This is a genomic window from Blautia sp. MSK.20.85 (genome assembly GCF_013317245.1).
Classification (GTDB): domain Bacteria; phylum Bacillota; class Clostridia; order Lachnospirales; family Lachnospiraceae; genus Blautia_A.
This window is the reverse complement of the sequence record NZ_JAAIUN010000003.1, coordinates 115,344-173,014: the sequence shown is the minus strand read 5'-3', so window position 1 is coordinate 173,014 and position 57,671 is coordinate 115,344. Positions and strand designations below refer to the sequence as shown.

Annotated in this window: 57 protein-coding genes, 1 pseudogene, 2 riboswitches and 1 other annotated feature (2 of these 61 cut by a window edge); of the genes and pseudogenes, 9 read left to right on the top strand and 49 right to left on the bottom strand. The window is 43.9% G+C overall.

From position 1 onward, the window contains the following. From G5B12_RS03060 to G5B12_RS17780, 4 genes are all read right to left on the bottom strand, one after another. A protein-coding gene (locus tag G5B12_RS03060) for a DEAD/DEAH box helicase (RefSeq protein ID WP_118062852.1) crosses the window boundary here: on the bottom strand, window positions 1-756 show its beginning. 1,944 nt of this gene lie to the left of the window's left edge; the window shows 756 of its 2,700 coding nt (coding positions 1-756); it begins with the start codon at window positions 754-756; its stop codon lies beyond the left edge, outside the window. Window positions 757-898: 142 nt separating this feature from the next. After that, entirely contained in the window at window positions 899-1,432 is a 534-nt protein-coding gene (locus G5B12_RS03055; protein WP_118062853.1) for a methylated-DNA--[protein]-cysteine S-methyltransferase, read from the bottom strand. Between the two features lie 176 nt (window positions 1,433-1,608). After that, window positions 1,609-3,012, bottom strand: a complete 1,404-nt coding sequence (locus G5B12_RS03050; protein WP_021976961.1) for an alanine/glycine:cation symporter family protein — start codon at window positions 3,010-3,012, stop codon at window positions 1,609-1,611. 112 nt (window positions 3,013-3,124) lie between these two features. Then, a complete protein-coding gene (locus G5B12_RS17780) occupies window positions 3,125-3,256 on the bottom strand; it encodes a hypothetical protein (protein WP_255493852.1) in 132 nt (43 codons plus the stop codon). Between the two features lie 134 nt (window positions 3,257-3,390). On the opposite strand from G5B12_RS17780, the gene G5B12_RS18465 reads away from it, so the two are divergent. Beyond that, window positions 3,391-3,492, top strand: a complete 102-nt coding sequence (locus G5B12_RS18465; RefSeq protein WP_442859955.1) for a hypothetical protein — start codon at window positions 3,391-3,393, stop codon at window positions 3,490-3,492. A gap of 114 nt (window positions 3,493-3,606) precedes the next feature. On the opposite strand, the gene G5B12_RS17370 is transcribed toward G5B12_RS18465, so the two are convergent. From G5B12_RS17370 to G5B12_RS02995, 12 genes and pseudogenes are all read right to left on the bottom strand, one after another. Next, window positions 3,607-3,804 carry a helix-turn-helix domain-containing protein gene (locus tag G5B12_RS17370; RefSeq protein ID WP_244092631.1) on the bottom strand — a complete coding sequence of 66 codons (198 nt, stop codon included), beginning with the start codon at window positions 3,802-3,804 and terminating at the stop codon, window positions 3,607-3,609. Between the two features lie 36 nt (window positions 3,805-3,840). Then, window positions 3,841-4,839, bottom strand: coding sequence for an adenosine deaminase (gene add, locus G5B12_RS03040; protein ID WP_242997058.1), 999 nt, complete (start codon window positions 4,837-4,839; stop codon window positions 3,841-3,843). Between the two features lie 175 nt (window positions 4,840-5,014). Then, window positions 5,015-5,323 carry a hypothetical protein gene (locus G5B12_RS17275; protein ID WP_021976958.1) on the bottom strand — a complete coding sequence of 103 codons (309 nt, stop codon included), beginning with the start codon at window positions 5,321-5,323 and terminating at the stop codon, window positions 5,015-5,017. Continuing rightward, complete coding sequence (locus G5B12_RS17270; protein ID WP_202031867.1) at window positions 5,275-5,751, bottom strand: hypothetical protein; 477 nt, start codon at window positions 5,749-5,751, stop codon at window positions 5,275-5,277. The genes G5B12_RS17275 and G5B12_RS17270 overlap by 49 nt, the downstream gene beginning before the upstream one ends. A 131-nt stretch (window positions 5,752-5,882) precedes the next feature. Continuing rightward, a complete protein-coding gene (locus tag G5B12_RS03030; RefSeq protein ID WP_118062856.1) occupies window positions 5,883-7,673 on the bottom strand; it encodes an aminopeptidase P family protein in 1,791 nt (596 codons plus the stop codon). Between the two features lie 4 nt (window positions 7,674-7,677). Continuing rightward, on the bottom strand, window positions 7,678-8,481 hold the full coding sequence (thiD, locus tag G5B12_RS03025; RefSeq protein ID WP_118062857.1) for a bifunctional hydroxymethylpyrimidine kinase/phosphomethylpyrimidine kinase: 804 nt from the start codon (window positions 8,479-8,481) through the stop codon (window positions 7,678-7,680). Next, a complete protein-coding gene (locus tag G5B12_RS03020) occupies window positions 8,478-9,158 on the bottom strand; it encodes an HAD family hydrolase (protein WP_021976954.1) in 681 nt (226 codons plus the stop codon). Before G5B12_RS03020 ends, thiD begins: the two co-directional genes overlap by 4 nt. 109 nt (window positions 9,159-9,267) lie before the next feature. Further along, window positions 9,268-9,990, bottom strand: a complete 723-nt coding sequence (locus G5B12_RS03015) for a hypothetical protein (protein ID WP_174087714.1) — start codon at window positions 9,988-9,990, stop codon at window positions 9,268-9,270. 11 nt (window positions 9,991-10,001) lie between these two features. Next, window positions 10,002-10,877: a triphosphoribosyl-dephospho-CoA synthase CitG gene (citG, locus tag G5B12_RS03010; RefSeq protein WP_174087713.1), complete on the bottom strand. Its 876-nt coding sequence runs from the start codon at window positions 10,875-10,877 to the stop codon at window positions 10,002-10,004. Window positions 10,878-10,924: 47 nt separating this feature from the next. Beyond that, on the bottom strand, window positions 10,925-11,089 hold the full coding sequence (locus G5B12_RS03005) for a hypothetical protein (RefSeq protein WP_174087712.1): 165 nt from the start codon (window positions 11,087-11,089) through the stop codon (window positions 10,925-10,927). Between the two features lie 219 nt (window positions 11,090-11,308). Then, window positions 11,309-12,709 (bottom strand): citrate lyase subunit alpha, encoded by a 1,401-nt coding sequence (citF, locus tag G5B12_RS03000; RefSeq protein ID WP_174087719.1) that lies wholly within the window; start codon window positions 12,707-12,709, stop codon window positions 11,309-11,311. Continuing rightward, a pseudogene (locus G5B12_RS02995) lies at window positions 12,676-12,870 on the bottom strand (hypothetical protein); the annotation flags it as partial. The gene citF and the pseudogene G5B12_RS02995, both read right to left, overlap by 34 nt. Window positions 12,871-13,085: 215 nt before the next feature. Here G5B12_RS02995 and G5B12_RS02990 point away from each other — a divergent pair. Then, window positions 13,086-13,730 (top strand): fibronectin type III domain-containing protein, encoded by a 645-nt coding sequence (locus tag G5B12_RS02990; RefSeq protein ID WP_118071427.1) that lies wholly within the window; start codon window positions 13,086-13,088, stop codon window positions 13,728-13,730. Between the two features lie 90 nt (window positions 13,731-13,820). On the opposite strand, the gene G5B12_RS02985 is transcribed toward G5B12_RS02990, so the two are convergent. The 12 genes from G5B12_RS02985 to G5B12_RS02930 form a co-directional block, all read right to left on the bottom strand. Then, window positions 13,821-15,233, bottom strand: a complete 1,413-nt coding sequence (locus G5B12_RS02985; protein ID WP_021976945.1) for an amidophosphoribosyltransferase — start codon at window positions 15,231-15,233, stop codon at window positions 13,821-13,823. A gap of 199 nt (window positions 15,234-15,432) precedes the next feature. Then, entirely contained in the window at window positions 15,433-15,900 is a 468-nt protein-coding gene (locus tag G5B12_RS02980) for a TspO/MBR family protein (protein WP_021976944.1), read from the bottom strand. 184 nt (window positions 15,901-16,084) lie between these two features. Continuing rightward, window positions 16,085-18,643, bottom strand: coding sequence for a heavy metal translocating P-type ATPase (locus G5B12_RS02975; protein WP_174087711.1), 2,559 nt, complete (start codon window positions 18,641-18,643; stop codon window positions 16,085-16,087). 36 nt (window positions 18,644-18,679) lie between these two features. Continuing rightward, a complete protein-coding gene (locus tag G5B12_RS02970; protein WP_021976942.1) occupies window positions 18,680-18,991 on the bottom strand; it encodes a metal-sensing transcriptional repressor in 312 nt (103 codons plus the stop codon). A 190-nt stretch (window positions 18,992-19,181) separates the two neighbouring features. Beyond that, window positions 19,182-20,609 (bottom strand): tRNA (N6-isopentenyl adenosine(37)-C2)-methylthiotransferase MiaB, encoded by a 1,428-nt coding sequence (miaB, locus tag G5B12_RS02965; RefSeq protein ID WP_174087710.1) that lies wholly within the window; start codon window positions 20,607-20,609, stop codon window positions 19,182-19,184. A 101-nt stretch (window positions 20,610-20,710) separates the two neighbouring features. Continuing rightward, entirely contained in the window at window positions 20,711-22,285 is a 1,575-nt protein-coding gene (cls, locus tag G5B12_RS02960) for a cardiolipin synthase (RefSeq protein WP_174087709.1), read from the bottom strand. Window positions 22,286-22,365: 80 nt separating this feature from the next. Further along, on the bottom strand, window positions 22,366-22,542 hold the full coding sequence (gene rpsU, locus G5B12_RS02955; RefSeq protein WP_004222305.1) for a 30S ribosomal protein S21: 177 nt from the start codon (window positions 22,540-22,542) through the stop codon (window positions 22,366-22,368). 165 nt (window positions 22,543-22,707) lie between these two features. Then, window positions 22,708-25,350 (bottom strand): alanine--tRNA ligase, encoded by a 2,643-nt coding sequence (alaS, locus tag G5B12_RS02950; protein WP_129975869.1) that lies wholly within the window; start codon window positions 25,348-25,350, stop codon window positions 22,708-22,710. Window positions 25,351-25,436: 86 nt separating this feature from the next. Beyond that, complete coding sequence (tyrS, locus tag G5B12_RS02945; protein WP_174087708.1) at window positions 25,437-26,663, bottom strand: tyrosine--tRNA ligase; 1,227 nt, start codon at window positions 26,661-26,663, stop codon at window positions 25,437-25,439. 48 nt (window positions 26,664-26,711) lie between these two features. After that, window positions 26,712-26,992 (bottom strand) — a binding site (T-box leader). Between the two features lie 81 nt (window positions 26,993-27,073). Next, on the bottom strand, window positions 27,074-27,553 hold the full coding sequence (gene rnhA / locus G5B12_RS02940) for a ribonuclease HI (protein ID WP_021976937.1): 480 nt from the start codon (window positions 27,551-27,553) through the stop codon (window positions 27,074-27,076). A gap of 231 nt (window positions 27,554-27,784) precedes the next feature. Next, window positions 27,785-29,521 carry a MutS-related protein gene (locus G5B12_RS02935; protein WP_174087707.1) on the bottom strand — a complete coding sequence of 579 codons (1,737 nt, stop codon included), beginning with the start codon at window positions 29,519-29,521 and terminating at the stop codon, window positions 27,785-27,787. Between the two features lie 77 nt (window positions 29,522-29,598). Next, complete coding sequence (locus G5B12_RS02930) at window positions 29,599-30,930, bottom strand: cell wall hydrolase (RefSeq protein ID WP_242997006.1); 1,332 nt, start codon at window positions 30,928-30,930, stop codon at window positions 29,599-29,601. Between the two features lie 176 nt (window positions 30,931-31,106). Here G5B12_RS02930 and G5B12_RS02925 point away from each other — a divergent pair, with 176 nt between their 5' ends. Then, window positions 31,107-31,418, top strand: a complete 312-nt coding sequence (locus G5B12_RS02925) for a hypothetical protein (protein WP_118062878.1) — start codon at window positions 31,107-31,109, stop codon at window positions 31,416-31,418. A gap of 24 nt (window positions 31,419-31,442) precedes the next feature. Here G5B12_RS02925 and G5B12_RS17775 read toward each other — a convergent pair whose 3' ends face one another. Further along, window positions 31,443-31,577 carry a hypothetical protein gene (locus tag G5B12_RS17775; protein ID WP_021976439.1) on the bottom strand — a complete coding sequence of 45 codons (135 nt, stop codon included), beginning with the start codon at window positions 31,575-31,577 and terminating at the stop codon, window positions 31,443-31,445. A gap of 106 nt (window positions 31,578-31,683) precedes the next feature. Between G5B12_RS17775 and G5B12_RS02920 the strand changes: the two genes are divergently transcribed. The 6 genes from G5B12_RS02920 to folK all read left to right on the top strand — a co-directional run bounded on the left by G5B12_RS02920 (window position 31,684) and on the right by folK (window position 35,457). Beyond that, window positions 31,684-32,040 (top strand): hypothetical protein, encoded by a 357-nt coding sequence (locus G5B12_RS02920; RefSeq protein WP_021976438.1) that lies wholly within the window; start codon window positions 31,684-31,686, stop codon window positions 32,038-32,040. Continuing rightward, window positions 32,037-32,312, top strand: a complete 276-nt coding sequence (locus tag G5B12_RS02915; protein ID WP_174087706.1) for a hypothetical protein — start codon at window positions 32,037-32,039, stop codon at window positions 32,310-32,312. Before G5B12_RS02920 ends, G5B12_RS02915 begins: the two co-directional genes overlap by 4 nt. 221 nt (window positions 32,313-32,533) lie before the next feature. Beyond that, window positions 32,534-32,630: riboswitch (THF riboswitch) on the top strand. Window positions 32,631-32,774: 144 nt separating this feature from the next. Further along, complete coding sequence (gene folE / locus G5B12_RS02910; RefSeq protein WP_021976436.1) at window positions 32,775-33,332, top strand: GTP cyclohydrolase I FolE; 558 nt, start codon at window positions 32,775-32,777, stop codon at window positions 33,330-33,332. Beyond that, entirely contained in the window at window positions 33,332-33,808 is a 477-nt protein-coding gene (locus G5B12_RS02905; RefSeq protein WP_118071432.1) for an HD domain-containing protein, read from the top strand. The genes folE and G5B12_RS02905 overlap by 1 nt, the downstream gene beginning before the upstream one ends. Before the next feature lie 11 nt (window positions 33,809-33,819). After that, entirely contained in the window at window positions 33,820-34,626 is an 807-nt protein-coding gene (folP, locus tag G5B12_RS02900; protein WP_021976434.1) for a dihydropteroate synthase, read from the top strand. A 9-nt stretch (window positions 34,627-34,635) separates the two neighbouring features. After that, window positions 34,636-35,457, top strand: coding sequence for a 2-amino-4-hydroxy-6-hydroxymethyldihydropteridine diphosphokinase (gene folK, locus G5B12_RS02895; RefSeq protein WP_021976433.1), 822 nt, complete (start codon window positions 34,636-34,638; stop codon window positions 35,455-35,457). A gap of 245 nt (window positions 35,458-35,702) precedes the next feature. Here the strand turns inward: folK and putP are convergent, their stop codons facing one another. From putP to G5B12_RS02795, 20 genes are all read right to left on the bottom strand, one after another. Beyond that, window positions 35,703-37,211 carry a sodium/proline symporter PutP gene (putP, locus tag G5B12_RS02890; protein WP_174087718.1) on the bottom strand — a complete coding sequence of 503 codons (1,509 nt, stop codon included), beginning with the start codon at window positions 37,209-37,211 and terminating at the stop codon, window positions 35,703-35,705. A 197-nt stretch (window positions 37,212-37,408) separates the two neighbouring features. Further along, entirely contained in the window at window positions 37,409-38,656 is a 1,248-nt protein-coding gene (locus G5B12_RS02885) for a hypothetical protein (protein WP_118071434.1), read from the bottom strand. Window positions 38,657-38,674: 18 nt separating this feature from the next. Further along, window positions 38,675-39,640 carry an ABC transporter ATP-binding protein gene (locus tag G5B12_RS02880; protein WP_021976430.1) on the bottom strand — a complete coding sequence of 322 codons (966 nt, stop codon included), beginning with the start codon at window positions 39,638-39,640 and terminating at the stop codon, window positions 38,675-38,677. Then, on the bottom strand, window positions 39,633-40,418 hold the full coding sequence (locus tag G5B12_RS02875) for an ABC transporter ATP-binding protein (RefSeq protein WP_021976429.1): 786 nt from the start codon (window positions 40,416-40,418) through the stop codon (window positions 39,633-39,635). The genes G5B12_RS02880 and G5B12_RS02875 overlap by 8 nt, the downstream gene beginning before the upstream one ends. A gap of 14 nt (window positions 40,419-40,432) precedes the next feature. Then, entirely contained in the window at window positions 40,433-42,001 is a 1,569-nt protein-coding gene (locus tag G5B12_RS02870) for an ABC transporter substrate-binding protein (protein WP_174087705.1), read from the bottom strand. 60 nt (window positions 42,002-42,061) lie between these two features. Next, the gene (gene nikC, locus G5B12_RS02865; RefSeq protein ID WP_118071437.1) at window positions 42,062-42,892 is read right to left on the bottom strand and encodes a nickel transporter permease; all 831 of its coding nucleotides are present in this window, start codon (window positions 42,890-42,892) and stop codon (window positions 42,062-42,064) included. Then, on the bottom strand, window positions 42,893-43,831 hold the full coding sequence (gene nikB / locus G5B12_RS02860) for a nickel ABC transporter permease (protein ID WP_174087704.1): 939 nt from the start codon (window positions 43,829-43,831) through the stop codon (window positions 42,893-42,895). A 189-nt stretch (window positions 43,832-44,020) separates the two neighbouring features. After that, a riboswitch (cobalamin riboswitch) is annotated at window positions 44,021-44,210 on the bottom strand. 288 nt (window positions 44,211-44,498) lie between these two features. After that, window positions 44,499-45,458 (bottom strand): M14 family metallopeptidase, encoded by a 960-nt coding sequence (locus G5B12_RS02855; RefSeq protein WP_118062897.1) that lies wholly within the window; start codon window positions 45,456-45,458, stop codon window positions 44,499-44,501. A 95-nt stretch (window positions 45,459-45,553) separates the two neighbouring features. After that, a complete protein-coding gene (hisIE, locus tag G5B12_RS02850) occupies window positions 45,554-46,834 on the bottom strand; it encodes a bifunctional phosphoribosyl-AMP cyclohydrolase/phosphoribosyl-ATP diphosphatase HisIE (RefSeq protein WP_174087703.1) in 1,281 nt (426 codons plus the stop codon). 19 nt (window positions 46,835-46,853) lie between these two features. Continuing rightward, entirely contained in the window at window positions 46,854-47,441 is a 588-nt protein-coding gene (gene hisB / locus G5B12_RS02845; protein ID WP_174087702.1) for an imidazoleglycerol-phosphate dehydratase HisB, read from the bottom strand. Further along, complete coding sequence (hisD, locus tag G5B12_RS02840; RefSeq protein ID WP_021976577.1) at window positions 47,441-48,751, bottom strand: histidinol dehydrogenase; 1,311 nt, start codon at window positions 48,749-48,751, stop codon at window positions 47,441-47,443. Before hisD ends, hisB begins: the two co-directional genes overlap by 1 nt. A 79-nt stretch (window positions 48,752-48,830) precedes the next feature. Continuing rightward, window positions 48,831-49,469, bottom strand: a complete 639-nt coding sequence (gene hisG / locus G5B12_RS02835; RefSeq protein ID WP_118062901.1) for an ATP phosphoribosyltransferase — start codon at window positions 49,467-49,469, stop codon at window positions 48,831-48,833. Next, on the bottom strand, window positions 49,469-50,590 hold the full coding sequence (gene hisZ, locus G5B12_RS02830; protein ID WP_174087701.1) for an ATP phosphoribosyltransferase regulatory subunit: 1,122 nt from the start codon (window positions 50,588-50,590) through the stop codon (window positions 49,469-49,471). The genes hisG and hisZ overlap by 1 nt, the downstream gene beginning before the upstream one ends. Window positions 50,591-50,699: 109 nt before the next feature. Beyond that, window positions 50,700-51,233 carry a Holliday junction resolvase RecU gene (locus tag G5B12_RS02825; protein WP_021976574.1) on the bottom strand — a complete coding sequence of 178 codons (534 nt, stop codon included), beginning with the start codon at window positions 51,231-51,233 and terminating at the stop codon, window positions 50,700-50,702. Window positions 51,234-51,249: 16 nt separating this feature from the next. Next, window positions 51,250-51,807: a signal peptidase I gene (lepB, locus tag G5B12_RS02820; RefSeq protein WP_021976573.1), complete on the bottom strand. Its 558-nt coding sequence runs from the start codon at window positions 51,805-51,807 to the stop codon at window positions 51,250-51,252. Continuing rightward, window positions 51,791-52,759: an RluA family pseudouridine synthase gene (locus G5B12_RS02815; protein ID WP_118071441.1), complete on the bottom strand. Its 969-nt coding sequence runs from the start codon at window positions 52,757-52,759 to the stop codon at window positions 51,791-51,793. Before G5B12_RS02815 ends, lepB begins: the two co-directional genes overlap by 17 nt. Window positions 52,760-52,772: 13 nt before the next feature. Beyond that, a complete protein-coding gene (locus G5B12_RS02810; RefSeq protein ID WP_021976571.1) occupies window positions 52,773-53,393 on the bottom strand; it encodes a hypothetical protein in 621 nt (206 codons plus the stop codon). Beyond that, entirely contained in the window at window positions 53,356-55,275 is a 1,920-nt protein-coding gene (locus G5B12_RS02805) for a YgiQ family radical SAM protein (protein ID WP_118062909.1), read from the bottom strand. The genes G5B12_RS02810 and G5B12_RS02805 overlap by 38 nt, the downstream gene beginning before the upstream one ends. A gap of 48 nt (window positions 55,276-55,323) precedes the next feature. Further along, entirely contained in the window at window positions 55,324-56,136 is an 813-nt protein-coding gene (locus tag G5B12_RS02800; protein ID WP_118062911.1) for a GTP pyrophosphokinase, read from the bottom strand. A gap of 290 nt (window positions 56,137-56,426) precedes the next feature. Continuing rightward, on the bottom strand, window positions 56,427-57,671 hold the 3' portion of the coding sequence (locus G5B12_RS02795; protein WP_118062913.1) for an aminoacyl-histidine dipeptidase. The gene runs 201 nt beyond the window's last position; only the last 1,245 of its 1,446 coding nucleotides appear in the window; its start codon lies beyond the right edge, outside the window; the stop codon is at window positions 56,427-56,429.

The following is a 57,671-nucleotide window of genomic DNA, read 5'->3' as shown; positions in this document are numbered from 1 at the left end:
TTTCTCTTCTGGCTGGACCAGGCAATAGATCCGCTCTGATATTCCTGCACCGCTTCTGGCGATATTGATAAAAGATCTTCCGCAGATCTTTTCCGCAAGTTCCAGGGGATTGGCAATGGTGGCGGAACTGCATAAAAACTGAGGATCTGAGTGGTAATATCTGCAGATCCTGGATAAACGGCGAAATACATTGGCCAGATGAGAACCAAAAGCTCCTCTGTATACATGCAGTTCATCCAGAATAATGTATTTCAGATTGGAAAAAATAAAGTCGAATCCATATTTGCTGTGATTTGGAAGCATGGAGCCGTTTAACATATCCGGATTGGTAAGGATGATATTGGCACGTTCCCGGATCCTTTTTCGCTCAGCAGGCGGTGTATCTCCGTCATATACGCCGACAGATAAACGATGTTCCCCAAGTGCTTCCATCCAGGGGATCAGCGCACGGTACTGATCAGCTGCCAGGGCCTTCGTGGGATAAATAAAGATCGCACGGGTCACAGGATCTTTCAGGATTTCCTGAACCACCGGCAGATAAAAGCACAGGGATTTACCACTGGCGGTAGGTGTGGTGATCACGATATTTTCTCCAGCCATAGCATGGGAAAAAGCTTCTGCCTGGTGGGTATAGAGAGACTTTATATTCTGGCCGGACAGAAAATCCTGGATATCCGGATGCAGGCTTTTGGGAAACTCTGCATATTCCGGAGATCTGGCAGGGATTGTTTTTTTGTAAATGATGTTCCCCTTCATGCTTGCTCCTTTGCTGTCAATTTATTCGATAGATATTATTTTTAATAAAAACAGTATAACATAAAAAAAGCGATACCATATAGTTTTATCTTCCCATATGACATCACTTTTCTATTTTTTATGCAGATTTTTCAAGTATATGTTACAGTGCAGTGCCTTTCTTTGGTACAAAGAAACGGCTCATATCTGCATGTTCCAGCTTAAGCAGTGAAATTTTTCTATCAATTCCTCCTGCATATCCTGTGAGACTGCCATTTGTGCCTACTACACGATGGCATGGAATGATAATAGAAATTTCATTATGTCCAACTGCACCACCAACAGCCTGGGCGGACATATGGGAAATATTTTCTCTTTCAGCTATTTTACTGGCAATTTCTCCATATGTGATCGTTTGTCCGTAAGGAATCTCTGATAAAATCTGCCACACAGCTTGTCTGAATGTTGATCCCGCAGGATGAAGAGGAGGTGTAAATGTTGGCTTTTCACCGGAGAAATAGATATCCAGCCATTTTTTTGCTTCTGAAAGAATCTCCGTTTCCTGTGAAATCCTCTCGTCCGGAAGTGTATTCGCAAAGTATTTCTGTCCTTCAAACCATAAGCCTGTAAGTCCAATTTCATCTGCTGCCAGTAAAATTTCTCCTAACGGTGATTTATATTTGCATGTATAGATCATAGTTTTCCACTCCTTATTTCAGTAGTGTTACCTCAAGTATAATTTATGTGAAATAGTTATCTTTAATTATGTGAAAAAACGGAGAACACAGCAAGGTATTCTCCGCATATAATATAGTGGTATGTTATCTGCTATTTTTACTGTTATATTACATTTTACTGCTATTCACAGGTGCTTTAATTCCAGTAATCTGTTTTTTGCTTCAGATCAATATTTTTACTGAAGAATACAGGATTTTTTTTCTGCCGGATCTGTCCTTCGTAATCCTTTAATGCTTTCAATACGGTGTTGGACAATAGCAGGATCACCGGAATGTTGATCAGTGCCATTACTCCCATCAGTACATCAGAGATGTGCCACAGTAATGTCATCTCCATTCCCGCTCCCAAAAACACCACCAGTGCTGATACAAGGCGAAATCCCGTCATGAATTTCTTACCCGGCTGCTTTTTAAGGATATAAGTCAGCAGATTATCACAATAGAAGCAATTTCCCAGCAATGTAGTGAAAGCAAATAATACCATTGCGATCATAATAAAATATGGTCCAAAAGAACCAAGAGTCTTGTGAAGTGCTGCCTGCACCCACGGTGCTCCCTGAAGCTCTTTTGCCGGTGTCACACCAGATACCAGACACATCATGGCAGTTGCAGTGCACAATAATAATGTATCAATAAACACAGACAGCATCTGTACCAGTCCCTGTTTAACCGGATGACTGACCATTGCAGACGCCGCCGCATTGGGGGCAGAACCGATACCTGCTTCATTGGAATACAGACCTCTTCGTATTCCCTGCATCATAGCTGATCCGGCAAATCCGGCAAAAATTGCTTTAAAATCAAATGCTTCTTCAAAGATCTGTGCCAGTACCGATGGAAGCTGTCCGATATTTAGTACCACTACCAGCAGGGATATCAGAATATATACAATGCCCATAAATGGCACTAAAGTAGAAGTTACTTTCACAATTCTGTTACCGCCACCCAGCAGACACCATCCCGTTACCAGCGCCAGAATTCCTCCAATGATCCATGGCGTGATCTCTGCATTATAAAATGGCTGACCGGAAAATGTAGACTGCAGATTATAGGAGGCCAGCATATTAAATCCAAACGCGTAAGTCAGGATCATGGCTATACAGAAAACCACTGCCAGTCCTCTGCTGTGCAATGCCGCCTCTATGTAATACGCCGGGCCGCCGTAGCACTGGCCGTCTTTTCCTTTTTTCTTATATATCTGCGCCAGTGTGCTCTCTGCCAGAGCTGATGCGCTTCCAAGAATGGCAATGATCCACATCCAGAATACGGAGCCCACACCACCGATACAGATGGCAGAAGATACTCCTACAATGTTGCCTGTCCCTACACGAGATGCCGTGGAGACCATCAGTGCCTGAAAGGATGATACACTTTCGTCTCCCTCTGGTTTCTCCATTACAGCGCTGCAGGCGTTTTTGAATAAACGTACCTGTGGAAATCTGGTCCGGACAGTAAAGTAGATGCCGGAACCAATCAATATTACAATCAGTAATTTGCTGTAGAGAAACGTGTTGATTGCGTCAATGATCGTTTCGAACATAAATCCTCCTCGTAACAGAATTTTTTATCATACGATAATATCGGATAAAAACCCGAATTGTTACCATAATACAATATTTCTGCTATTTTGAAAAGAGGTTATCCGCAGGAGTTCATGAACCTGGAAGATTTTTCTTTCCGTAAATTTCATTAAGCACAATTTTCCCCACAAATAAATGACTCAATCCTGCACAACGTTCAATAGGATATTCATCATATCCATAATGCTCTGTGATCAATTTCATTCCATGAATGATCTCTTCCTGTTCTGTGACAAAGCTACATTCTCCAAAACCAATGATACTTTCGTATCGAGCTGTAATTCCATGCGCGGTTTTTTCAATCAGAGTACGATGCAATCTTCACAAAAGACAAACCTGTGATCTTTGCATTCCACGGATCTGTCGTACTGTTATTCAGAATTTTAAAATGTACGTTCGGGTACAGGATATTGAAATCCCGGACCGCCTCAAACAGATAACAGTGAAGAGCCGTTTCAGTTGCACTGATATAGATGGTTCCGTTTTCCAGGCTGATCAGGTTACTGAGATTGTTTTCTCCCTTAAAAAACTGAGCACATCCGGCAGCTATATATTCATAAAAAATATTTCGGTGTCAGCTTCATTCCGCTTTTGCTGCGTATGAATAATCTGCAGCCCAGGATGTTTTCAAGGTTGTGGATCGTTCTTGTAACCGCAGGCTGACTGGTTTTTAAAACTGCTGCCGCTTTTGTGAGATTTCCATATTTGGCTACGTAATAAAATACTTTATAATGCTCAAAATTGGTGTCCATGATCGTCCTTTCTTCTGCGTAAGGTTTTTATCCGTTTTAAAAGAGAAACTGTTCTTTCAGCTCCCTTTTTCGTTTACCGGAAGTAAATGCTGCTTCCACGGAATTCAGGAGCAACTGTTTTTTCTGTTCCTCTGTAAGGTTTAACAGGGAATCCATATACTGAAACTCATGGGAAAGGGTTGTTCTTTCAATGGCAGGATCATCTGTATTTAGTGTTACCTTAAGTCCCTGTTCCAGAAAATTTTTCAACGGATAGGAAAACATATCTTCCACTGCCCTGGTCTGCCGGTTGCTTGTGGGACACATTTCCAGAAAAATCCCGCTGTTTTTTACAAGTTGGATCACCTCTTCATTTCCTGCGATACGCACTCCATGCCCGATCCTGGATGCTCCCATACGGATGGCTGTTTTGACATCCTCGGCATCGCCGGCTTCACCTGCATGGATCGTAAATGGAACGTTGTACTCTTTTGCTTTCGCAAAAAGATTCTTATAGCTTTCTGTTGGAAAAAGTGCTTCTGCACCTGCAAGATCCACGGCAACTACTCCTCCATCCTCTGTGAGATATCTGCGAGCCAAGTCCAGAGTTTCCATATTTTCCTGCTGATTGGAGCTTCCACGCATGCAGCATAAGATCAGATTGCCTGGAATCGGAGATTTTTTCAGGCCACGTAATGCAGACTGGATCGCCGTTTCCTGGGTCATTCCTTTTTGTGTATGGAACTGTGGTGCAAAACGAAGTTCTGCGTAGATCACACCGTCTTTTCTCATTTCAGAAAGGATAAGATAAACGGCTTCTTCCAGTGCTTCTTCTGTCTGAAGAAGGGAAAGAGGCAGGTCAAAGCATTTCAGAAAATCATTGAGATTTTCGCAGGTATCCGGAACGGAAAGAAGGGAAAGAAGTTCCTCGTCTGTTGCAGCCGGAAGCGTGATCTGCTGCAATGCGGCAAGTTTTTTTGCAATATCCACGGTAATACAGCCATCCAGATGTGCATGTAGATCGATGTAGTGATTGGTTTTGTTTTCTGTTTTCATAGGCATTAAGTACCTCGCTGTTTGTATTTTTCTATATTATAACACAAAAATGAGCGCATGAAATTCCACATTTTATGGATACATGCGCCCTTTTCTGTTTTAACCAAATCAAGCAAGTAGCGAAGCGGATTGCGAATATCCGCTTGACTGCTTCTTCACATTTTATGAAATATTCTTATCCCTGAAATGGTTTTACATTCTTTACGGCATCTGCAGGGAGGATCTCTTTATCATCCTCATCAATGTTGATAAGATGATATCTGTCATTTCCCATGTGCATTTCTTTCATATAGCTGAGCTGGCGAAGTCCGTGACGTGTCTCGATCCTCTCTACCAGATCTTTATGATCAGAATCCTTCAGTGCATACACAAGATCTACAGAAGCCTGGTCTGCTGCAAGGATATCTGTAGATGCCACGATTCCGATATTCGGTGTTACGACAGGTGCTGCTCCAACACCCTCACAGTCGCAGGAAACAGACATATTTCGAAGAACGTTGATAAATACAATACGCCTTTTACCGGGAACTTGGCAGTTCCGTCCTCATCCAGGATATCTACCGGGCAGAATGTCCAGCCATTTACCTTCAGAGTTTCACGATGCTTCTCCGTTGTGTAACGGTCTCCCTCGTAGTAGGTGTTTGTCTCTACGATATGGGCTTCCGGGATCTTATCTGCGATCAGTTCTTTTACCCACGGTGCAGGGATGATATTCGGTCCATGCTGCTCTCCTGTGTGAAGCTTGACTGCAATCTTACCCTTAAGGCTGCCGCTTACACGCTCAAAAATCTTCTTCAGTCCCTCTGCGGAAAGATCCTCTGTAAAATATACGGTGGATTTTTCTCCGGAACGGTCCTTATAAGGAATGTAATGTTCTCCACCTGTTCCAGGTACGATTTTTTTGTGTACCATTTGTAATCCCTCCTGTGTTATATTCATAAAAAATCTCACTGCTTTTATGATACAACCTAAACTCAGGTTCAGGTCAAGGATTTTTTGTTAAATATAAAGGTTAATTCCAGACTATAAAATTTCATTCCGGTTTATATTGCCTGTGTGGCTTCTTTTAACCAGCCTTTTTCATCCTCATCCAGATACGGAGAAATTTTCTCATATACAAAGGCATGATACTGGTTGAGCAGTGTGCGCTCTCCGGTTTCCATCTGTTCGGGATCTATACCTTCCAGGTCAAAGGGTACCAGCGTCAGAGGTTCAAATTTCATAAACTGACCGTAGGCTGTTTTTTCGGCCTTTTTGCAGACCACAAGGTTTTCATGGCGGATACCAAATTCATTTTCCGCATAGTATCCTGGTTCATCGGAGGTGATCATTCCTTCTTCCAGAACAGGAGCCGGACGATCCACGAGATTTTTCCAGCGGAAGCTCTGAGGACCTTCGTGTACATTGAGAAGATATCCTACGCCATGACCGGTTCCGTGATTGTAATCCTCTCCCATAGCCCAGAGTGGTCCTCTTGCCAGGGCATCCAGATTCAGTCCGGTACAGCCATAGCGGAATTTTGCGGCTGCAAGGTTCAGGTGCCCACGAAGTACTGCTGTGAAATATTTCTTTTCTTTTTGGGTAACCGGGCCAAGTACAACGGTGCGGGTGATGTCTGTGGTTCCCTCCAGATAATGGCCGCCGGTATCCATCAGAACCAGTCCCTCTGGTTTCAGAGGAATACTGGTTTCTTCTGTGGCACTGTAATGAACAATAGCTCCATGTGCACCGTAGGCAATAATGGGATCAAAGCTGTTCCCCTGGAAGTTCTCCTGTCCGGAGCGGAACTCATAGAGTTTGTCCGCTGCGGAAAGCTCGGTGATCTCCTGCTTTCCCACATTCTTTTTCAGCCAGTGGATAAATTTTACCATTGCCACGCCGTCTTTGATGTGGGCTGTTTTTTCATTCTGGACTTCGATCTCATTTTTGATGGCTTTTGGAAGAAGGGACAGGTTTTCTCCATTCAGGATTGTTACTCCATCCGGAATGCTGCTGACCAGACGGCTGTTTACATTACTTTTTGAAAGATAAACCCTTTTCGATTCAGGGATCGTCTGCACATAAGTGTAAATATCATCATATGGATAGATGGTAACGCCATCTATGGCCAGAGCTTCTTTTACAGAATCCGGAAAAGCCCTCTCATTGGCAAAAAACCGGATTTCTTTCTCATCCATTACAAGATAGGAAAGCACTACCGGGCAGCAGTGGATATCATTTCCGCGAATGTTCAAAAGCCACGCAATATCATCCAGTGACGTGAGGACAAAGAGATCTGCGTCTTTTTCTTTCAGTTTGCTGCGGATTTCCCGGATCTTGTCTGCTCTGGATCTTCCAGCCCATTTTTCGGATAATTCCATTACCGGTTCACAGGAAAGTGCCGGACGGTCATCCCAGATATTTCCAATCAGATCCTCATTTACAGAAAAACGTACCTGTTTTCCCTGAAGGATTTTTTTCAATTTCCCGGCTTCCTCTGCGCTGACAGTACGGCCGTCGAAGCCGAGGCACATCCCTTCTTTCAGGTTTTCTTCCAGAAATTTATGGATCGTCGGTACATCCGGTTCCCCCATCTTAAACAGGGTAACCGGTGTTCCTTCTAACTGCTGTGCGGCCTGGATAAAATATCTTCCGTCTGTCCAGAGTCCCGCCATATCCGGCATGATGACAGCAGTTCCGGCAGAACCGGTAAATCCGGTAATATATTTCCTGCATTTAAAATAATCTCCCACATACTCGGAACCGTGGAAATCATCGGTCGGAACCAGATAAGCATCGATTCCCTTTTCTTTCATCTGTTTTCGAAGAGCGGTGATCCGTTCTGTAACTGTCATAACCTTATGCCTCCTCTGTATAACTGTTCTTTACTGCAAAACCATGATCCATAGGACCGCTTCCTTTTCCGAGATCCAGCATGGCAGCAAGAGCTCCGGAAATATAGTCTTTGGCACGATTTACAGATTCCACCATGGAAAATCCTTTTGCAAGGTTGGATGCGATGGCCGAGGAAAGAGTACATCCTGTTCCGTGGGTGTTGGGATTGTCGATCCTTTTTCCCTCAAACCACTGATATGTTCCATCCTCATAGAGAAGATCATTGGCATCATTAAGCTTATGGCCGCCTTTGCAAAGAACTGCACAGTGATACTGTTCGGAAACCTGTTTTGCAGCTTCGATCATATCATCGGTGTTTCTGATCTTTCGTCCGGTAAGCACTTCCGTTTCCGGGATATTGGGAGTGAGAAGATCCGCAAGAGGAAACAGTTCTTCTTTCAGAACATCCACAGCTTCTTCACTGATCAGCCTTGCACCGCTGGTAGCCACCATAACCGGATCCACTACGATATTTTTCGCCTGATACTGCCGGAGCTTTTTGGCGATCATGCGGATCAGATCACTTTCGGAAACCATTCCGATCTTTACTGCATCCGGAAAAATATCTGTAAAAATACTATCCAGCTCCTGACCAAGAAATTCTGCCGTTGCATTCTGGATGGCTGCGACACCGGTGGTATTCTGGGCAGTCAGTGCGGTGATGGCACTCATGGCGTATACCCCGTTTGCCATCATGGTTTTGATATCGGCCTGGATCCCTGCGCCTCCGCTGGAATCGCTGCCTGCGATGGTTAATGCTGTTTTCATTTTTCGTTTCCTCCGTTTTCTGTAAATATATAATTCTGTAACTCTGTCAGATTTTGGCAGTAGATATGTGCGTCCTTTTTTAGCTGCTCCTGATCCGGTTCTCCCAATGCGTCATAGATGCCTGCAGTCAGAAATCCTGCTTTTCCTGCGGTCTGCAGTGCATAGAGAGAATCTTCCACTACCAGTGTCATGGATGGCTCCGTTCCCAGCACTTTCGCTGCTGTAAGATAGATCTTCGGAGAATATTTGCTTTCTCCGATCTCACTGGTGGTATAAATTTCTTTTAAAAAAGGAAGAAGTCCGTTTCGCTTTAGTGCCCGGCGGATATGTTCTTTTGGGCTTGAAGTTGCCACCACAGCCGGGATTTTCTGGCTAGCAAGATATTGAAAAAGTTCTCTGGCACCTGATTTTGCAGGAACTTCTTCAAAATAGTAGTTTTGGATCCGAACTTTCAGATCCTCCACGATCTTTTCTTCGGAAAACCCAAGAGCGAACCTGCTTTTCAGCCATGCCGCTCCCTGCTCCATACTCATGGGAAAAAGGATCTCTTCCATTCCCGCAATTGGGTGATATCCAAGATCTGTAATATATCGTTTTCCAAGTTCCCTCCAGATAGAAAGAGAGTCCAGCAGGACACCGTCCGCATCAAATATTATGGCTTTTACGGGAGAAATCATGTTTTTCCTCCTGAATAAAATTTTTTATGATATAAAAAACACGGATATACCACAAAAGATATATCCGCATTTTATTATAAGCCGCAGGTCCCCAAAATGCAACCGGGAGTTATCTGACAGTTTCTTTTTCCAGGCCAACTGGTTCGTACAGCTTTTTTAATGTTTTTACCATTTCATCTTTACCGGTATCTTCGATACAGACATCGTATCTGCCTTCCACACTTCCGAATGTAATGACTTTGTCCAGATTCAGCAGTGCCTTTAAATTTCGGAGCATGTTTTCCCGGGTAGCATCTTTGATGTAGATCTTGATGTTGGCACATCCGGGATATCGGATGGGATCGTGAAATGCCACGCGGTAACTGTCGATCCACTCTTGTTCCATCAGTTCCCGGTAAAGTTTTTCCATAATTTCTTTTTTATCCAGAAGATACAGATATACCACGTTTTCGTATACCGACTGGGTTTTCTGGACGTAATTGCGATGAGGGGACCGGTGTCTCCGTTCATAAACTTCCTGGTGAAGAGGTGAGATCAGCATGTATCCGGGAAAGGTATCCATAAGACTTCCGTGAAACAGATACATCTGGATCAGAATGATCACCAGTCCCCAGAAAGCGCCTACAAAAGTTCCTGTGACTCTTTTTTTTGCCACCTGAGCCATACTGTCCTGATAGGGCTGGATACACTGAAGAACTGCCAGTGCGGAATAAAACGGGATTCCTTCTCTGTTTCGAAGATAAAACACACAGAAGCAGCATGCCACAGCGATCACAGAGCGGACGATCCGCTGTCCTAGTTTTGGAAAATGGAAAGTATTTTCAGCAGCCATGTCCTTTTCTCCTATATCATTTTTTCCAGCTGGTATAAGAACAGGGTTGCCGCCAGCAGATCCGCCGCGCCGCCGGGGCTTAGATTTCTGCGGATGCATTCCTGATTCAGCTTCTCGATCTTTTTCATGCCGGTTTCAAAAAAAGCGCCGCCCGGTTTCCAGATTTTTTCTGCCTGCTCCTGGATCCATATGACATCTGCATAGGATCCGCGGCTCCAGACATTGGTATCCTTTAGTTCCATCATGATCCGCAGCAGAACATTGATATTGGAACGGTTCTCATCAAGCCCGATGGCACGGTACTGTCTCATCAGAGGAAGCGCTGTTTCTCCAGTGATGGGAAAACCTTTCTGGGCCTCTCCACGGATTCCACGTTCTTTGTATTTCTGAAAAAGGATCTCTCCATGAGTTACCGGTGTTCTCTGACTCATTTCAAAGAAATCCGCTTCCAGCGCTTTTTCCGTCATTTCGCTGGCAGAAGCAAGGATTTCTGCAGTATCAAACCAGCGGATCCTGGCATAGCAGTGTCCGGCACAGGCAGACAGGATTCCCATGGTAAAAATCAGTCCTTTATGTGTGTTGACCTGGCCTGTTGCACGAAACATGGCTTTTTCTGCCAGCACTCCTGTTCGGCGGATCCTGGGAAAAAGGTTCTGGAGATTCCTTTTCCAGAAATATCCTTCAAAAAACATTTTTGCCAGATAGGGAGTGATGGCATCGGCGCTTCTTTCAAAAGTATACACGTTCATATCATGGTGAGCACCATTGTCATGACGATCTACAAGTCCTGGCTTTGGAGTGGTATAAACTTCTCCAAGGATCGTACTTTTGATACACTGTTCTATTTCTGCAGAGGTAAGCACTGCCGCATTCGCTCTTGCATACATGAGATCACTCCTCCCTATCAGTCTTATGTTTTATGGAAGAACAGGAATTATGCCTGCTCTACATAATCGTCGATCACCTGAAACAGCTGTCTTTCTCTGTCTTTTTCTTTTGGGGTGTTGGAACATCTGCGTCCCGGAACCTGTCTCATTCTTAAGATGTATGGTCCAAAGATATTTGCGGTTGCGTAATTTTTTACTGTTTTTGTCATCATGATCATTTCCTCCTTATCCGGTTTTTCGTCCGGCTGCTTTTCTTCTTAAGATAACTATAACAAAGCTCTTCCACGAAATCTAATTCTCTGTCATTATGCTGTTATGCCAAAAAGGAAAGTCCCGGGAAATTTTGTGCAAAAAAAGAAAGCTCCATGGCAGCAGAGCTTTCTTTTCATAGAGAGGTTTATAATTTGTGGGTGGTTAACAATAGATTTGATTTATGCTTTTTTAAAGGTAAATGGTTTTACCTGGCGGACAACATCCATGATGGTGCCGTCACGACCTTCGATAATACCTACAACTCTGTCACCAAACTGAACCGGTTCAGGCTCACCTGTGATAGAATATGCGATATCGCGAAGTTCCTCAATGGTCTTTAACGGTACGCAGTTTGCTTTTTTCAGTGCATCCAGAAGATCCTGACGTGCCGGATTTACCGCAACACCGTAATCTGTGACAACAATATCTACAGATTCACCTGGTGTGGTAACGGTTGTAACATTGGAGCAGATCGCCGGGATACGTCCCTGTACCAGCGGAGAGATCACGATGGTACATTTTGCGCCCATGGCTGCATCCGGATGGCCGCCCTGTGCACCTGTGATCACACCGTCAGAACCCACAACAACGTTGCAGTTAAAGTTTACATCGATCTCCAGTGCGGCAAGGACTACATAGTCCAGTTTGTTCACAAATGCACCTTTATTAAATGGATTTGCGTAAGCGCCGGCACTGATCCTGTGATGGTTCGGACGTTTTACGGATTCTACTGCGGAAGTATCGAAATCCTGTGTATCCAGAAGTTTTCCTACCAGGCCCTCATCCAGAAGGTCACACATGCCTTTGGACATACCGCCCACTGCGAATCCCATCTTGATCCCGCGCTCTTTCATGATCTTTACGAGAGATGCCGCAGATGCGATAGATGCACCTCCAACACCGGTCTGATATGCGAAACCATCTTTGAAATACGGAGTATTTACAACAACCTGTGTACAGTAATCCGCCATCATCAGCTTTCTCACATCTGTGGTTGGTTTCGCTGCACCGGAAGCGATCTTTTCCGGAATACCAATCTGATCTACCACGCAGACATAATCAACTTTTGTCATGTTGATATCTGCCGGATAATTCGGGAACGGCACCAGACAGTCTGTAACAGCAACTACCTTGTTGGCATGGTTTCCGTCTACGAAGGAATAGGAAAGGACACCACAGTCGCTTTTTCCGCCAACGCCTTTACAGTTTCCGTAATCATCACAGGTCGGCGCTCCGATAAAGGAGATATCGATTACCGTTTCACCGGTCTGGATGGCACGGATACGTCCGCCATGGGAACGCATGATGGCAAGTCCTTTTAATTTTCCTGCGGAGATGGCTTCACCGATCTTTTCACGGACACCGGAGGACTGGATGTTTGTGATGGTTCCATCCTCGATCATCGGTACCAGAGCATCGTGTGCGCCACATTTTACAAGGGCTTCGTGGATGGAACTTACCATTTTGCTGGTATCATGGTTCATCACTACTTTTGTAATGGGACCCTGTTTCTGAAATTCTGTGTTATCTTTGTAATAATTTCCCTGAAAATCAGTTTCAGGTTTTCCATGTTTCCTGATGTGTTGTGTGCCTCCATGATGCCGTAAGCCATGGTGCCCTTTCTTGCTTCAGATTTCTCTGCTTTTTTTCCAGTGAATGCTTCCACTTTGGCTGCTTCTGCTTCCGGTACGATCTCTGTTCCATTTACCAGATATGCGCCGCCATCATATAACTTTACCATAATGTATTCGCTCCTTTTTCTTTTTTCACGATGTTTGTTCTTCGTGATTTTATTGTATCGCATCCAAAGCATTCTGACTAATTGCCAAAATGAATGCTGTTATAACTTTTTGTGAAAATAAATAAGGACAAAAATAACTAATCTTATAAAGAAATGTTGACAGAAATTCGTTACTATTTTATAATTTTCTTATAACTACGAAGGAGGTATGAATAATGAAAAAATTCAAAAAACTTTTGGTTTGTATGCTTGCAGTTATGATGCTTATTTCATCTGCGATTCCGGTTTCTGCGGCCACCCGCCCGGCGATCCCGACCTTAAGAAGTGCACAGATGACCAGTAGCGGACGTATGTCTCTCAGCTGGAAATCTGTAAGTAATGCAGATGGATACAAAGTTCGGATCTATAACTGCAGTAAAAAGAAAGCATCTTCCATTCATCTCAGTGGAAGGTACAACAACAACTATTATACAAACAAACGTGCGAACACAGCTTATCTTGTATCCGTATACAGCTACAGATGGGTAAATGGACAGCGAATTTACAGTATCGATTCGGATGCATTTGTATGCACCCCAAGAACATTAACTACTGTATCAAGCACAGCATCAACATTGACAGTTAAATGGTCCAAGCTTTATGGAATCAGTGGATATTATGTTTATAAATCTACCAGTTCCAATTCCGGTTACAAACGTTATGCAACTTTATCTGCCAATGCAACTTCTGTAAAAGTCAAAAGTTTAACTTCCTCAGGCAACACTTATTTCTATGTTGTGCCATACAGAGTTTATAAAGGAAAAAGATATACTTTTCCTCATAACATTTACCGTATGTATACAAGATATTATTATTACTAAATAACTGATATTCAGAAAGCAAAAAGCTTCCCTGCCAGAAGTAGCTCTGGCAGGGAAGCTTTTTTTGTGTATTTTTATTCTTTTCCGTTTTTATTCTTTTCCGTTGAAACAATATGTACATATATTATCCGGATCGATTCCAATGGATTCCAGAAGATCGTCCAGTCTGTGATAGCGAAGGCTGGTAAAATTCTGCATCTTACAGATATCCTGCACCATCTGCTCATATTTCTCTGTATGCGGATCTGCATATTCATCCAGGACTTCCTGCGGACAGTTCGGTCCTTCTCTCTTCTCGATGACCTGACGTGCGATCAGCTCCATCTCGGATTTGGAGCGGGAGAAGTTTAAGTATTTACATCCGTACATGATCGGCGGGCAGGCAGGACGAACGTGAACTTCCTTCGCACCGCTACGGTACAGGAATTCGGTTGTCTCACGAAGCTGGGTACCACGTACAATGGAATCATCAATGAGAAGAAGTTTCTTGTCCTTGATCAGCGCACGTACCGGGATCAGTTTCATTTTCGCGATGAGGTTACGCTGATTCTGATTGGTTGGCATAAAAGATCTCGGCCAGGTTGGTGTATATTTAATGAATGGTCTTGCATAAGGAATACCGGATTCATTTGCATATCCGATGGCATGGGCAATGCCGGAATCCGGAACACCTGCTACAATATCCGGGTGAACAGAATCTCCGTCTCTCTTTGCAAGCATGCTTCCGCAGCGATAGCGCATCTCCTCTACATTTACACCTTCATAAGATGCTGTCGGATATCCGTAGTAAACCCAGAGGAAAGAACAGATCTTCATTTTCTTTCCAGGCTCAACCAGAGTTTTAACTCCGTCTGCTGTTACAAATACGATCTCTCCGGGGCCAAGTTCCTTATAATCTTCGTAACCCAGATTAATATAGGCATGACTCTCAAAGGACAGACAGTAGGACCCCTCTTTGTGGCCAATCTCCACCGGAGTTCTGCCCATCTTGTCCCGGGCTGCATAAATTCCGTCTTTTGTCATGAGAAGCAGCGTCATGGAGCCGTCGATCAGACCCTGGACATACTGGATACCCTCCACAAAATTGTCCTTTTCACAGATCAGGGCAGCGATCAGCTCTGTCACATTGACAGTTCCGTTGGTCATCTCCTGAAAATGTACCTTGGTCGTATCATACATCCGCTGCAGAAGTTCATCATAATTGTTGATCTTTCCCACAAAGGTAAGGGCAAAGCTTCCAATCCTGGAACTGAACAGAAGGGGCTGAGGTTCATAATCAGAAATACATCCGATTCCCATATTTCCCTTCATGGAACCCACATCCCCGTCAAATTTTGTACGGAAAGGTGTGTTTTCAATGTTGTGGATGGCACGGTCAAATCCATGTTCTCCGTAAACAGCCATACCGCCGCGGCGTGTTCCCAGATGAGAATGATAATCCACTCCGTAAAAAAGTTCCAGTACGCAGTCGCTTTTCGATGCTACTCCAAAAAATCCGCTCATAATGTGCTCCTCTCTGCTTCCATAGTGTTAACGATTCCTATCATCGTTCGTACATCCATAATCGCTACCAGTATAGCATAAGAGAACGGAAAATAACAATCAATTCAGCGGATATTCCTGCTTTTTCAGAATAAATTATAATGATATTAGCCGGATTTATAAAAGCAGAAAACATTTTCTGTATGTGACAGAAGTTCCGTCAGTTCCAGAGTGCGATAAACAGATTCAGGTAACCGGCAAAAGTCAGCCATGCCAGATATGGGATCATCAGGTACGCAGCGTTCCGGGAAAATTTCCCGAATGTACGGATGCAGCCGTACACAAGTCCCCACAAAAAAATAAGCCAGAGAAACGCAAAACCATACCATCCCGCTCCAAAGAAGAAAAACGGCCACAGGAAATTCACGGCAAGCTGAATCCCGTACAAGGCAAGAACCCTGTCCCTGTCTCTGCTTTTTGGTCTGGATGCGATCAGGAAAGAAGCAATTCCCATCATGATAAAAAGGATCGTCCATACAACAGGGAACAGCCATCCAGGTGGTGATAAGGGCGGCTTATTTAATTTTGCAAATACCTTCATTCCATTTCTGGTAAAAAATCCGGAAACAGCTCCTGTTGCCAGGGGCACTGCAATACAGGTGATCAGTTTTCTGGTATCTTTTTTCAAAAATATTCTCCTTTCTGCTCTGGGAAAATCTGAGGACAACATTCGTTTTCTCTGTTTATTATATTTCGGAATACCGGTTTCTATACAATTACACAGAAAAAAGAAACAGCTCTGTTTTTATGCAGAACTGTTTCTTTTCAGATTGTTTAAATGCCTTGATTCTTTGACAAATATACGTTTTTTATTATTCCTGAGTGATTCCTTTGAACTCGTAACCAGCCTCTTTGATCACCTCTTCGACTTTTGCCTCGTCAACTTTCTCAGGTACTGTAAATACAGTCGTTCCGTTCTCGTGGGAAGATACCACGTCCTCTGCACCGAAAGCCGCCTGGATTGCTTTGTTTACGTGTGCCTCACAGTGTCCGCACATCATTCCTTCTACCTTTACTGTTACTTTTACCATTGTTTTGTTCTCCTTTTCTTCTTTTTTATTTTCATCATGAGTGATGTTTAATGTTACCGGATTTTTAATCGCTTTGTCTCTGGCTGTGTTATGGATCTTAAACAGATTCAGTCGTAGCGCATTTGTTACAACACAGAAACTGGAAAGACTCATGGCTGCGGCTCCGAACATCGGATTCAGTGTCCACCCGAAGATCGGGATCCAGACACCTGCTGCCAGCGGAATCCCAATCACATTATAGAAAAATGCCCAGAAAAGATTCTCGTGGATATTCCGAAGTGTGGCACGGCTCAGACGTACTGCAGCCGGAACATCACTTAACTGGCTCTTCATCAGAACAACATCTGCCGCATCAATGGCAATGTCTGTTCCTGCACCGATGGCAATTCCGATATCTGCTCTTGTAAGTGCCGGCGCATCGTTGATACCGTCACCGACCATGGCAACTTTCCCCTGCTCTTTCAGGGCACGGATCACACTCTCTTTTCCGTCTGGAAGTACTCCCGCGATCACATCGTCAACTCCTGCCTGGGCCCCGATGGCTTTTGCGGTACGCTCATTGTCACCGGTAAGCATAACCACGCGGATTCCCATGTTCTGGAGCTCTTTTACTGCACGGGGACTGTCTTCCTTGATCACATCCGCAACTGCGATAATTCCCAGAAGTTTTCCGTTTCTGGTGAAAAGAAGAGGGGTTTTTCCCTGCTCCGCAAGCTGCTCTGCTCTTTTATTAAGATCTGGGGAAACCTTCGTCTTGCTGCTGATAAATTTCATGCTTCCACCTGTCAGATTATCACTTCCAAGTACAGCAGAAAGTCCGTTTCCTGGAAGCGCCTGAAATCCGGTTACTTCACCTGCAGTAATTTTCTCTTCCTCTGCTTTTTTGAGAACTGCTTTTGCCAGAGGATGTTCACTTTTTTTCTCCAGAGCGCAGGCAAGTGTGAGAAGTTCTGTCTCTGTAATTCCCTCTGCCGGAAGAATATCAGTTACTTCCGGCTGACCGCTTGTAATGGTTCCGGTTTTATCCAGTGCGACGATCTGGACTTTTCCTGCTTCCTCAAGAGAAACTGCTGTTTTGAAAAGAATTCCGTTCTTGGCGCCCATACCGTTACCGACCATAATGGCAACCGGTGTTGCAAGGCCAAGTGCACAGGGACAGCTGATAACCAGCACGGAAATTCCTCTTGCCAGTGCATAACCAAAAGGATGGCCTGTAAGAAGCCAGATGATCGTTGTGATCACTGCAATGGTGATCACTGCCGGTACAAACACTCCGGAAACACGGTCTGCGATCTTTGCGATCGGTGCCTTTGTGGCTGCCGCGTCACTGACCATTTTGATGATCTGGGAAAGGGTGGTATCCTCTCCGACTCTGGTTGCTTCACATTTGATAAATCCGGACTGGTTCACAGTTGCCGCAGAAACCATATCTCCGGCTTCTTTGTCAACCGGAATACTTTCACCGGTCAGCGCGGATTCGTTAACTGCAGTAGTTCCTTCCAGGATTACTCCGTCTACCGGAATATTCTCTCCCGGGCGGACAACAAAAGTTTCTCCCTTTTGAACCTGTTCAATAGGAACGGTAAGTTCCTGTCCGTTTCGTACTACAACTGCAGTTTTCGGAGCCAGCTTCATGAGGCTTTTCAGTGCATCGGTTGTTTTTCCCTTGGAACGGGCCTCCAGCATTTTTCCTACAGTGATCAGTGTCAGGATCATGGCCGCGGATTCAAAATAGAAATCCATCATGTAATTCATAACTGCGGCAGAATCTCCGTCTACCTGCGCTCTTGTCATGGCGAACAGTGCATAGACACTCCACAGAAAAGATGCCATGGAACCAAGTGCTACCAGAGTATCCATATTCGGAGAACGGTGCCACAGACTCTTAAATCCGCTGATAAAGAATTTCTGGTTGATCACCATGATGATTCCTGCAAGAAGCAGCTGTACCAGTCCCATGGCAACGTGGTTGCCGTCAAACCATTTCGGCAGCGGCCATCCCCACATCATATGTCCCATGGAAAAGTACATCAGCACCAGCAAAAATCCTACGGATGCGATGAGGCGCCTTTTCAAAACCGGGGTCTCATGATCTTCCAGCGCTTCTTCCGCTGCAGACATGGAGATTTTTTCTCCGGCAGCGCCTTTTAAAGATGCGCCATATCCGGCCGCTTCCACAGCAGCAATGATTTCGCTGGATGAAGCGGTTCCTTCCACTCCCATAGAATTGGTCAGAAGGCTGACCGAGCAGCTGTTCACTCCCGGAACCTTAGATACAGCTTTTTCCACACGGGCTGAGCAGGCAGCGCAGCTCATACCGGTAACATTATATTGTTCCATTTCCTTTCAGTACCTCCTAAAATAAATTATGTCCCTTTATTTCATCAACTTCTGGAGGGTTGCCACAAGCTCATCAATGGTCTCATCTTTGCCTTCGCGGATATCTCTTGCAACACAGGTTCGAATGTGGGTGGCAAGCAGTTCTTTATTAAATGAATTAACTGCTGCATTGACTGCTGCAGACTGGATCAGAATGTCATTACAATAGGCATCGTTTTCCATCATTCCTATAATTCCCCGGATCTGGCCTTCAATACGCTTCAGGCGATTGATCAGCTTTTTTTTCTCCTCTTCTGAACGGGCAGTGTGTTTTTCACTGCAGCAGGGACAGGCTTTCTTTTCAGACATGGGCTGTCTCTCCTTTCTCAAAATACCCTCATGGGGTATCTGCTTTACATGGAACAATATATACCCTCAAGGGGTATTTGTCAATAGGAAACTGAAATTTTTTACCGCCGACATAAATCGTACAATAAAAAAGCCCGCTCATTACCGATGATCGGATGAACGGGCAGTATAAACTTATATTAACCAAAATTTACTCTTCTACTATATGACCAAAATAATAAAATCCTTTACAGGTATCCAGGCTTACGTTTACGTATTTACCGATAAGTTCCTTATCTCCCGGAAAATGTACCAAAAGATTATGCTGGGTACGGCCTGTAAGAGTACCTTTCTCACGGTTTTCATCTTCTACCAGGACTTCCTGTACGCTTCCCTGGAAACGGGAAGAATTCTCACGGCCTTTTTCCTGCACCAGGGAAAGAAGACGGCTGAACCGGTCTTTTACCACATCTTCCGGTACCTGATTTTCCATACCGGCAGCCGGAGTTCCGCTTCTCTTGGAATAAATAAATGTAAAGGCGGTATCATAATTGGCTTTTCTTACCACATCCAGTGTTTCCTGGAAATCTTCTTCTGTCTCTCCAGGGAAACCAACCATAATGTCAGTTGTCAGAGAGATATCCGGAATTGCCTCACGGATTTTATCTACAAGCTGAAGATATTTCTCCTTGTCATAGCGGCGGTTCATTTCTTTTAAGACTCTGCTGCTTCCGGACTGCAGCGGAAGATGAAGATGATGGCAGATTTTTTTGCTCTCTGCCATGGTCTGGATCAGTTCATCCGAAAGATCTTTGGGATGGGAGGTCATGAAACGGATACGTCTCAGTCCCTCGATCTTCTCTACTTCTTTCAAAAGCTGTGAGAATGTCACCGGTGTTTCCAACGTTTTTCCATAGGAATTTACATTCTGGCCAAGGAGCATAATCTCGGTAACGCCATCTGCTACCAGCTCTTCGATCTCACGGATGATGGCCTGGGGCTCACGGCTCTTTTCGCGGCCACGAACATAGGGAACAATACAGTAGCTGCAGAAGTTATTGCACCCAAACATTACACTGACACCTGTCTTGAAGGAATATTTGCGGGAGGTTGGCATACCTTCCACGATCTCATCAGATTCTTTCCAGATATCAATGATCTGGTCATCAGTCTGCAGTGCCCGGTAAAAAAGTTCCGGGAATTTATGGATATTATGAGTTCCGAATACAAGATTTACATATTTATAATCCTTACGGATCTTTTCCACTACGTGATGTTCCTGCATCATACATCCAAACAGTACGATTTTCATATCCGGGTGGTTGCGCTTGATGCTCTTTAAATGTCCCAGGTGTCCGTAAATCTTCTGATTGGCATTTTCCCGGACTGTGCAGGTGTTAAATACAACTGCATCAGCATCCTCGGTATCTACTATTTCATATCCCATTTTTTCCATGATGGCCGCAATAGACTCTGTCTGGATGGAGTTCATCTGGCATCCTTCATTCTGGATGTGGAAGGTGGGACGTTTCGTACTGCTTTTGGCAAGAAGCTCTTTACATTTTTCAATGTACTGAAGCTGGATCTCTGTTTCTTTGTTCTGGCTCAAATCAATTCCTCCAATAACTAAAAATTTCATATGTATCTATAAATTATTTTTCTTTAGACAATATCAGACGGGAGCATTGAACTCCCGTCTGATATATCATACAGAATTTACAGTTGTCTGTCAAAGAGTTTTTATAATAGCGGTGCAAAAACTCTCAATACATTCTGAATGGCACGTACCACAATATTTCTCTTCTGGCAGAATGCCAGATCAATGGGATCACAGTACTCCAGGGTTTCTGTAAAATCATCCCGGATGTCCAGGATCACATCATTCTTATACATCCAGACACCATCTTCAAAATGCAGATAAAGGCTTCGGTAATCCAGATTTATGGTTCCTACGACGCCTACTTTGTCATCACAGACAAAAGATTTTGCATGTAAAAATCCCGGCTGGTATTCGTAGATCTTTACACCTGCTTCCAGAAGCTGCTTATAATAAGACTGTGTCAGCAGGAATACCATTTTTTTGTCCGGGATACCTGGTGTCATGAGCCGGACATCCACACCGCTTTTTGCAGCGAGGCACAGGGCGGTCATCATCTCATTATCTATGATCAGATATGGTGTGCAGATATAAACATAGTTTTTGGCGCGATTGATAATATTAAGATAAACGTTCTCTCCTACGATCTCATCGTCCAGGGGGGAATCGCAGAATGGCTGGACATAACCGTTTCCCGGAAATTCGTTGGGGTGCCACCTGTGCGGAACATAATTTCCGAAATCAAGAGAAGTATCTGTTCTGGTAACGATTCCCCACATATACAGGAACATAGCTGTCATATTCCAGACGCCTTCTCCTTTCAGCATAACGGCTGTATCCTTCCAGTGGCCAAACCGTTTTCGCTGATTGATATATTCGTCAGCCAGGTTGATGCCGCCGGTAAAACCGGTCCAGCCATCGATCACACAGATCTTACGGTGGTCACGGTTATTCTGGATTATATTAAGAATCGGACGGAACCGGTTGAATACTTCGCATTTGATTCCTCGCCGGCGCATCTCCTTATCATACTTGTATGGCAATGTGGTAAGGCAGCCGAAGCCATCATAGATCAGTCGGACATCCACTCCTTCTTTAGCCTTTTTTTCAAGGATATTAAGGATCGTCTGCCACATTACCCCGTCATTTATGATGAAATATTCGATAAAAATAAAATGCTTTGCCTGCTCCAGTTCATGCACCAGAACCGGAAACATATCATCTCCTACCTGAAAATACTCTGCTGTGGTATTCTCGTGAACCGGATATCTTGAATACTGCCAGATGTAATCCGACTGGATCCTCATGGAACGGTCGTCTTCGTTTAAACGTTTTCTTGTGAGCTCTGAGCCTTCCAGGTATTCAGCAGTTTCATCAATAAGATTCTGATAATGCTGCTCCATTACAGCGCCGATCCGTGACTTACCGAAAAGAAGGTACAGGGAAACACCAAATACCGGAAAAATAAGGATCAGCATCGTCCAGGCGAGCTTATAAGATGGATTGATCTTTTTATTTACGATCCACAGAACAACCAGAAAACCTATGGCCTGCATTCCGATCGTCACCCATCTGGAGTATTCCATAAGCCGGAAAAGGGCGATCAGCAGCCATGCCAGCTGCACAACAAGAGCCAGAGCTACATAAAAAATTCGATTAAATAATAATTTAAGGAGCGATCGCAATGGTTTGATAATCAGTTTAATAAACAAATTCATATTTCTTTCCTTCGTCAAACGTTCCTGTTTCTATTTAATTAAAAATCCCTGACCATACAGCCAGGGATTTTTGCGCACAATTAATTATATTTACGTTTTCTTGCGGCTTCAGATTTTTTCTTACGACGAACGCTTGGCTTCTCGTAATGCTCTCTCTTACGGATTTCCTGCTGGATTCCCGCTTTAGCACAGCTTCTCTTGAATCTGCGAAGAGCGCTATCTAAAGTCTCGTTCTCTTTTACGATAACGTTTGACATAGACTCACACCTAACCTCCCTCCAGTTGTAGATTGTGCTAAAATACAACTGTCTGGGTATTTTTCTTGCACGAGTGTTATTATATAGCATAACATGTGGTTTCGTCAACATCTTTTTCGATTTTTATGAAAAAAATGTCAAAATTGTAGATCACGCACAATTTTGTTATTTTGTGAGCTGTTTTTCAAGGATTCCTGCTGCTGCGTCCATAGCTTCCTGTGCCTTCTCCGGATTCTTTCCGCCGGCCTGTGCCATGTTCGGACGTCCGCCGCCGCCACCGCCAACGATGGCTGCTACAGCCTTGATCAGATTTCCTGCATGGGCGCCTGCTTTCTGAGCTGCGTCAGTCGCCATTGCAAGGAGATTTACCTTGCCGCCGTTTACTGCTGCAAGAAGGACAACTCCTTCGCCAAGCTGCTCTTTCAGTTTGTCACCAAGGTCTCTCAGGCCATTCATGTCAACGCCCTCAACTTTGGCTGCAAGAAGTTTTACGCCGTTTACTTCAACAACTTTATCCATGACATCGCCAAGTGCACTCTGGGCAGCTTTGCTCTTGAGAGATTCATTTTCGCTCTGAAGAGCTTTTACCTCAGCCTGAAGATGGCCGATCTTTTCTACAACCTCTGTTGTATTGGCCTTTAATGCTTTTGCAGCCTCATGGAGAAGCTCTTCCTGCTTTCTGTAGTATTCGATAACTGCTTTGCCGGTAAGTGCCTCAATACGGCGTACACCAGCTGCGATACCGGATTCGGAAACGATCTTAAAGAGCATGATGGAGCTTGTATTCTTTACATGAGTACCACCACAGAGCTCTTTGGAGAAGTCTCCCATAGATACCACACGTACCTTCTGGTCGTATTTCTCACCGAAGAGTGCCATTGCTCCGGATTTCTTAGCCTCTTCTACATCCATGATGTCTGTGTGTACTTCAAGGCCTGCCTGAATCTCTTTGTTTACAAGATCTTCTGTTGCCTGGATCTCCTCAGCTGTCATAGCCTGGAAATGAGCAAAGTCAAAACGAAGTCTGTCCGGTGTTACCAGAGAACCTTTCTGCTCTACGTGGGAACCAAGAACTGTTTTCAGCGCTTTCTGAAGAAGATGTGTCGCACTGTGGTTCTTCTCGGTATCTTTTCTTGCATCTTCGTTTACTTTCAGGGATACGGTCTCACCTGTGGAGATCATGCCGGACTCCATATGTCCTACATGGCCGAATTTGCCGCCACGGAGCTTGATGGTGTCCTCAACAACAAACTTGCCATTTGCTGTCTCGATCACACCGATATCGCCTTCCTGTCCACCCATGGTTGCATAGAAAGGAGTCTGCTCTACAAATACGGTACCCTTCTGTCCCTCTGTAAGAGAATCCACGATCTCTGTCTCTGTAGTAAGGACAGTTACTTTTGAGTCAAATGTCAGATGATCATAGCCAACGAATTCAGTTGTTACATTGACATCAATATCATCATATACAGTTGCGTCCGCACCCATATAGTTGGTTACTTCACGGGCTGTACGGGCTTTGACTCTCTGCTCTTCCATGGCTTTCTGGAATCCTTCCTCGTCAATGCCGTAGCCTTTTTCCTCAAGGATCTCCTTTGTGAGGTCAAGAGGGAATCCGTAAGTATCATAAAGTTTGAATGCATTGTCACCGGAAAGAGTTTTCTCGCCGGCTTTCTTCATATCCTCTTCCATGTCGGAAAGGATGCGGAGACCCTGATCGATGGTCTTGTTAAACTGATTCTCCTCGTTTGTAAGAACACGGAAGATAAACTCTTTCTTCTCCTCAAGTTCCGGATAACCGGCTTTGGAGCTCTCGATCACCTGTGCGCTTAATTTTGCAAGGAATGTTCCCTCGATGCCAAGAAGACGTCCGTGACGTGCAGCGCGGCGGATCAGGCGACGGAGAACGTATCCACGTCCCTCATTTGTCGGCATGATTCCATCGGAGATCATAAATGTCGCGGAACGGATATGGTCTGTGATCAGACGGATGGAAACATCGTCTGCATAGTTCTTCTCATATTCTTTATGTGCGATCTCGCATACAAGATTACGAAGTGCACAGATAGTATCTACATCAAAAATAGAATCTACATCCTGAACAACTACAGCAAGACGTTCAAGTCCCATACCGGTATCGATGTTCTTCTGTTTCAGTGTTGTATAGTTTCCGTTTCCATCGTTTTCGAACTGTGTGAAAACGTTGTTCCATACTTCCATGTAACGGTCGCAGTCACAGCCTACCGTACAGCCAGGTTTGCCGCAGCCGTATTTCTCTCCTCGGTCATAATAGATCTCAGAACATGGACCGCACGGACCTGCACCATGTTCCCAGAAGTTATCTTCTTTTCCGAAACGGAAAATACGTTCAGACGGAATCCCTACCTCTTTGTTCCAGATATCGAAGGCTTCATCATCATCCAGGTAAATGGATGGGTAGAGGCGGTCTGCATCAAGCCCTACAACCTCAGTAAGAAACTCCCAGGACCAGTGGATCGCTTCTCTCTTGAAGTAATCACCAAAAGAGAAGTTTCCAAGCATCTCAAAGAATGTACCGTGACGTGCGGTTTTACCTACATTTTCGATATCACCGGTACGGATACATTTCTGGCAGGTTGTTACTCTTGTTCTTGGCGGCTTCTCAGCACCTGTAAAATATGGTTTCAGCGGAGCCATACCTGCATTGATCAGCAGAAGACTCTTGTCTCCCTGAGGAACCAGGGAAAAGCTTTTCATTACAAGATGACCCTTGCTCTCCATAAAGTCAAGGAACATCTTACGAAGTTCGTTCACTCCGTACTTTTTCATGTTGTTATCCTCCTTGTGTCAACCCCATCTGTCAGCATTTCCGGAATGTTGTAGCTTTATCCCGGAAATGTCACAGATATGGGAAATTATTTTACACAGATCTTTTTGAATTTTTTCTTGCCTCGTTTCAGGACGATCCCGTCTCCTGCAAAAGCATCCTTCTCAACCGTGTGGTAAATGTCGGTGAGTTTCTCACCATCGATGGATACACCACCCTGCTGGATCGCACGGCGGCCTTCGGAACGGCTTGGTACCAGCTCTGCTTTTACAAGAAGTGTGATCAGATCGATTTTTCCTTCCTCGTCAAAATCTTCCGCTGAAAGCTCTGTTGTAGGCATATGAGAAGTATCTGCACCTGAGAACAGTGCGCGGGCACCCTCCTGTGCTTTTTTGGCTTCTTCCTCACCATGTACAAGCTCAGTCAGCTGATATGCAAGAATCTCTTTTGCTTTGTTCAGCTCATTGCCTTCCCATTTAGCCATCTCATCAATCTCTTCAAGAGGAAGGAAGGTAAGAAGACGCATACATTTGATAACGTCTGCATCGTCTACATTTCTCCAGTACTGGTAGAAATCAAACGGGGATGTCTTATTCGGATCAAGCCATACAGCTCCGGACTGGGTTTTTCCCATCTTCTTGCCCTCTGAGTTGAGAAGCAGTGTGATGGTCATGGCATAAGCATCCTTACCAAGTTTACGGCGGATCAGCTCAGTACCGCCAAGCATATTGCTCCACTGATCATCACCACCGAACTGCATATTGCAGCCGTATTTCTGATACAGCATGTAGAAATCATAGCTCTGCATGATCATGTAGTTGAATTCCAGGAAGCTTAAGCCTCGCTCCATACGCTGTTTGTAGCACTCTGCTGTCAGCATACGGTTTACGGAAAAGTGAGCGCCTACCTCACGGAGAAGCTCTACATAGTTAAGGTTCATAAGCCAGTCCGCATTGTTTACCATAAGTGCTTTTCCATCAGAAAAATCGATAAAACGGCTCATCTGCTGTTTAAAACAGTCAATATTATGCTGGATGGTTTCCTTGGTCAGCATCTGACGCATATCCGTTCTTCCGGACGGGTCACCGATCATACCAGTACCACCGCCAAGAAGGGCAATCGGGCGGTTGCCTGCCATCTGCAGTCTCTTCATCAGGCAAAGAGCCATGAAGTGTCCTACATGAAGGCTGTCTGCTGTCGGGTCAAAGCCGATATAAAATGTAGCTTTACCATTGTTTACCATCTCTTTGATCTCGTCTTCATCTGTAACCTGCGCGATCAGGCCACGTGCTTTCAGTTCTTCCCAAACTGTCATTGTTCTTTCCTCCTGTATAGTCATATAAAAAATGCCCGGTTCCTGTCCGTTTAGGACGAGAACCGGGTCCCGCGTTACCACCTAAATTTACAGAAAACTCGCATTTCCTGCCTCATAAAGTGAATCTATATCCTGTTATATCCAATATAATACGATATAAAATCACTTCAGCACAATAACGGGTGCTATTCCGTCGCAGCCTATCTGTAAAGCCAGATTCGGTACGCAGCTCCGGGATGTATTCACAGAAGTTCCACCCTGCGCCTCTCACCTGCCGGCTGCTCTCTGTAGGCTTTCCTTAAGTTACTTCTTCCCTTCCATGCCTTTTACTATACTATATGAAGTATACAAACTGCTTTTTTGTTTGTCAAGAAATTTTGGTATCGCTTTGACAACTTAAAGTGACAGAATTATCCGTTTAACCCCTCATCTACATAAAGTTCATCGCCGTCTGCAGCGGATGTGGCAAGCTGGTCACAGCGCTCATTTAACGGATTATCCGCATGTCCCTTAACCCAGTGGAAGCTTACCTGGTGCTGTTCCTTAGCCTTTAAAAGGCGTTTCCAGAGATCTACATTCTTCACATTTTCGTTTTTGCCACGTTTCCAGTTCTTTTTCAGCCAGGAATCGATCCAGTGCTGATTGAAGGCATCTACCAGATATTTGGAATCGGAATACAGCTCCACCTGGCAGGGACGGTTCAGTGCCTCCAGAGCTACGATAGCTGCCATCAGCTCCATCCGGTTGTTTGTAGTTTTCTTGTAGCCTCTGGACAATTCACGCTCATGTAACTGGCCTTTGGTATCAATATACTGAAGAACTGCTCCGTAGCCGCCTGGGCCGTCCGGATTTCCGCGTGCTGCGCCGTCGGTATAGATTTTTACCTGCATGTTTGATTCTCCTTGGATTTTGAAATAATGAATTTTTTATTTAATAGTCAAGCGGATATTCGCAATCCGCTTCGCTACGCAGCTCTACACCAAATAACTGCTCCGCAGTTTATCAGGAGGAGCTTGCACTCCTCCTGATACAAGCAAGTCCCCACCCACTGCTTATTGCTTTTCGCAACCCCGCAGGGGACTTACTTGATTTGGTTTAATTTACAGTTATGCTGTTCCTGATTATACCTGTCCTTTTTCTCCAGTGCAAGAAATTTTTGTCCATACACCGGTACGTTCAAAGTCTGCCGCTGCATTTCCCGCATTTTTCACAAGCTTTGGATCATATCCCAGCATATCCAGAAGACGGATGGCATTTCGTGTTGTTGCCCTTCCCGGTTGGAGGAGATAATTAAACACCACTTCCTGTTCCCTGACTTCCTCTTCGAAATGATAATTTGTATAAATTTCATCCAGAATATAGGAAATCTCAATATCATGGGTTGCCGCAAAAGAAAGCAGCCAGTTTCCCCGAAGTGCATTTAAGATCTGTGAGGAAGCCGCAATCCTCTCAATGGTGTTGGTTCCCCGGAGAACTTCATCGATCACACAGAGCAGCGGTTCTTTTTTCCGGCTTTCATCCAGGATCCGTTTCAGGGAACGAATCTCTACGATGAAATAACTTTCACCGCTGCTGATATCGTCCCTCAGAGCCATGGAAGTCATTACCTTCAGAAATGGTGCCCGACAGGAGGTTGCTGTGCAGGTGTGGATAGTCTGCGCAAGAATGCTGTTGATCGCCACATTTTTCAGAAATGTGGATTTGCCGGAAGCGTTGGAACCGGTAACCAGAGTGCCTCCCGTTGCAATGATACTGTTTGCCACCGGATTTCTGATCAGCGGATGGTAGAGATCTTCTGTTTTAAGCTGCACCGCCGTATCCGATTCTTCTGTCCACGGGACAAATTCCGGTATACACCAGAGTGTCAGTGTCCGGCGAAAAGAAGCTACGGAAATCAAAGCATCCAGTTCTCCGATATTATCAATCAGCAGCATGATCGTATCGGCCTTATCTTTTATTTCCTTTAATACGGAATTGTATGCCAGAATATCCACATGAAATACCATCCGCACATAACTCATCAGTAATTGGAAAGGGTCCCCGGAATCTGCATTTTTTCCGGTAATCAGAATGGCTTTTTTTCGGAAACGTCGGAATTCCTTTTTTCCTTCCGCAATCACTTCCATCTGTTTTCTGGCTTCCGGATATTTCACGATCTGCATCTGGTCTGCCGCTTCCAGCATTTTCAGAAGATGGTTAAAGCAGTCCATATAGGTTTCAATAACTTTCTGCCCTGCACTGGCATAATAAATTGAGATATTGGCGATCATCAGACACATAAACACCAGAAAGCCCACCATCGGATACAATGGAAGCAGCACAAAAATACTCAAAAGGAGTGCTGCCAGCATCAGAATATGGATTTTCATATTGATCACCGGTGCATCATTGAGGGCAAGAACTGTATCCGCCAGAGAACCAAGCCTTGTCTTCCCGATGGAAGCCAGGATCAGCTGAAGATCTGTCCGTTCCTTTTCATGGGTATCAAAAAAATGGATCAGTTTCTCACGTTCTTCCAGTTTTTCTTTGTTGAAAACAGGTCTTCGAAGCATATTATAGAGCACGTCTTCTCCAGGTGATGAAACCGTCTGATTGATCTGTATAAAAATCCGATCCATATCCAGGTCGTTCCAGGTAATATCATCAATATAAAATTTCCCGTTTTCTTTTCTGCGAAAATAGTGGGAGATACGCTCCAGATCATCCGGAGAGTATTCTCTTTCCGGGATTTTTCCAAAAATTCTCTTTATTCTGTTCTTTTGTGCTTTTTTCCACTTATGGTTGTTCCATGCCATCAGGATAATAAACAGTACAACGATTCCTGCTGCCCACAGGATCACCTGTAAATATGGATGCATATTTTTCCCTCCCTGTGTCTATGATAAAAAAAGCCCCTGTCAGCAGCTGTACTGCTGCTGACAGGGATAATGTATCATTATACCCAGTCTACAAAAAATGTATGATCTTTATAAACTTCGTATTTAACCTTGCTGAAAGTTAACGGTTGTTTTTTGAAAGAACTGTTCATCATAAAATACATATAATTAAAATCTTTCTGTTTAAATCCGGTCAGAGTTCTTGATTTCCCGTTCTTGACATAATTATTGAAAATCGTCATTGCTTTTTTTGCTGCCTGATATGCAAGAGTGCGGTTCTCAAAATTGCCTTTAAGACGTTTCAGAAGAGCTCCGTCACGAACTACAGAATATTGCGGATAAGTACCATTTACCATGCTTTCGTAAATTACACCGCGAACTGTGGAAGGAAACTCTTTATCTTTTTTAATTGTACGGTTAAGAACACAAAGTGCTACCGCTTCCATTCCAATCTTTCCCTGGTCTCCTGCTTCGGATTCACATAATGCAGCCAGAAGTGCTTCGTCTGTTGTCTTACCGTTAGCAATTCCCGGATGAGTCTTGTATTCTTTCACCATTGTGTAATATCTGGAATTCTGAGTGTCATAAACTTTTACGTTTCCATTACTCAGATTCTGATTTGAATGGCTTGTCTTAACAGTAGCTACACCTGTCGAAGAAATTGTATAAGTAACTCCACTGACGGTTACTGTTGTACTGACAGCCATAGAACCATCTGTTTTAAAATAATATTTCTTTCCATCAATAGTTTTAAGTCCGGTAGCCATAGAACCGTTACTGGTAGAAAAATAGTATTTCTTTCCGCTGATGCGCCTCCATCCGGTAGTCATATATCCGGTTTCAGGATCAAAATAATAGCTGATATTTTTGGATGTATTTTTCAGCCAGCCGGTAGCCATTACACCGGAAGTGCTGTGAAAATACCGTTTCTGGCCTTTGCTGTTTTTTAACCAGCCAGTAGCCATGATACCTTCGCCACTTGTAAAATAGTATTTCTCACCTTTACTGTTTTTCATCCAGCCTCTGGTCAGTTTACCTGTTTTTGGATCAAAATATCGTTTCCGCTTCCTGGAATCTGTCAGCCAGCCAGTTACCATAACTCCCTTCTGACTGGTAAAATAATAAGTCTTTTGGCCATTTACGTTTAGCCAGCCCTTAACCTGAACACCTGTAGTTTTATTAAAATAGTATTTATATTTTCCAAGTGTCAGCCAGCCTTTTTGTTTGCTACCGTCGCTTTTTATGTAGTATGTCTTTCCTCCAACTGTCTTAAAACCGGCAGTTGCTGCCTGTACTTCAGTTGCAGAATGTGAAAAAAAAGCGCAGCCGGCCAGAAGTAAACATACCAGCATCAGTCCCTTCATCCACTGTCTTGCTCTGAGATTTTTCATAATTTTCCCCATTTCTTTATGCCCGATAACAAAATATCAGTTCTGTTTCAAAAATTACAAAAGTGTTACATTGTGTTTATTATATCGTAACGAATAAATACTGTCAACTTTTTTGTAACCAGGGACATCTCCTACCCATATGATGAAGTGTAAACAAAATTCTGGAGGACTTATCGATGAGTGACTTAGCGGCTACAAATTGCGGTTGTAATGACTGCGGGTGTGATTCCGGATGTGGCAATAACTGCGGATGTAATAACAACGGCTGCGGATGCGGCAATAACTGTGGCTGTGGCGGATGGGGAACTTCCCTGTTTGGCGGCGGAAACAGCTGCTCCTGCATTCTCTGGATCATCTGCCTTCTGTGCTGCGGCGGCAATAACGGATGCGGTAATAACAATGGCTGTTGCAATGACAGCTGCTGGATCATCATCCTTCTTCTGCTCTGCTGCGGAAATAATGGATGTGGCTGCAACAACTGCTGTTAAAAAGATTCGCAGAAAGGGCAGAGGTTACTTCCTCTGCCCTTTCTGCCGGTGTTTTTTTGCGGCTTCCTGTTTCTTCTTTTTTTCTTCCAGACACTTCAGATCTATCTCATAAAAAGCATTCCCATCAATCACAAGCCTTTGCTTTTTTTCTGATTCCATAGTTTTCTCCCGAAAATAAATTCTTCCATTTATAATATGAAACTTTTTGTATTTCTGTCATATTCTTTCACGAAGAAACATAGATTTCATGAAAAAGGACTTTTTTATGGAACAGGATTTTGTTGCCAGAACTGCACTTGATGAGATGGTAGAAAGTGACCGGAATCAAATGCTGAAAGCCATGATTCCATATTTACCTGCCTCTGGCCAGCAGTTTCTGTCTATGTATGCAAAAACTCAGGAATTGATCAATACCATGACCCTCTTCAAAAATCGCAAAAATTATCCGGATATGCAGGCAGCCAGTCTTTCCATGTCTGATCCGATGGAAATACTTCAGGATATCCGAAGATGCTGCGGTGGTGAAAAACGCAGACAGATCGACCAGATTACAAATCTTATAGCTGTCATGCAAATGATAAAAATTATGAATGAGGAACCGTCAGGAGGTGAAAATCCATGAGTGATGACTGGAAAAACAATCCAAAGCTTTCCCAAATGGATCCGCAGAAACTTTCCATGCTTCAGAATCTGGCTGATCAGGGACTTGGGAAAAATCCTTCTGAACTGATGCCGTTTATTATGGGCGCAGCTTCTCAGGAAAAAAATGCGGGATTAAATTTTAGCTCTGATGAAATCTCTGCGATTATTGAAGTGCTTAAGATAGGAAAAAGTACCACGGAAATCGCCCGGCTTGACCGTATTGTAAATCTGATGAAAATGATACGCCATTAACAACCCTGTGATCCCGGAACAGCGTCTTTTCTGTTCCGGGAATTTTCTGTCTTATATTCCTTTTCCCATCTGTCTGAATATAATCTGCAAAAATCCGACATATCTATAGATTCTATCGCATAATTCATAGAACATATTCTCTATTTTTGTGATATTTTTTTATCATTTTCACTTCCTTCTTATATCAGTATATGGTATACTTGTCCATGAAATGAATGATATGCAAAATAGGATTTTATGCGTCAAGTGTTTGGCGAATGGGGAGTTGTCGCCAGAACGAAAAGTACGTCTTACGGTATGAAATCCGCACCCGTTGCAGCAATATAAGAGAATATCTCATATTGTGTAGGGCTTTTTCGACATACGTTCTATTACAATTGGAGATATCTTTTTTTATGCGCAAAAATAAAAGAGACGGTCTCCGAAAAACGTGATTTTTTTAACAAATGGAGGTTGTTATTTATGGTAGACAAAGCAAAAGTTGAAGAGGCGATCAAGCTTCTTCTCGAAGGAATCGGCGAAGATGTAGACAGAGAGGGACTGCAGGGAACTCCGGAACGTATTGCCCGCATGTGCGAGGAAATTTATGGCGGACTTGACAACGAGGCGGACGAATATCTTCAGAAACAGTTCCATGTAGAAAACAACGAAATGGTCCTGGAAAAAGATATTACCTTTTATTCCATGTGCGAACATCATCTTATGCCGTTTTACGGAAAAGCTCATATCGCATATATCCCAAATGGCAAAGTTACCGGCTTAAGCAAGCTGGCCCGTACCGTTGATGTGTACGCGAGAAGACCTCAGATCCAGGAACGTCTGACTGTGCAGATCGCAGATGCCCTGGAACGTGTTCTCGCTCCAAAAGGAATCATGGTAATGCTGGAGGCGGAGCATACCTGCATGACCATGCGTGGGATCAAAAAGCCGGGAAGCAAAACGGTTACGACTGTCACCAGAGGTGAATTCAAAGAAAATATGGAGCTCCAGAAACAGTTCCTTGCTATGGTTAAGGACTGATGGACAGAGTAAATCAGATCTGGAATCATCCGATCTATCAGAATGAGCTTAATAAGCTTCAGCTTCTGGAGACTGACCGTGAATTCTGCAGACATACACCGGAGCATTTTCTGGATGTGGCACGCCTTGCCTATATCCGGGCACTTGAGGAAAATGCTCCGGTTTCAAAGGAACTGATCTACTGTACTGCCCTTCTTCATGATATCGGACGGGCCAGACAGTATGAAGATGGCACTCCTCATGATGAGGCCGGTGCTGCTATCGCCGGGCAGATCTTAAACGAGCTTGGATTTTCTATGGAAGAAATTGAAGCGATCGTTTCGGCAATACGTGGTCACAGAGCTCAGACGGATCAGACAGTTCTTGGAAAACTGCTCTATACTGCGGACAAAAGATCCAGAAACTGTTTTTCCTGTAAAGCAGAGCCGGAATGTTACTGGTCTCCTGCCAAAAAAAATATGACGATCCAATATTAGGAGGTTTTTTCATGAAAATCGGAAATCGTGAGTTTGATGTAAAAAACAAAACATACATTATGGGTATCTTAAATGTCACACCGGATTCTTTCTCAGATGGCGGAAAATGGAATGATATGGATCATGCCCTGAAACATACGGAAGCTATGATCGCCGAGGGTGCTGATATCCTGGATATTGGCGGAGAGTCAACCCGTCCGGGACATACACCAGTTGGTGCACAGGAAGAGATTGAACGAGTACTCCCTGTTATTGAGGCAGTAAAAAGCCGTTTCGATATCCCGATTTCTGTAGATACATACAAGGGATGTGTTGCAGAAGAATCCCTGAAACATGGAGCAGATCTTATCAATGATATCTGGGGACTGAAATACGACCCGGAAATGGCTCCTGTCATTGCCAGATATAATGCTCCCTGCTGTTTAATGCATAACAAAGATAACACAGAGTATAACAACTTTATTGTAGACATGCTGGCTGAAACCCAGGAATGTGTCAATATCGCCAAACGTGCCGGTATTGCCGATGACAAGATCATTCTTGACCCGGGTGTCGGATTTGGTAAAACATATGAGATGAACCTGATGACCATGGATAATCTGGAGCTTTTCCGGAAGCTGGGATATCCGGTACTTCTTGGTACCTCCAGAAAATCCATGATCGGACTTGCACTTGATCTTCCTGTAGATCAGCGTGTAGAGGGAACCCTTGCCACATCGGTGATCGGTGTTATGAAGGGCTGTGCATTTGTCCGTGTTCATGACATCAAAGAAAATAAACGCGTCATCCAGATGACAGAAGCTATTCTGGGACGCTAGGAGGAACTGATGGATAAAATCGAAATCAGAGATCTTGAGATTTTTGCAAACCATGGTGTATTTCCGGAAGAAACAGCTCTCGGACAGAAATTTGTTGTTTCTGCTGTTATGTATACAGAGACACGTCCGGCAGGGCTGGCAGATGATCTTTCTGCTTCCATCAATTATGGGGAAGTCAGTCATATGATCACCGATTTTCTTCAGAAAAACACTTACAAACTTCTGGAGGCTGCTGTGGAGAATCTGGCAGAGCTGCTGCTGCTTTCTCTTCCGCTTCTTAAAAAGATCACCCTTCGTATTGAAAAGCCCTGGGCTCCGGTAGGCCTTCCACTGAAAACCGTTGCTGTGGAAATTACCCGAGGCTGGCATACAGCTTATGTTGCTTTTGGTTCCAATATGGGGGATAAGAAGAAATACCTGGACAATGCGATCCAGGGGCTTCGGGATATGAAAGAGATCGTTGTTGAGAAAGTTTCAGAGTATCTTGTGACAGAGCCTTATGGCGGTGTGGAGCAGGATGAATTTCTCAATGGAGCTTTAAGAGTCCGGACTTTGCTTTGTCCGGAGGAGCTTCTTGACAGGCTGCATGTGCTGGAGCAGGCTGCGGATCGGAAGCGGATCATACATTGGGGGCCACGGACACTGGATCTGGATATCTTGTTTTATGATAATGAGATCATTGATACGGAGGTATTGCATGTGCCTCATATTGATATGGAGAATCGGGATTTTGTGTTGAAGCCTATGGTGGAGATTGCACCGTATTTGCGGCATCCGGTGTTGAATTTAACAATGGAGCAGTTGTTAAAAAAGCTGCTTGAAAATGCATAATAATCTAATTTTATTGCAATTTGGAAGTTGTGAAAAGCGTGGGGAAGGGAAGCATTCGTAGTTGCGAAGGCCATTTCTCTTCCCCACACCCCTTTCCTCCGGCCACGCTTAGAACATTTTGGCTGTGTGACTTTATTTAATTATAAATAAAAAAAGATGACAAGCCCGATACAGATGTCTTGGCTACAATCTGTATCGGGCTTGTTTTGTTTGAGTGTAAGTTATTGAATAAAATCCTTAATTCTTTATTTCTGGTTTACCAAATCGAATTCGTCGGTGATTTCTTTGGATGGGGCCTTGGTGAGGAGACTGACGATGATGTTTGCTGCGATGGCCACCAGGAAGGCGGGAAGGAGTTCATAGATTCCCCAGGCGCCGCCGAGTTTGCTGATTCCGTATTTCCAGATGAATACCATGGAACCGCCGCAGATCATTCCTGCCAGGGCTCCCTGCCAGTTGGAGCGTCTCCAGAATAATGCCAGGAGGACTACAGGGCCGAATACGGCTCCGAAACCTGCCCAGGCGAAGGATACGATGGTGAAGACGGAACTGTTCGGGTCACGGGCGATGAACATAGCTACTACTGCGATCAGAAGAAGTGTGATCTTATCCGCTACCATGCTTTCTTTTTTGGTTTCTTTATCCTTCAGGATGCTTCCGAGAAGGTCGGAAGAAACTGCTGAAGATGCTGCCAGAAGCTGGGAATCTGCAGTTGACATGGTAGATGCCAGGATTCCTGCGAGGATAAGTCCTGCAAGGATCGCTGCGATCACACCGTGCTGGCTGAGAAGATTTGCAATCTGAACGATGATGGTCTCAGATGCGGAACCTTCCAGAAGATCAAACTCTCCTGCTGCTGTCATTCCAAGTCCTACCACACCGATCAGTACTGCTACTGCCAGTGAGATCACTACCCATGTAGTTGCCACTCTTCTGGAAAGTGTAAGTTTCTCTTCATCTTCAATCGCCATGAAACGAAGAAGAATATGTGGCATTCCGAAATATCCAAGTCCCCATGCAAGCATGGAAATAATGTTAAGCAGTGGATATGCCTGTTCTGTTCCGGTTGTGGGATCATATGTAGTAAACATAGTCAGATATCCCGGCAGGGATCTTGCATGGTCTGCAACTGCCTCAATACCACCGGCAGTGCTGATCCCGAATACGAATACGATCACAAGTGCGATGGACATGATGATACTCTGGATAAAGTCTGTAGTAGATGCTGCCAGGAATCCTCCCAGTGTAGTATAGCCAACGATAACCAATGCACTGATAATCATAGCCGGCAGATATTTTACGCCAAAGAGACTTGCAAAAAGTTTACCACAGGCTGCAAATCCGGAAGCTGTATACGGAATAAAAAAGATTACGATAAAAATCGCTCCGATGGACTGCAGAATCTTCTTCTCATCTCTGTAACGGTTACTGAAAAAGGATGGCAGTGTAATGGAGTTTCCTGCCACATGTGTGTAACGGCGGATTCTTTTTGCCACGATCCTCCAGTTTACGTACGTTCCGATGGCAAGGCCAATGGCTGTCCAGCCTGCGTCTGCAATACCGGTAAGATAAGCAAGTCCCGGTAATCCCATCAGAAGCCAGCTGCTCATGTCAGAAGCCTCTGCACTCATGGCTGTTACCAGAGGTCCAAGTTTTCTTCCTCCCAGATAGAAATCAGAACTGTCATTGTTGTTCTTGGAACACAGATAACCCACAAAGATCATTGCACCCAGGTAGACGATAATGGCTGCCATTATACAAATATGTGCTGTTGTCAAGAATAGTTCTCTCCCTTCATTTATCTATGTATGTTTTCACATATTTATAGATTTTATTATATTAACTTAAGAAAGTAAAGAGGATTTTCCATTTTTTTGAATAAAAATGTCTTTTATACGAAGAAAAAGGGCTGAACCCATAAGACAGCCCAGCTCTTTTCCAAAATTTCTGTTTAGTTTTCCTCAATACGCTTCTGCACATCTTCCACTGTGTACGCTTCTGTCAGTGCTTTCAGATCATCCGGTGTGGTATCTGTACTGTAAGCTTTGATAACTTTCATCAGATCCGCACAGCTGTATGCATTTTCGTAAATATCCTGTGTATATCCGTAAAGCTCATTGAAGGTATCTTTATCGGATGCGCTCCAGAATCCCTGATACAGACGAACAGTATTGCTATCTGCATCATCGGTGTTTGCCTCCGGATGACCGGACATTGCATTGTACAGGATCGCAAATGCAGGACCGCCCATGGATGCATATTTTCCTGCAATGTAATCAATCTTCGGATTACCAAAAGAATCGTTATCATTGATCTCATCATGATTTTCCATGGAGAAGCAGTCAACAGCTCCGACCTTGATATTGGAGCCCTGCTCTTCTTCCTTGGAAGTAATCGTCTTCATGATCTCATCTACATTGAAGGTACAGAGAACTGCATCATAATTTCTATCTACAAAAGCATGTTTCAGGTTATTGATTCCTTTCGGATCTGTCATATATCCAGGGCAGATGGTAATGCTGACATCATCCTTTCCTGCATCTACAACCGTTGTTTTCTCAGATGACGCAAGTTTTTCAACATCCTCCGAATAAGTCAGTCCTTCTTTTTCAGCCAGTCCTTCCAGAACACCAATGGTTCTCTGAAGGTGCATGTAGTTTCCTGCGGAAGAACCACCGGTCAGCACAATATAACTGCTGGTATCTGCATCTGCAAAATAATCTGCCATATTGTAGCCGGCTTCATAATCTGCCTTTGCATCCGGTCCTACACTTCCAAGAAAATACGGGCTGGTTTTTACCTTGTCATAATCTTCATCGCTGATACTTCCGGAACCAAGAACATAATACATTTCTTCTTCATCACAGGCTTCTACAATCTTCTGAATATCCTGTCCATAAAAAGAAATGATTCCGCTTACGCCCTGCAGCTTCATTGCGCGGATAAAATTGATCTCGTCCTCTGCAGAATTAATGCTGCCTGAAAAATAGAACTTTACCGGAAATCCCTGCTGGATATATTCTCTGTAATAGTTCATAAACATGTTCATTTCCGGGCTGTTCTGATTATATACTACAACACCTATTGTATATTGAACATCTCTGTCTTCCACAGCAGCGGAAACTTTTTTCCCGCCAACTGCAAAAACGGCAAGCAACAACAGCAGAATGCCCATTACTTTAAAGTTTTTTAATGTCATACTGTTTTTTGCCTTTCTTTATTTCTCAGTTACATAATGGCAGGCTACTTCATGTCCGGACTCTACCTCTGTAAGCACCGGACGGATCGTCTTACATTTCTCCATGCAGTGCTCACAGCGATTCTGGAACGGGCAGCCATGAGGAACATCCAGAGGGCTTGGAGCCTCACTTTCAATACTCTCGATCTTTTTGTTCTGATCCATATGAATGGAAAACTGAGCGCCAAGAAGAGCCTGTGTATATGGATGAAGAGATTTTTCTGCAACATCCTCTCCTGGAATTACCTCCACGATATTTCCAAGATACATTACCGCGATCTGATGAGCAAAAGAACGGATCAGCGCCAGGTCATGGCAGATAAAGAGCATGCTGATGTTTTTCTCCTTCTGGAGACGTACCAGCAGCTGGATCACGGACTCCTGTACAGAAACGTCAAGTGCAGAAGTCGCCTCATCACACACCAGGATCTCCGGTTCCAGGGAAAGTGCACGTGCAATACTGATACGCTGTCTCTGACCACCACTCATGTTATGAGGATAGCGGTCTACAAAATCTCCGGGAAGTTCTACCATTTTCAGAAGTTCTCTGGCTTTGGCTTCTTTTTCGCTTCTTTTCAGTTTCCCGTAATTGATCAGCGGCTCTGTAAGAATATCCACGATCTTCATTTTCGGGTCAAAAGATGCCAGTGGATCCTGGAATACCATCTGCATATTCTGACGGTTCAGCCAGGTTTCTTTTTTGGAAAGATTGGAGAGATTTTTTCCATGATAAAGGATCTCGCCACTGGTCGGCTTGTCAAGAGAGATGACCATACGGACAAAGGTGGATTTACCACAGCCACTCTCTCCTACGATTCCCAGAGTCTTTCCTTTATAAACATTCAAGTTCACATCATTGCAGGCTGTCAATGTTCTGCCACCGGAAGCCGGGAACTGTTTTACGATATGTTTTGCACTGAGCACGATATCGGATTCCTTAAACATAACGCTGTCCCTCCATTTCCGGCACTGCAGCCAGCAGTTTCTTTGTATAGTCACTGGTCGGATGATTCATGACTTCATCACGTGTTCCCTGATCCACAACTTTTCCGTGCTGCATAACAACCAGCTGATCGGCCATATAAGCCGCTACACCAATGTTATGGGTAACGATGATGATGCCGGTTCCGAAATCATCACGGAGCTCCATCATCTGGCGTACGATCTGTGCCTGCGTGGTTACATCCAGGGCACTGGTCGGCTCATCTGCAAGAAGCAGTTCCGGGTTAAAAGTCATAGCCATGGCAATACCAACTCGCTGGCGCATACCACCGGAAAGCTGGTGAGGATAACTTTTCATGATATTTTCCGCGTCTGGAAGACGCATTTTCTGAAGCATGGAGCAGCCTTTTTTCCATGCTTCTGCTTTGGATACGTCAGTATGTGTACAAATATACTCCACATACTGGCTTCCGATCTTGCGGATCGGATTCAGGGTTCCACCACAATCCTGAAAAATCATGGAAATGCGGGTACCTCTTAAATTTCTCCATTCATCCTTGGTATTGGAAAGCAGGGAATGTCCGTTGAACTGAATATCACCGGCACTGACCCGGCCACCCCCGGCAAGAGCGCCGAGGACAGCACGGATCACGGTTGTTTTTCCACTTCCACTCTCTCCTACAACACTGATGATCTCACCCTTCTTCATGGAAAGATTGAAATGCTCAATGGTAGGTGCCTGCTTTCCGTACTGAACAGAAAGATCCTTGATTTCAAGCATAAATAAACGCTCCTTTACTCGGCAAGAGTGATATCCTTTGTCAGCCAGTAGTAATCCATCGGATACATCTTAACTCCAGTTACTTTCTTATTGGAGAAGAGATAAGTTGTCTCATAACCGAAGAATACAGTTGCTGCATCATCCATAATATCCTGCTGGATGTCGATGATCAGATCTTTTCTTGCATCCTCATCGAATGTCTGAGCAAGCTCATCAAGAAGCTTATCTACATCCGGATTGTTGTATCCTGCAGTATTGTTTGCGGAAGAGCTGTACCAGTTCTCTCTTAAGTAGTTCTCCGGATCACCTGTGTTGGCAACCAGTACGTTCCAGATCAGAAGGTCATACTGACCGGAATCTCTCATGTCAAGAAGTGTCTCATAACTTACAGTATTCAGGTTTACATTGATACCGATCTCTTTCAGGCTGGCCTGTGCTGCCTGTGCGTATACACCAAGCTCTGCACGGCTTGTGTAAATAACGAAATCAAGAACAAGCGGATCTCCGTCCGGAGTCTCTACAAATCCGTCACCGTCAACATCTTTGTATCCAGCTTCCTCAAGAATCTTCTTTGCGCCATCCGGATCGTAAGCATTCTCATCTTTCAGATCATCGAATCCAAAGTCAAGTGTTGGAGGAACCGGTGCTTTACCGGCTGTTGCACCACCCTCAAGAAGAGTGTTGCAGTATGTCTCCTTATCAAGTCCGCGGAGAAGTGCCTGGCGAAGTGCCTTATCGCTGAGTGCATGATCCTCGTTCTGGTTCATGAATGCATAGGTGGAACGAAGAGACTGAAGCTCCTGGATGTCGTAATTGTCATTTCCCTCAAACTCAACCAGGTTCTCTGTTTTCAGGTTGTAAGCGATATCGATCTCACCTGTCTGAAGAGCCATGGAACGTGTTGTCTGGTCATCCACACATTTCAGTGTAACTTTATCAAGGGGAACTTCTCCATCCCAGTAGTTCTCATTTTTTACTACGACACAGGAATCTGTCGGGTTGAAGGACTCTACTGCGTAAGGTCCTGTACAGATCGGTCCTTCCATGGCAAATGTAGAATCATCTACATTTGTATCTACGATCAGAAACAGCGGGTCTGCAAGGCATCCGGCCATGTTTGCATTTGCTCTGTTCAGGTGGAAGATCAGGTTCTGTCCATCAACCTCGATGCTGTCGAGATCAAAGAATTCCGGAACACGGTCACTCTTTTCAGCGGTACGCTCGATGGAAGCTTTTACCATCTCTGGTGTCATATCGTCGCCGTTGGAGAATTTTACGCTCTCACGGATCTTGAAGGTCCATGTTTTTCCATCGTCGCTGTTCTCCCATTCTTCTGCAAGACATGGAACGATCTCACCGTTCTCATCGAATTTTGTGAGGCACTCTCCGATCGCATAACGGGATACTACCCAGCTGAAATACTGCTCTGTCGGCTCCAGTGTATCTGCAAAGCTTGTTACTCCGATGGTGATCTCCTTATCACTTTTTTTGTCACCTTTTGCCTGAGCCACTGTTGTCATGGAAAAAGTCATCATGCATGCAAGTGTAGCAGCCAGCACTTTTTTAACTACGTTATTTCTCATTTCATCCTCCTAAAGATAAATAATACTGATCATATGGTGTTGGTTTGTTACAGAGTTGTTTTATTGATCCTGGCGCGGATCCAGTACATCACGGATGCTGTCTCCAAGCATGTTGAAAACAACAACACAGATCACGATAGCGATACCAGGGTAGATCATAAGCCATGGCGCTTTTGCCATGTAGGTCCTTCCTTCATTCAGCATCAGTCCCCATTCCGGTGTCGGCGCGGTTGCACCAAATCCCAGGAATGAAAGGGAAGCCAGTTCCAGCATCATGGTTCCGATATCTGCCGCTGCAGTTACCACCATCTGGGTTACCATGTTGGGAAGAACGTGTACAAGAAGAATTTTCCAGGTCTTTGTTCCGTTTACCACAGCTGCCTCTATGTAAAGACTCTTCTTGACTTTCAAAACCATACTTCTTGCAAGGCGGGCATATTTTGTCCAGCTTACAGCCGCAATGGAGATAACGGCATTGACCAGATTCGGTCCGAGCATACCGGCAATGGCAATGGCCAGAACAAGGCCGGGGAATGAGATCATCATATCCGCGATACGCATGATCACTGCATCCACAACACCACCGAAATATCCGGCGATAACTCCTAAAAATGTACCGATCACAAAGATCACCGCAACCAGACATAAGGTCATGATCAGAGAGGTTCTTGTTCCGAAGATAACACGGGAAAGAAGATCTCGTCCAAGCTTATCCGTTCCGAACGGATGAGCGGAGCTTGGCTCCTGCAGTGATTCGGTCATAACTGCATCCAACGGATCATATGGGGAAAGCTGCGGTGCAAAGATCGCAACACCGATCACCACGAGACCCAGAATAAAGAAAAGAGTGAACTGTTTATTTTCTTTGAATGTTCGTAATACCTTTTTCAATTATCTATCCTCCTTAAGTCTTGGATCGAGATAAGTATAGGACAGATCCACAAGCAGGTTGATGCACATGTACAGGATCGCGATCCAGAGTACATAGCCCTGTACAAGAGGATAGTCACGACAGGAAATTGCCTTTACTGCCATATTTCCCATTCCAGGCCAGTTGTAAATGATCTCTACAACTGCAGTACCTCCCAGAAGACTTCCAAGGGAAAGCCCCAGCAGTGTTACCAGCGGAAGCATTACATTAGGAAGAACGTGTTTCCAGAGAATGACTCTTTCCTTGATCCCACGCATTCTTGCACCTGTGACATAATCCTGGTGAAGTTCCTCCAGTACTGCACTTCTTACCTGTCTGGTATACTTTGCAGACATGGCAAGTGCAAGTGTCAGCGCCGGAAGGATCATGGATTTAAAATCTGTACTGCCTCCGGCAACATTGATCCAGCGAAGCTGAACACCAAAGATGCTGAGAAGGATCAGGCCCAGCCAGAAGCTTGGAACAGATACTCCCACAAAGGTAATTCCTCTTACAAAATAATCCGGGAATTTGTTCTGATATACAGCGGCCAGTATTCCAAGCGGTATGGAAATAATGACCATCATCAGAAGTGCCAGCAACGACATCCTCAGCGTCGGCCAGAAACAGGATACCAGTTTATCCGTTACCGGCATTTTGAAAGAATAGGACTGTCCCATATCTCCTGTTACAACACCTTTCAGCCAGGAACCATACTGCACAAGAAATGGCTGGTCAAGGCCGAGATCATGTCTTGTCTGTTCCAGAAGTTCTGGTGTTGGAAGATTACCACACTCTGTCAACATGATCTCCGCAGGATCACCAGGTGACAGGTAGGTCAGTCCAAATGTGAAAAAGCTGATTCCAAATAATACAATGATAATCTGGAGAAATCTTTTTCCTACTTGTTTCTTTGTCACGTTTTACTCCTTTCCTCATTTGATGTGATTTTTAGCATAGCCGTTTCAACTTATATAAGATAATAATAACTATAATGGGATTCTTTATATGCAGAAAATGCATGGAATTTTAGAAATACGCACGAAAAAAGCCCGTGACGAAATACGGGCACACACAAAAAAACTTGCTTCCTATCTTCCGTAAGAATCATCTTAAAACAATTACAAGCAGGTCTCCTGACTCAGGCTCCTCACCCTCAGACACCTTCCCGGCCCTATTTCTCACGCACCCGGCCAGTGGTATTTTATCTGAGGATTCCCCATTACAGTGACGGGATCGTACCGGATTTACACCGGTTTCCCTATTAATCCTCTCGGAACTTGCAACGACTGATGTAAAAATCAGCAAATGCTGTTAAATTACGGATTTATTATATGATAAATCTATTGCTGTTGTCCATAGAAAAATGTTGTATTTTTAGAATATTTATCAATTTTGTCAAAGCTGTTTGAATTGTACATATACCCCGTTAGGTATTTAACAACTGAGTTTATCCGATTTGTCAAAAAAATACGGATTTTACGCGTTTGTTTTTACAAACAGAACAACAAACGGTAAAATCCGGTTTTCTTATCGCTTCTATAGGAATTGAATAAAACAATTTTTGGTGGAAAAGCTCTGCGAATATCAGGTCAGCGTCTCTGTGATCGCTGCATAGGCGATCATCGGTCCGTCCTCAATAATATTCAGGCTGGCTGTCTGATAAAGTACAACTCCATTTTCTGTTGCAATGGATGTATAAAGCAGGTTTCCGTAGTAATCTCTCAGTTCACCCAGGTCTTCTCCTTTAAAGAAGTACTCTCCAGGCTTTTTGGATGGATACCAGCATCCGGTATATGGTGCATATTCATATACCACATTTTCCAGAAGCATCTGACGGTAATGTTTCAGTCCGTGACATTTCTTCCCCTGAAGATGAAACACAAGATGACGGACGTCTCTTTTGTCCTGTTCCACTTCCTCCCAGGTCCAGTAACTGTGTCCGCCCCTCTCGATGAGAATGCTTGGAATTCCAAGAGAAGAAGCATAATTATAGGCACCACCTGTAGCAGTTGTAGAGCGGACCACATATTTGACACCGATATGTCTTGCCATATGTAAGGACTTCTCTGCCGTCTCTTCATCTACAACCCCTACATAATAAACATATGGATGAAGCTGCTCATATCCGTCTCCGCTGTGCAGATCAATATAATAATCCGTTATGGAAAAAAGTTTCGTCACCATGGTATAGGCAATGCGGTCTGCAGCTGTCCCCTCAGGATCTCCCGGGAAAACACGGTTCAGATTCTTACCATCTTCATAGACCATACTCATGGTACGATGTTCAAATCCACTGACATTGACCAGCGGAATGATGATCACATTTCCCTTCAGTTCCTCCGGCTGAAATTCTTTCGCAAGTTCCATCGCCGCCTGTATTCCTACATACTCGGCGCTGTGTACTCCTGCTGTGATCAGGATCGTCGGTCCGTCTTCCACCCCGCAGATCACAGTCGCCGGCATCGCCATGCCGCATCCTGTGATCTCAATCTTACCTTGTGCTTTTTCTCCTTTTTCGATCACCCAGTCATCAATTTTGATCATTGGCTGTTTCCCTTTCCCTTTTTCTTATATTTCCGCACTTTGTTCCGATAAGTATACCATGCCTAACCAAAATTGTATATGTCTTTTTTTTAATTCTATCTTTTTGCCAGTTCTCTGGTGATCTCTTCCCAGCTGACACCTTTTTCCACCATCAGTACCATCATGTGATAGAGAAAATCTGAGATCTCATACTTGATCTCTTCTTTATCCGGATTTTTGGCGGCAATGACGATCTCTGTACATTCTTCACCGACTTTTTTCAGGATCTTGTCAATTCCCTTATCAAAAAGATAATTGGTATAGGAACCTTCCTTCGGATTCGCTTTCCGGTCTGTGATCACATCGTACACATTCTGGAATACGTGGAGTGGATTGGTATCATCGTACTCTTTCTTCATCAGTGGTTTGAAGAAACAGGTACGGTTTCCTGTATGGCAGGCAGCCCCCACCTGATCCACCTTGGCAAGGATCGTATCATTGTCACAGTCAATGGTAAGGGATTTTACATACTGTACATGTCCGGATGTCAGGCCTTTTGTCCAGAGTTCATTCCGGCTGCGGCTCCAGTATGTCATTTTTCCCAGTTTCAGTGTAGTATCAAAAGCCAGTTCATTCATATAGGCCAGCATCAGCACTTCATCTGTCCGGTAATCCTGGACAATAACTGGAACCATTCCATCACTGTTTAATTTAAAATCGGACCATGCAATATTGCTTTTATAGGTATTCACCGGAATTCCGGCTTTTTCGCAGGTCTCTTTTAATGTATGCAGATCATTTTCAAGGCTGCTCACATAAGCACCGCAAAGTCCGGACACGGCGGTTTCCCCTAAAAGCTCCAGAACTTTTTCCTGACTGCTTTCGTCCGTGTGGAGAACAATGGAAATCTGCGAAATCTGTGCGATTTCATTTTCCACTGTATCCAGAGCCAGAACACTGTCTGCATAAGTTTCGATCAGCTCCTGATTTTCTGTAAATTCCTTCAGATCAGAAATACTGATCATCATACGTTCTTTTCCAAAACGTCTGGATACTTCCTCAAGAAGCTCAATATTACTTTTCTTTGAAAAATTTAATACAACCTTGGCACAGCCTGCATAGATCAGTTTTTTTACGTCTTCCATACGTTTGATGTTTCCTGCTGCGATCACCGGGATCTCGGATGCCTGGCAGATATCCCGGATCTTTCCGATCGCACGGCCATGCTCAGCATCTGCGGAAGAAAAGTCAAACACCAGAAGCTCATCTGCTCCATTGTCGCCGTAAAATTTTGCAAGTGTCTCTACATTTCCATCTCCGAAAAGATTTCTCTGTCCAAATCCTGTTACTGCCTTTTCTGCCTGAAGATAAAGGCATGGGATCAACTGTTTGTTCATAAGTAGTCTCCTTTATGTATCAGAGGCTTCCCTTGGTAGAAAGCACGTCTGTGATCCGGGAATCGTACTGTGTTGCCGCATCAAGGGCTTTGGCAAAGCTCTTAAACATAGCCTCTGCCACATGATGGCTGTTTCCGCCGGAAAGAACTTTGATGTGAAGATTCATTGCTGCGGAATAAGACACTGCATAAAAGAATTCCTTCACCATCTCGGTTGCCATATCTCCTATTTTCTCCGTGGAAAACTCCGCATCCCATCCAAGATAAGGTCTTCCGGAAAGATCCACTGCACAGAGCACCAGAACTTCATCCATGGGAAGAATACAGCTGCCATAACGTTTGATTCCTTTTTTGTCCCCAACTGCCTCACGGATCGCATTTCCAAGGACAATACCTGTATCTTCAATAGTATGATGATCATCCACATTCAGGTCACCGTGTACTCTCAAAGTAAGATCATACAGTCCATGACGCGTAAAGCCGTCCAGCATATGATCAAAAAAGCCAATACCTGTATCAACATCGGAACTTCCTGTTCCGTCAATATTCAGCTGCAGACGGATCTGTGTTTCTTTTGTGTTTCTTTCGATCAGTGCTTCTCTTGCCATTATTCGTTCTCCTTATCCTCTTCCTCAAAACGGACCGCAATGGAGTTTGCGTGTGCAGTCAGCTGTTCCGATGTGGCAAACTGGATAATGTCCTTGTGGATCTTCCGGAGTGCTTCTCTGGAATAATACACAATGCTGGATTTCTTAATAAAATCATCTACAGAAAGTGCGGAGAAAAATTTCGCGGTTCCATTGGTAGGAAGTACATGGTTCGGTCCTGCAAAATAATCTCCAAGAGGCTCAGAGCTGTGCTCTCCGATAAAGATCGCACCTGCATTTCGTACTTTCATCATATCTTCAAACGGATTCTTTGTGACGATCTCCATATGCTCGGAGGCAATTTCATTGGCTGCCTCAATGGCCTCGTCCATATCTTCTGCGATCAGGATATATCCAAAATTCTCTAGAGATTTCTCGATGATAGCTTTTCTGGAAAGTTTTTCAACAAAACCTTTTACCTCTGCGTCAACCTTATCTGCAAATTCTTCATTTGTTGTGATCAGGATCGCGGACGCCATCTCATCATGCTCTGCCTGAGAAAGAAGATCTGCCGCGATATAACGTGGATTTGCAGTCTCATCTGCAAGAACAAGGATCTCGCTTGGTCCGGCAATGGAGTCAATGCTGACATAACCATAAACTGCTTTTTTTGCAAGGGCAACAAAAATATTTCCAGGTCCTACGATCTTGTCCACTTTCGGGATACTCTCAGTTCCGTATGCAAGAGCTCCGATAGCCTGGGCACCGCCCACTTTATAAATTTCATCTGCACCGGCCTCATTGGCAGCAACCAGTGTGCTTGGATTCACCTTTCCGTCTTTTCCCGGAGGGGTTGTCATTACAATACGGTCCACACCTGCTACTTTGGCAGGAACGATATTCATCAGTACAGAAGATGGATATACAGCTTTTCCGCCTGGAACATAAACACCTACACGGTTCAGTGCAGTTACTTTCTGGCCAAGCATAGTACCGTCTGTCGTACTTGTGAACCAGCTGTTCTGAAGCTGCTTTTCATGATAGCTGCGGATATTTACCAGCGCTTTTTTGATCACATCAATCAGAGACGGATCTACCAGCTTATAAGCTTCCTCGATCTCCTCCGGTGTAACACGGATCGTCTCCTTTGTCACTTCAACTTTATCAAATTCTCTGGTAAAAGCAAACAGCGCTTCATCTCCCTCTGCCTTTACTTTTGCGAGGATATCTGCTACTGCATCCTCATATTTGCCATAATTATTAGGACTTCTTTTTAAGAGAGTTTCCAGAATATCTTTTGTAGATTCCTTGGTGAGTTTTACCTTACGCATAATAACTTCTGCCTTCTTTCTGTATTTATTCACAATCCGTTCCACTACATGCTCATAAGCAAATAAACAGCTTCACAGCTTATTTGACAACGTTTCGAAGTTCTGTGATCAGTTTACGGATCCTTTCATCTTCCATTTTCATGCTGACCTGGTTGACTACCATACGGGCAGACAGCGGGCAGACTTCCTCCAACACCTTCAGACCATTCTCGCGAAGGGTACTTCCTGTTTCCACGATATCCACGATGACTTCGGAAAGACCTACGATCGGTGCAAGCTCAATGGAACCATTCAGTTTGATGATCTCCACCGTCTGGTGTTTTTTATTATAAAAGTAATCCTTTGCTATGTTCGGGTATTTGGTAGCAACACGGATCAGCTGGTTGTTATTTAAAACTTCTCTGGCGCTTTCCGGGCCACATACGCACATGCGGCATGCTCCGAATCCCAGATCCATAACTTCGTAAAGTTTTCTTCCCTCTTCCAGAATGGTATCCTTACCTACGATACCAATATCTGCGGCACCGTACTCTACATAAGTCGGCACATCCGGGCCTTTCGCAAGGAAAAACCTGAGTTTCAGTTCCTCATTGGTAAAGATCAGTTTACGGGAATCCTTGTCACGCATCTCCTCACATGTAATACCGATCTTTTCAAACATATCCAGTGTTTTGTTGGCCAGACGCCCTTTTGTGAGGGCAAATGTAAGATATCTCATTATTCCTGCTCCTCCTTTTTCGGGCATAATGCCACTTTTTTACCTTCTCCTCGAAGTGTAATTGCTTCCTGGATCGCTTTTTTCAGCTCTCCCGGAGCATAGGTGATCACAACGGTCTTATCACCGGATGGAACGGTCAGCTTCTGTCTGGAAAGAGCAAGCATCAGGTTATCAACCACAATGGCAAATCCGATGGAAGAAGCCGGTTTTCCGAAATGTTTCATCAGCTCGTTATAACGTCCACCTTTGATCAGTGGTTCGCCGGTTCCATATGTATAAGCCTGGAAAATGATTCCTGTATAATAACGGAATTTACTGAGCATTCCAAAATCAAAAGCAATGTATTTCTCACAGCCATATACTTTCAGGATCTCGTAGATCTCTTCCAGACGTTTTACTGCGAAAAGTGCCTCCGGATTGGAGGTAAGTTTTTTTGCTTTTTCCAGAATTTCCACGGAACCGAACATCTGCGGCAGTTCCGCAAAAGCTTCTGAAAGGCTCTCGCTTAAATTCTGTCCCTTCAGAAGTTCTTCCACACCAAAATAATTCTTCTGGGAGATCAGTTCACGAAGATGTTCTTCCATCTCCGGTTCCAGATCTGCTTCTGCAAGCAGGGATTTATAATAATCTACCTGACCCACACTAACCTGGAATTCTGTAAGTCCTGCTGCTTTCAGGCACTCTACTGTCATGGCAAGGATCTCCGCATCTGCTGCTGCGGAATCATCTCCCATATGCTCCACACCCATCTGGGTATTTTCTTTCATCTGTCCTCTGTAACTGGAATTGTTGATAAATGTATTTCCTGTATAACAAAGTCTTACCGGTCCCTTTTCCGGATCAAAATATGTAGCACACGCTCTGGAAACCGATGGTGTGAAGTCAGGCCTTAGAACAAGGGTATTTCCCTCTCTGTCAAAAAATTTATAAAGATCTTTGGATGGGATTGTTCCCACTTCATTACTGAACACTTCAAAGTATTCAAATCCCGGTGTTTCTATATCTTCATATCCATATCTTGAAAACACCTGGTGGAGCTCCCTCTGGAGCCGTTTTTTGCGGCTGCATTCCTCTCCATAAATGTCCCGCACACCTTCAGGTGTATGAAAAATACGCTGCATGTTCATTTCCTCCGTAACACTTTTTGAATTTTCTGCGTTTCGCTTTAGTTCGCTACCATGCTACCACAGAAAAACTTAAATTTGATTATATAGGAAACTTTTCCAAAAGTCAATCCCGTAATTGCAGATCTTTCTGGATCCCCTCCAGATAAGGAACCAGAAATCCGCTTTTTGCCGGAAGATAAAATTCCTCGTCCAATTCTTCCCGGCGGAAACTTTTTCGTCCGCCCTCTTCCATCCGTTTCCAGAATTCTTTCAGTTTGCGTAAAGTAAGATAATAAAAAACATTATCTGCGCTGAAATAGATCAGAAAAAAAGAAATCCCCTTCTGCTTCTCAAACTCCTCCATAAAAGCTACCTGATGAGGATGAATGTTTGCAAGGGGAAAGGTCTTTACACAGCATTCTTTGGCATCGAAGCAGACAGGAATTCCCTGCACTGCTCCGATATAATCTACAGTACTTTTCTGTTCAAAATATGCCAGTGTGATATGTCTTGTATTCTTGTCCATTTTTACCGGCGTGATGGGAGTTGGAATTTTCTGGATCAGAGCCAGTCCTTTTTCGCGGTACTGCTCATTGGTACGATTGACAAGTTCCTCCAAAGTGGAGCCTCGAAGCCCTCTGCTGTTCCACGTTGCCATAAAATAAAACCCTTCTTTAATTCAAAAGCTTGATGGACGGGAAATAACGGATCTCCGCTTTTCCAACAATCTGATCGAAACGCACAAAAGTATTGGTCCAGTATCTGGAATCCTTTGAATTGTTTCGGTTATCGCCCATCATAAAGTAACAATTCTCCGGTACTTCATAAGGGCCGAAACTTCCAAGCGGTGTCTCCGGTACATAGGAATCTTCCAGTGGCGTTTCCGAATCATTGATATAAACTTTACCATCTATAATCTCAACTTTGTCTCCCGGAAGTCCGATAATACGTTTGATAAACAGCTGGGATTCGTCATCCGGATACTTAAAGATCACAATATCAAAACGCTCCGGATCTTTCCATTTCTTGGATATTTCATTTCCAAATACATTCATATTAAAACCATACGCCAGGCGAAAACCAAAGATCCGGTCACCGGTCATGATGGTATTTTCCATGGATTCCGACGGAATCTTTGCATTGATCAGTACCACATTGTTGATAACAAGGACCACCACTACCACAATGATGATCATTTTTACATAATCCCACACTTCATTCCAGATTTTCATAATAAATTTCCTCCAACTGCTCCTCTTTTAATGTTCTGAGAAAGATTTCCGGTATCGGCGCTGTGAAGGTCTTTCCGGAAAGATAAGAAAGTGTTCCTGTAAGAACCGGAAACTCCATGCAGAAAGAATGCAGAAGCTGTCCTTTCAGATTGCTTTCATTTTTTCCGTACTTTGGATCACCCACGATCGAATGCCCTTCTGATGCAAGATGTGCACGGATCTGATGTGCACGTCCTGTGATCAGTTCTACCTTAAGAAGAGTCCGTTTTCCATTGTTACCAAGCGGAAAATATCGGGTCTCCACAGGAAGGGTATTCTCTTTCTCCTGTTTGTATATTGTTACTTTATTATTTTTTTTATCTTTGGAAAGATATCCTTTGATATATTTTTCCTGTTCCAGTACACCCTCCACAAGACACAGATAATACTTATGGAGATTTCTGGATTTAAACATTTCCGAGAGTTCCTGAAGACCGGCAAGACTTTTTCCGGCTGCGATCAGCCCGGTAGTGTTGCGATCCAGACGGTTACACACAGATGGCCGAAAAGTTCTTAAATCCTCCTCTGTAAGGCTTCCAGTTTCCAGAAGATACCCGGTCAGATATTCCACCAGTGACGGAGTGCCATCATCTCCGGGCTGGGAAAGCATCCCTGACGGTTTGTTGATCAGAAGGATATTCTCATCTTCATAAATAATGTCCAGTTTATGATATGCCCTGGGAGCTTTATCGGTACCGCTGAATTTCTCGAAAGTTTCATCACTTAAAAATAACTTCACATGATCACCAGAAAGCAGTTTCTCATTTCCGTTTGCTTTTTTTCCGTTAAGTGTAATATTTTTTTTACGCATCATTTTGTAAAAAAAACTTTTTGGCGCTTCTTTAAGAAGCTTGGCCAGATATTTGTCAAAGCGTTGTCCGGCCTCATTTTCATTAATGATAAATTCTTTCATTATAACAGTGCTCCTACAGACAGATTGCCAGGATCGTATGTTTGATCAGCTCTTCCCTGGAAAGATCCGGATACCGTTCATCTGGTGTAAACTTGATTCCATTCCGTAAAGATTCTTTATGTTCATTCATAGAATCCAGACGTTCCAGATAGGGCTTCAGATCTTTCAGGATCTTTACATCTACTTTATAACCGTTTTTGCGGACAATTTTCTGAGACTGTTCTGCAAGATACGATATATCCACCTTTGGATCACTGGTATATCCCACAACCGTATTTCCACATACAGCCACAGCATCAAGATAACCGCTCTTTTCATAAAAAGTCATATACATTTCATATGCCATCACAAGATCACCGGCATGTTTCCGGATTTCTTCATACAGTTTCCTGTCCATAGGATGCCGCATCAGGATCATGATCAGGCTTACCATGGATTTACAGCCAGGAAGACATCCTACAACCGTCAGAACTGTCCAGACAGTCATCCTTGTACCATTGACCGCCCATGCTACGAAAAAAACGAGAAGCGGAAGCGAAAATAATCCAGCTGTGATCAGAAGTCTTCGCTTCTTTTCGCTACTGAAATAGCCAAAATCACCTTTTTTTGTTTTTCTTTTTCTGGTATTTTTCATGTGCCGAACTCCTTGTCTGTGTTTTTAGATTTCTTCGATCTGTACTTCTGCTTTCAGGATTTTTTCCTTTGGAATTTTTTCTCCGAAGTTCTCTTGGATGGATCAGGCACTTTGGTCCAAAACCTACCAGATCCATACGTCCGGTCATTTTAAGTCCCTCGAGGATCAGTTCCCGGTTCTCCGGATTTTTGTACTGCATCAGAGCACGCTGAATTGCCTTTTCATGAGGATTTTTCGGAACATAAACTTTCTCTCCGGTCAGAGGATGTATTCCCGTATAATACATACAGGTAGAAAGAGTTGAAGGTGTCGGGTAAAAATCCTGCACCTGTTCCGGTGTAAATCCAAGATCACGAACATATTCCGCAAGTTTTACAGCTTCCTTCATGGTACATCCCGGATGAGATGACATAAAATAAGGAACTGCATACTGCTGCTTGCCTGTGCGGGCATTGGCCGTTTCATATTCTTTCAGAAAACTTTCGTAAACTGCATGTTTCGGTTTTCCCATATATTTCAGCACTTCATCAGAAACATGTTCCGGTGCCACACGCAGCTGGCCGCTGACATGATATTTTACAAGCTCATTCAGAAAAGTTTTATCCGGATCTGCCACCATGTAATCAAAACGAATACCGGAACGGATAAATACTTTTTTGACTTTTGGTAAATTCCGAACTTTTCGTAAAAGCTGCAGATAATCTTTATGATCCACCGTCAGATTTTTACACGGAGAAGGAAACAGGCACTGGCGTTCCCTGCAGACTCCTTTTGTCAGCTGTTTCTTACAGGAGGGATGTCGAAAATCCGCAGTAGGACCTCCCACATCATGAATATAGCCTTTAAAATCTGGGTCCTCTGTCATTTTTTCTGCTTCTCTCAGAATGGATTCATGGCTTCTTGTCTGAAGAATGCGGCCCTGATGGAAAGTCAGCGCACAGAAATTACAGCTGCCAAAACAGCCTCTGTTGCTGGTCAGACTGAACTTGATCTCTTTCAGTGCCGGAATCCCTCCGTCTTTTTTATACATGGGATGATACTGGCCTGTGTAAGGCAGGTCATAAACATCATCCATTTCCATCTGTGTCAGAGGCTTCGCCGGAGGATTCTGAATCACATAGCCGCGGTTTCCATAAGATTCCACCAGCGGCTTTGCAGTGAATGGATCCGTGTTGCGATATTGGATGGCAAAACTGTCCGCATAAGCTTTTTTGTCTGACTGAACCTGTTCAAAAGCCGGAAGGATCACGGGTTCGTAGACTCTGTTAATATCATGGCTTTTAAAAACAGTGCCTGCCACATAAGTAATCTCCTGTACCGGAATTCCACTTTGCAGTGCCTCGGCAATTTCCAGGATCGAGTGTTCTCCCATTCCATAAGAAATAAGATCTGCTCCGGAATCAATAAGAATACTGTGCTTGACTTTGTTTTCCCAATAATCATAATGTGCCATTCTACGAAGGCTGGCTTCAATTCCGCCCAGAATGATAGGCGTATGTTTATAGCTCTGACGAATCAGATTGCTGTATACCACACTTGCCCGATCTGGTCTTAATCCCATTTTTCCCCCGGGAGAATAGGCATCTGTACTTCTGTGTTTCTTGGAAACAGTATAATGATTCACCATGGAATCCATGTTTCCTGCTGTAACGAGAAAACCCAGGCGCGGTTCCCCGAACACCTGGATACTCTCTTTCTTTCGCCAGTCCGGCTGTGGGATCATCCCTACACGGTAGCCTCTACTTTCCAGAAGACGTCCGATGATAGCTGATCCAAAAGACGGATGATCTACATAGGCATCGCCTGTCACATAGACAAAATCAACCGTATCCCAGCCTTTTGACTTCATATCTTCCCTTGTAACCGGTAAAAAATCCTGCATTTATAATTCCTCATATGTATTATGTGCTTACTGCTTCTGGTCTATCTATTACATGCTATGATGTACAGCCTGGGCACGGTATCCCTCGGCAATAATATCCAACTGTCTGTGGAATCGCTCCAGCTGACGTAAATCTTTGGTTTTGAATACTCTTAAAAATTCATCCTGGATCTTGCTGACTTCCCGTTCGCTGGAAACACGGTAAAGATTCTCAATATTATTCAAAATATCCTTCACAAGATTGGATTGCATCTGTGAAGAATTCTGTGCATCCATGATCTCATTCCGGACAGAAGACATTTCATGATCCAGGGAAATGATGGCATCTGATGCTTTGCTGAGACGTTCTGCGACATGCGGCGGCATGTCGCCTTTATATTTATATTGAAGAGAATGCTCAATGGTAGCCCAGAAATTCATTGCCATCGTACGGATCTGAACTTCCACCTGAAGTCTCTTGGGGCCGTCGATCGTCTCTACTATATAGTAAAGGATCATGTGATAACTCCGATAACCGCTCTGTTTAATATGAGTCAGATAGTTCTTCTCACTTTTTACTTCCATATCTGTTCTTCTTCGGATGATTGCAGCGACTGTATCAATATCTTCTTCAAACTGACAGATGATCCGGACACCTGCAAGGTCTTCCACCTCGGTTTCCATCTGTTCAATAGGAATATGTTTGCGCTGCATTTTCTCCAGAATACTGGATACACTTTTTACTCTTCCACTGACTTGTTCAATGGGTGAATATCGATCATTCTCACGGTATTCTTCTATCATATGTTCAAATTTGACTGTCAGTTCCTTGACAGCCAGCTCGTAAGGGCACAGAATACTTCGCCATAACTGTATTTCCATGTTGCTCGCTCCTTATTATCTGCCGTCAGTCTCTTATTTTTTGTTGTGGTGATGGCGGCATACATTTTTTATTATAACATATGTTTTGAAAAAATAGGGATTCTTTATCAATTTTTTATTAAAAAATTATAGAAAAATTTTCTTTTTTGTGTGATGCATCCACAAAGCTATATATATGCAGGAATGAATATTTTATGAATTTTTTGCTCATTTTTTCAGAAATCAGAAAAAGCCCTGAAGAGAAACATGTTTCTGCTTCAGGGCAAAAGATACCGTTGATCCGGTTATGATCAGTCTTTCAGATTTTCAAGAACCTTTACAAGGTAATTCCATACTCTTTCTGTGGAAGCGATACTTAATACTTCTTCCGATGTATGAATATCCTTCATATCCGGTCCAAGAGATACACAGTCAAGGCCTTCCATTTTTTTGTAGAAAAGCCCGCATTCAAGACCTGCATGGATTGCCACAACTTCCGGTTTATGACCATACATTTCTTCAAAAATCTCCACCATCTTATCTCTTAATGGAGAATCTTTCCGGTATTCCCATGCAGGATATGCACCCTGTACTTCATAATCTCCCCCAAGAAACTCTGTAAGATATTCGATTTTATCAGATATTGCGCTGCATGCCGCATCTACGGAACTTCTTACACTTGAACTTGCAAAGAGCTCGTCCTCATCCAACCGAAGAATTCCGATATTACTGGATGATTCCACCAGACCTTTAATAGTCCCACTCATTTTCTGGATTCCAAATGGTACATTCTGAAGATAGAATACAATCTTCTCCTGGCTTGTAGGATGAAGGACCTGAGCTGTCTCTACTCCATTCTCTTTCACTTCAATGGTAATATTCTCATCAGAGCCGGTATATTCCTCCCTGATCTGCTCCTGGAGTTCTTTTGCGTATGCTTTTACTTCTTCTGGTGCATCAGTCAGAAACTCTGTGATGCATTCTCTCGTAATGGCATTATCCTTCTGGCCACCTGCAAGAGAAATCACTGCATAATCTGCCTTTTTCTTAAGGCCATAAAGGAAACGTCCCATCAGCTTGTTGGCGTTAGCTCTGTTTTTATCAATCTCAGCACCGGAATGTCCGCCCATAAGTCCGCAGACCTTAACCTGTATCTTAGTTCCCTCGCCCTCGACGCGCTGAACCGGAATATGACTGATCCCTGAAAGGCCACCTGCGCAACTGATCCAGAGACTTCCCTCTGCCTCAGAATCCAGATTGATAAATCTTCTGCCTTTCAGTACGCTGCAATCCAGTCCTACTGCACCAAGAAGGCCAATCTCTTCATCAACCGTAAATAACACTTCAAGTGGTGGATGCGGAATATCTGTACTCTCAAGAAGAGCAAGGCCATAGGCAACAGCAATACCATCATCTCCGCCAAGAGTTGTTCCATTAGCAGTTACATAACCGTCTTTTACAGAAATATTTAATCCGTCTTTTGTAAAATCATGTTCTACATTCGGACGTTTCTCACATACCATATCCATATGGCCCTGAATGATAACTGTCGGAGA

What these genes read in the sequence shown, in the direction of transcription:
- G5B12_RS03055 (WP_118062853.1), bottom strand. Translation starts at nt 1,432, where the DNA reads ATGATCTATACATGCAAATATAAATCACCGTTAGGAGAAATTTTACTG.
- G5B12_RS03050 (WP_021976961.1), bottom strand. Translation starts at nt 3,012, where the DNA reads ATGTTCGAAACGATCATTGACGCAATCAACACGTTTCTCTACAGCAAA.
- G5B12_RS17780 (WP_255493852.1), bottom strand. Translation starts at nt 3,256, where the DNA reads ATGAAATTGATCACAGAGCATTATGGATATGATGAATATCCTATTGAA.
- G5B12_RS17370 (WP_244092631.1), bottom strand. Translation starts at nt 3,804, where the DNA reads ATGGACACCAATTTTGAGCATTATAAAGTATTTTATTACGTAGCCAAA.
- add (WP_242997058.1), bottom strand. Translation starts at nt 4,839, where the DNA reads ATGAAAACAGAAAACAAAACCAATCACTACATCGATCTACATGCACAT.
- G5B12_RS17275 (WP_021976958.1), bottom strand. Translation starts at nt 5,323, where the DNA reads ATGTCTGTTTCCTGCGACTGTGAGGGTGTTGGAGCAGCACCTGTCGTA.
- G5B12_RS17270 (WP_202031867.1), bottom strand. Translation starts at nt 5,751, where the DNA reads ATGGTACACAAAAAAATCGTACCTGGAACAGGTGGAGAACATTACATT.
- G5B12_RS03030 (WP_118062856.1), bottom strand. Translation starts at nt 7,673, where the DNA reads ATGACAGTTACAGAACGGATCACCGCTCTTCGAAAACAGATGAAAGAA.
- thiD (WP_118062857.1), bottom strand. Translation starts at nt 8,481, where the DNA reads ATGAAAACAGCATTAACCATCGCAGGCAGCGATTCCAGCGGAGGCGCA.
- G5B12_RS03020 (WP_021976954.1), bottom strand. Translation starts at nt 9,158, where the DNA reads ATGATTTCTCCCGTAAAAGCCATAATATTTGATGCGGACGGTGTCCTG.
- G5B12_RS03015 (WP_174087714.1), bottom strand. Translation starts at nt 9,990, where the DNA reads ATGGCTGCTGAAAATACTTTCCATTTTCCAAAACTAGGACAGCGGATC.
- citG (WP_174087713.1), bottom strand. Translation starts at nt 10,877, where the DNA reads ATGTATGCAAGAGCGAATGCGGCAGTGCTTACCTCTGCAGAAATAGAA.
- G5B12_RS03005 (WP_174087712.1), bottom strand. Translation starts at nt 11,089, where the DNA reads ATGATGACAAAAACAGTAAAAAATTACGCAACCGCAAATATCTTTGGA.
- G5B12_RS02990 (WP_118071427.1), top strand. Translation starts at nt 13,086, where the DNA reads ATGAAAAAATTCAAAAAACTTTTGGTTTGTATGCTTGCAGTTATGATG.
- G5B12_RS02985 (WP_021976945.1), bottom strand. Translation starts at nt 15,233, where the DNA reads ATGAGCGGATTTTTTGGAGTAGCATCGAAAAGCGACTGCGTACTGGAA.
- G5B12_RS02975 (WP_174087711.1), bottom strand. Translation starts at nt 18,643, where the DNA reads ATGGAACAATATAATGTTACCGGTATGAGCTGCGCTGCCTGCTCAGCC.
- G5B12_RS02970 (WP_021976942.1), bottom strand. Translation starts at nt 18,991, where the DNA reads ATGTCTGAAAAGAAAGCCTGTCCCTGCTGCAGTGAAAAACACACTGCC.
- miaB (WP_174087710.1), bottom strand. Translation starts at nt 20,609, where the DNA reads ATGAAATTTTTAGTTATTGGAGGAATTGATTTGAGCCAGAACAAAGAA.
- cls (WP_174087709.1), bottom strand. Translation starts at nt 22,285, where the DNA reads ATGAATTTGTTTATTAAACTGATTATCAAACCATTGCGATCGCTCCTT.
- rpsU (WP_004222305.1), bottom strand. Translation starts at nt 22,542, where the DNA reads ATGTCAAACGTTATCGTAAAAGAGAACGAGACTTTAGATAGCGCTCTT.
- alaS (WP_129975869.1), bottom strand. Translation starts at nt 25,350, where the DNA reads ATGAAAAAGTACGGAGTGAACGAACTTCGTAAGATGTTCCTTGACTTT.
- tyrS (WP_174087708.1), bottom strand. Translation starts at nt 26,663, where the DNA reads ATGACAGTTTGGGAAGAACTGAAAGCACGTGGCCTGATCGCGCAGGTT.
- rnhA (WP_021976937.1), bottom strand. Translation starts at nt 27,553, where the DNA reads ATGCAGGTAAAAATCTATACCGACGGCGCAGCACGCGGAAATCCGGAC.
- G5B12_RS02935 (WP_174087707.1), bottom strand. Translation starts at nt 29,521, where the DNA reads ATGCATCCATATTTACAGGTGATCCTGTGGGCAGCAGGAATCGTTGTA.
- G5B12_RS02930 (WP_242997006.1), bottom strand. Translation starts at nt 30,930, where the DNA reads ATGAAAAATCTCAGAGCAAGACAGTGGATGAAGGGACTGATGCTGGTA.
- G5B12_RS02925 (WP_118062878.1), top strand. Translation starts at nt 31,107, where the DNA reads ATGAGTGACTTAGCGGCTACAAATTGCGGTTGTAATGACTGCGGGTGT.
- G5B12_RS17775 (WP_021976439.1), bottom strand. Translation starts at nt 31,577, where the DNA reads ATGGAATCAGAAAAAAAGCAAAGGCTTGTGATTGATGGGAATGCTTTT.
- G5B12_RS02920 (WP_021976438.1), top strand. Translation starts at nt 31,684, where the DNA reads ATGGAACAGGATTTTGTTGCCAGAACTGCACTTGATGAGATGGTAGAA.
- G5B12_RS02915 (WP_174087706.1), top strand. Translation starts at nt 32,037, where the DNA reads ATGAGTGATGACTGGAAAAACAATCCAAAGCTTTCCCAAATGGATCCG.
- folE (WP_021976436.1), top strand. Translation starts at nt 32,775, where the DNA reads ATGGTAGACAAAGCAAAAGTTGAAGAGGCGATCAAGCTTCTTCTCGAA.
- G5B12_RS02905 (WP_118071432.1), top strand. Translation starts at nt 33,332, where the DNA reads ATGGACAGAGTAAATCAGATCTGGAATCATCCGATCTATCAGAATGAG.
- folP (WP_021976434.1), top strand. Translation starts at nt 33,820, where the DNA reads ATGAAAATCGGAAATCGTGAGTTTGATGTAAAAAACAAAACATACATT.
- folK (WP_021976433.1), top strand. Translation starts at nt 34,636, where the DNA reads ATGGATAAAATCGAAATCAGAGATCTTGAGATTTTTGCAAACCATGGT.
- putP (WP_174087718.1), bottom strand. Translation starts at nt 37,211, where the DNA reads ATGGCAGCCATTATCGTCTACCTGGGTGCAATGATCTTTGTGGGTTAT.
- G5B12_RS02885 (WP_118071434.1), bottom strand. Translation starts at nt 38,656, where the DNA reads ATGACATTAAAAAACTTTAAAGTAATGGGCATTCTGCTGTTGTTGCTT.
- G5B12_RS02880 (WP_021976430.1), bottom strand. Translation starts at nt 39,640, where the DNA reads ATGTTTAAGGAATCCGATATCGTGCTCAGTGCAAAACATATCGTAAAA.
- G5B12_RS02875 (WP_021976429.1), bottom strand. Translation starts at nt 40,418, where the DNA reads ATGCTTGAAATCAAGGATCTTTCTGTTCAGTACGGAAAGCAGGCACCT.
- G5B12_RS02870 (WP_174087705.1), bottom strand. Translation starts at nt 42,001, where the DNA reads ATGAGAAATAACGTAGTTAAAAAAGTGCTGGCTGCTACACTTGCATGC.
- G5B12_RS02855 (WP_118062897.1), bottom strand. Translation starts at nt 45,458, where the DNA reads ATGATCAAAATTGATGACTGGGTGATCGAAAAAGGAGAAAAAGCACAA.
- hisIE (WP_174087703.1), bottom strand. Translation starts at nt 46,834, where the DNA reads ATGAACAAACAGTTGATCCCATGCCTTTATCTTCAGGCAGAAAAGGCA.
- hisB (WP_174087702.1), bottom strand. Translation starts at nt 47,441, where the DNA reads ATGGCAAGAGAAGCACTGATCGAAAGAAACACAAAAGAAACACAGATC.
- hisD (WP_021976577.1), bottom strand. Translation starts at nt 48,751, where the DNA reads ATGCGTAAGGTAAAACTCACCAAGGAATCTACAAAAGATATTCTGGAA.
- hisG (WP_118062901.1), bottom strand. Translation starts at nt 49,469, where the DNA reads ATGAGATATCTTACATTTGCCCTCACAAAAGGGCGTCTGGCCAACAAA.
- hisZ (WP_174087701.1), bottom strand. Translation starts at nt 50,590, where the DNA reads ATGCAGCGTATTTTTCATACACCTGAAGGTGTGCGGGACATTTATGGA.
- G5B12_RS02825 (WP_021976574.1), bottom strand. Translation starts at nt 51,233, where the DNA reads ATGGCAACGTGGAACAGCAGAGGGCTTCGAGGCTCCACTTTGGAGGAA.
- lepB (WP_021976573.1), bottom strand. Translation starts at nt 51,807, where the DNA reads ATGAAAATCTGGAATGAAGTGTGGGATTATGTAAAAATGATCATCATT.
- G5B12_RS02815 (WP_118071441.1), bottom strand. Translation starts at nt 52,759, where the DNA reads ATGAAAGAATTTATCATTAATGAAAATGAGGCCGGACAACGCTTTGAC.
- G5B12_RS02810 (WP_021976571.1), bottom strand. Translation starts at nt 53,393, where the DNA reads ATGAAAAATACCAGAAAAAGAAAAACAAAAAAAGGTGATTTTGGCTAT.
- G5B12_RS02805 (WP_118062909.1), bottom strand. Translation starts at nt 55,275, where the DNA reads ATGCAGGATTTTTTACCGGTTACAAGGGAAGATATGAAGTCAAAAGGC.
- G5B12_RS02800 (WP_118062911.1), bottom strand. Translation starts at nt 56,136, where the DNA reads ATGGAAATACAGTTATGGCGAAGTATTCTGTGCCCTTACGAGCTGGCT.